Below are 57,671 nucleotides of genomic sequence, written 5' to 3' on the forward strand. Positions count from 1 at the left end.
GCGATCAGGTTGTTGTGCGGGGTGCAGATGAACACTTTGTTGCCGATCTGCAGCGGAGTGAGCTGGTCTTCGGCACCGTTGCCATCGCTCTCGGCGACGTCACCGGTGTGGTAGGTCCACGCCACTTTCAGCTTGTCGACGTTATTGCGGTTGATCTGGTACAGCGCAGCAAAGCGGCTGCCGCCCTCGGTATTACCGTAGTGCGCCCAGTCTTTTTGCGCCTTGTCTGGCTCAACCGGGGTCAGGCCCGGGCCAGTGCCGGTGGCAGCGACGGTCGGGTGCGCAACGAACATATTGCCGGCAGCCACCGCCAGTCCCACGGCCAGGACAGCGGCAACGCCGTAAGCGCCACGACCCGGAACATCACCGTTGGCACGCTTGAGCAGCGGATAGACCAGCGTCACCGCCAGACCCACGGCGCTGAACATGAACAGACGCGAGAACACCGGCCAGAACACCAGCCCGGCATCGCTCACCGCCCAGATCGCTGTCCCGACCAGAAACGCCGCGAACAGCCAGGCGCCGGCCGTCTTGAAGCGAGCGATCAGCAGACCGGAAACGGCCATCACCAGACCGCCCACGAGGAAGTACCACGACCCTCCCAGGCTGACCAGCTTCACTCCGCCAGCCGCAAGTGCCAGGCCGAGCAGGGCGATGATCACCCCCAGCCCGACCAGAATGAATTTTGATATGCCCGAGAGGCGTTGACTCTGCTTCACGTTGAATGTCCCGTTGAAATGAGGCGTGCATTATATAGATAGGTAACTACCTAGTTAAATCACTAATTCAGTAATGAACTGTTGTTCATTGCGAAATCCCCGTCCTGAGCGGGGACCTGCGCTTTCAAGGGCCTGGAAAGATATTTTGAATGCCTGAAAAAGAGCCTTTTTGTCAGAAAAAATGGGAGTTATGACAGCTGCCGTCATCAACCACGGTTATTGCGCAGAATCGAGAAATTCAACGCCGCCGCCACACACAACCAGGCCAGATAAGGAAACAGGATCAACCCGGTGATCAAATCCAGGCGCAACGCCATAAACACCATCACCGCGACCACCAGCCACAACAGCAGCAGAATCACCATGGCGGCGGCCACCTGATGCGCGCCGAAGAACACCGGCGTCCACAACGTGTTTAAGGCAATCTGCGCGGCCCATAGCGCCAGTACCGTCTGACTGCCAGGAATCAGGCTCAAGCGATAACCGGCCCAGGCCAGCAATAGATAGATTATTGTCCAGGCCACCGGAAACGCCCAATTGGGCGGGGTGAATCCGGGTTTATTGAGCCCTTCGTACCATGGCCCGGGCTTGAAAATCACCCCGGTAGTCGCCGCAGCGCCGCACGCGATCAGAAAAATCAGAAACGTCACCATTTTTCACTCCTTGGCCGCAGCCACTCTCTCTGGGATTACAGCGCCGCAACGGTCGCTCATTCGGATTTCATCGCCATCAGGTCGCTGACCCGCGCCACCAGCGTGTCGACGGCAAACGGCTTGGTCAGCACCTGCATGTCCGGGCCCAATTGACCGGCGCCAATCACCGCGTTTTCTGCGTACCCGGTGATGAACAGGGTCTTCAGGTTCTGGCGGATTTCCCGGCCGGCATCGGCCAGTTGCCGACCATTCATGCCACCCGGCAAGCCGACGTCGGTGATCAGCAAGTCGATGTGTATGTCCGAGCGCAACATCTTCAGCCCGACCACACTGTCAGCGGCCTCTATCAAGGTGTAGCCGAGATCGCCGAGCACGTCAGTCAGCAGCGCACGCACCGTAGGCTCGTCGTCCACCACCAGAATTGTCTCGCCAGATTTGGGCAAGGCTGCCGGCGTGTTGTCCTTGTGATCCTGATTCGGCACAGGCTCGCCATGGTAGCGCGGCAGATAAATGCACATCTCCGTGCCCTGACCGACCTGCGAATGCACGCGCACCTGACCACCGGACTGCTTGGCGAAACCGTAGATCATCGACAGCCCCAACCCGGTGCCCTGGCCCAGCGGTTTGGTGGTGAAGAACGGGTCGAAGGCCTTGGCGATCACATCGGCAGTCATGCCGGTACCGGTATCGGTCACGCACAGGCACAGGTATTCGCCCTCGGGCATGTCCAGGGTGCGCGCCGTCTCGCAGTCCAGCGCACGGTTGGCTGTTTCGATGGTGATGCGCCCGCCATCCGGCATCGCATCGCGCGCGTTGATGCACAGGTTGAGCAGGGCGTTCTCCAACTGGCTGGCGTCCACCAGCGTTGGCCAGAGCCCCGGCGCGGCGCGGGTTTCCAGAACGATGCTGGGGCCGACCGTACGCTGGATCAGCTCGGTCATGCCGGTCATCAGCGTGTTGACATCTGTCGGCCGCGGATCGAGGGTCTGGCGTCTGGAAAACGCCAGCAGACGGTGGGTCAGGGCGGCGGCTCGCTTGACCGCGCCCTGGGCGGTCACCATGTACTTGTCGACCTCATTCAGCCGGCCCTGGCTGATGCGCGCGCCCATCAACTCCAGCGCGCCGGAAATGCCGGCCAGCAAATTGTTGAAGTCATGCGCCAGGCCCCCGGTCAGTTGGCCGACGGCTTCCATTTTCTGCGACTGACGCAGTTTTTCTTCGGCTTGCATCAGCTCTGAAGTGCGCGATGACACGCGCTGCTCCAGCGTATCGTTGAGCGCGCGCAACGCGGCGATGGCGCGGTCGCGCTCCGCTTCGACATTGCGCCGCTCCTCGACATCGATCAGCACGCCGGGAAAGCGCAGCGGCGTTCCATCATCGGCACACTCAACACGGCCGTTGGCTTCGATCCACTGATATTTGCCGTCTGTGCGGCGCACACGGTACTGGTGGGAGTAGGCGCCACCACGGCCGATGGCTTCGTTGATCGCGGTGGTCAGTCCATCCTGGTCTTCGGGATGCACGGTCACCATGACTTGTTCGAGGCTCAGCCCTTCGCGGCCCAGCGCCGGGTCGAGGTCAAACACCCGGGCGAACGCTTCGTCCACGGCAAAACGGTCGGTGAGCAGGTCCCAGTGCCAGGTGCCGATGATCGCACCGGCGGCGAGCGCCAGTTGCACACGCTCGACGTTCTCCCGCGCCAGCGCTTCACTGGTACGCAAACGCTCCTCGGCGTCGCGCCGCTGGGTGACGTCGTTGAACAGGATCGCGATCTGCCGGTCGGCCGGATCGCCGACACGCACCGCGCGCACGTCGAACCAGCGTTCGAAGGTGTTGGCGTAATTTTCGAAGTTCGCCGGCTCTCCGGTTTTGGCCACATGGCCGTAGGTTTCGAACCAGAAGCTTTCCAGATTCGGCGCGAACTCGGTCACCCATTTGCCGCGCAGGTTGACCCCGCACTGGTGTTCGAACGCCGGGTTGGCTTCGACGAAGTAGTAATCGACGGGTTTATCCTCTGCGTCGAATTTGACCTTGACGATGGCGAACGCCGACTCGATGGTTTCCAGAATGGTGATGAAGCGTGCCTCGCTGCGGGCGAGCGCATCCCGACTGGCTTGCAGTTGCGCCGCCATGTCGCGATCGAGGTCAACGTCCTGCGTGTCGACCAGGGTGCTCTGAAGCGCCGCGCGCAATCGCCTTACCTCTGACTCAAGCGCTTCGCGACTAAGGTGTTCAAGGGTATCCATGTGACCTGCTTTATTGAATGTTCAGGGACTGGCTTCATAGAGCGCGTAGGCACAACGCGAGCAGTGAACGTCGCGCTCGCAGGGGACTTGAGCGCCGATCATTCGTTGACCGGGCGCGCTGTGCTTAAGTTTCACCACCCGCGCATGCGAGCGCTCATTTCAGATCGATTCGCCGTTATCCAGGCGCACCAACAGGTTCTGCCCGCGTTGCCACAGCGCCTCCTGCTTGGCTGGCGGCATGCGGTCGAGGTTCTTGTACATCATCGCCATGCGCTGATTGCCGCGCAGGTGTTCGCCGTGGCGCATCAGAAAATGCCAGTACAACGCATTGAACGGGCAGGCATTGTCCGCGGTACTTTCGCTGACATTGTAGGCGCAGCTTCGGCAGTAGTCGGACATGCGATTGATGTATTGGCCACTGGCGCAATAGGGTTTGGAACCGAGGTAACCGCCATCGGCATGCATGACCATGCCCAAGGTGTTGGGCAGCTCGACCCAGTCGAAGGCGTCCATATAGATCGCCAGGTACCACTCACAGATCTGGCTCGGCGCGATGCCGGCGAGCAGGGCAAAATTGCCGGTGACCATCAGCCGCTGAATGTGGTGCGCGTAGGCGTGCTGCAGACTCTGGCCAATGGCCTGGCGCATGCAGTTCATCTGCGTCGCACCGGTCCAGTAGAACTCGGGCAGTGGCCGGTCGTTGCCGAATGCGTTGCCCAGTGCGTAGTCCGGCATTTTCAGCCAGTACACGCCGCGCACATATTCCCGCCAGCCGATCAATTGCCGAATGAAGCCTTCGGCAGCATTCAGGGCAATCCTGCCGGCCCAATAGGCCGACTCGACGTCACTGCACAACTGCCGCAAATCCAGCAGGCCGATATTGAGCGCGGCACTGATGCGCGCATGAAACAGGAACGGTTCGTCACTGGCCATGGCGTCCTGATAGTCGCCGAATCCTGCCAGGCCAAAATCCAGAAAATACTCCCACAGCGCCTGCGCGTCGGCGTGGGTGACCGGGTAGTTGAAGTCGTCGAGTGCACCGTAATGCTGACTGAAACGGGCCTTCACCAGGTCCAGCACTTCGCGGGTGATGGCGTCATTACCGAAACGGATCGGGTAGGGGGCTTTCACGCCTTTGGGCAGGGCCTTGCGATTCTCCGCATCGAAATTCCACGCACCACCCACCGGCGTGCCGTCGCCATTGAGCAGCAAGCGACTCTTGCGGCGCATCTCGCGATAGAAGAATTCCATGCGCAACTGCTTTTTGCCGGCGGCCCAGGCGGCGAACTCATCGCGACTGCAAAGAAAACGCGTATCGGCGTGCCAATGCATGGGCAAGCCACAGTCCCTGATCGATTGCTCCAGACGCCAGTCGCCGCATTCGGTGACGTGCACTTCCTCGGCCTGCAACCGCTGTTGCCAGCGGCGTAATTCCCCCGGCACCGAGCCGCTGTTGTGCGGATCATCCAGGGTCACGTATTCGACACGAACGCCCTGGTCTCGCAGGGCCTGGGCGAAATGGCGCATGGCACTGAAGATCAGGGCAATCTTTTGCGGGTGGTGCGGCACATGGCTGGCTTCTTCCATGACCTCGACCAGCAGCACAGTGTCGCGCTCGCTATCGAGCGTCTGCAAGGAAGCCAGGTCGAAGGACAACTGATCGCCCAGTACCAGGCACAATCGACGGTTCTGGTTCATTCACAGCATCCGTTTCATAGCGATGTGGCCAACGAAAACGGAATCCGCAGCTCTTCGACGGGCCCGCTATCACGCCCGCACATTTCGTCGTGCACGCATTGCTGCACCAACACGCAGGGGAATGCCGGCACAGTCTGCAGCAGGTCACGCAGATGGGTGATCGAGCGCAGATGCATCGGTTTGGCTGCATCGTCGAGCAAGGTGAACTGGCCGTGATCCAGGCGGATGCGGGCCAGATAAAAACCACCTTCGAGTGACAGCAGCTCCAGCTCACGTATTTCGCTGTTGGCCGCACGTTCGGTCAGGGTTTGCAGATTCATGCTTCACTCCTTGCCTATCAATTGAGCACTGTTCATTGATTTTCTCCCGAGCCCTGGCGACGGAAGAACAAGGTCACCTGGCCGACTTCAACCCCGAGTTTGGACATGCTGGTGCGGTTGATCAGCGTGTCCTCGTCCATCTGGTACATCCAGTCGTCCATGCTCATTTCATAGGTTGAGCCATCAACCGGCAGATTCAGGCGATAACGCCAGTGCAGAGCATTGCCTGCGACCTGACCTGTAGCGACACCTACCACATCACCCGCACGCCCGCTCCAGCGCCCCTGGCCCTCGGGCGTCAGGGTCCAGACGCGGCGTTGGCGCGTGCCGTCGCTGTACAGGAAGCGCTCATCGAGAATCAGGTTGTCGCCTTCACGATGGCTGACGATGTTGACCTCAAAGCGCTTGACCACTTCCCCGGAGCGCTTCTGAAACATCCCCCAGGCTTTCACGGGTTTGCTGAAAAAGCGTTGCAGATCCAGCGCCGGTTGCTGATCGGCATAGTGGCTGACATCCACGCTGCCGCAGCTTGCAACGCCGAGTGCCAGAGCCAGTAAGAGCACAAGTCGGGCCATTGCCGTTCTCCCTGAGTGCACAGGTATAGGGGTGAAAGTAGGAATATCGTGCTTGTACAGTGGGGTTGCTGTGTACAGGTTTATCGCGCCTGTCGAAGGTCGGAAATCAACTTCGCCGCCCGATCAATTGCAGAAACTCCTGACGCGTCGTGGAGCTGTCGCGAAAGGCACCGAGCATCACCGAAGAGGTCATGATCGAATTCTGCTTTTCGACGCCGCGCATCATCATGCACATGTGCCTGGCTTCAATGACCACGGCCACGCCGGCGGCATCGGTGATCTGCTGAATCGCCTCGGCGATTTGCCGGGTGAGGTTTTCCTGGATCTGCAGACGGCGGGCGAACATGTCCACCACGCGCGCTACTTTCGACAGTCCCAGCACTCTGCCGGTGGGGATGTACGCCACGTGTGCCTTGCCGATGAAAGGCAGCATGTGGTGCTCGCACAAGGAATAGAGCTCGATGTCACTGACGATCACCATCTCATCGCTTTGCGATTCGAACAGGGCACCGTTGGTGACGTCTTCCAGGCTCATCGAGTAGCCGTTGCACAGATACTGCATTGCTTTGGCCGCACGTTTGGGTGTGTCGAGCAGACCTTCGCGTTCGGGATTTTCACCGACACCGACGAGGATTTCGCGGTAATGGCTGGCTAGTAGTGGGTTCATTCAGGGTGCTCGCGGCAGTGCTGTGCGTGGGGGCCAATCCGTAGCGGAAGAGTTGTACGTAAAGAAGTGCTTTGTATAGGTTTTATTCAAGATAGGCTGAAAAAATAAACCTGACAATCAATCGGCAATCTTTTTTGTGCAGATGCGAAAACCTCGCAGCGCAGCGCGCGAGGTTGCGGGTATAGCGGGGGAGAAGAGGAAGCGCTCCCGGTGAGTGGGAGCGCTGGGCGAATTCGCGGAATTATTCGCTGTAGGTCGGGTAATCCACATAGCCTTCGGCATTGCCGCCGTAGACCGTCACAGGATTCAGTGGATTGAGCGGCCAGTCATTGGCGATGCGCGCCGGCAGATCCGGGTTGGCCATGAACGGACGGCCGAAAGCCACCAGATCAGCCAGTCCCGATTCAAGCAACTGCGCACCGGATTCAGCGTTGTAACGCCCGGCGTAGATGATCGCACCACTGAAGGTATCGCGCACCGCACGGCGGAAGGTTTGCGGCATCGCGGGCGCGTCGTCCCAGTCCGCTTCGGCGATGGACAGGTAGGCGATGCCCACATCCTCAAGTACTTTGATCGCTTCGATGTAAGTGGTGTGCGGGTCCTCTTCGACCATGCCCAGATAGGTGCGCGCTTCATCGGTGGTGGTGAACAGCGGCGCGAAACGCACGCCGACTTTCTCTTTACCGATGCACTCGGCGACACCCGACACCACTTCGCGCAGAAAGCGCAGGCGGTTGTGCAGCGAGCCACCGTACTGATCGGTGCGCACATTGCTGTGGGCAGAAATGAACTGGTTCACCAGATAGCCGTTGGCGCAGTGCAGTTCGATCCCGTCGAAGCCGGCGTCCATCGCATTGCGCGCCGCCTGTATATAGAGCTGAACCAGTTCCTGGACTTCATCGGTGCTCAGTGCTCGCGGCGCGGATGGCGTAACCAGCTCGCCGGCGCCCGGCGCAGTTTCGATGAACACGCTGACCCGCTCGGTGGCGATGGCGGACGCTGAAACCGGTGCCGCCCCATCAGGTTGCAGCGCGGTGTGGGACACACGGCCGACGTGCCAGAGTTGGGCGAATATCACGCCGCCCTTTGCATGCACCGCTTCGGTGACTGTGCGCCATCCGGCAATTTGCTCAGGGGTGTGAATGCCGGGAGTCCAGGCGTATCCCTGACCGCGAGGCTCGATCTGCGTGCCTTCGGTAACCAGCAGACCGGCGCCGGCGCGTTGCTGGTAATACTCGGCCATCAATGCGTTGGCGACATTGCCCGGTTGTGTGCTGCGCTGGCGGGTGAGGGGCGGCAGGACGATGCGGTTCTTCAGGGTGTGCAGGCCCAGTTTGACGGGGGTGAAGTAAGGGCTGTTTTTCATGTGATTCCTGTTTTGGCCTTATTAGACCAGTCGACTAGTAATGCGGTAAAAAAACACCGTGCGGGATGCGCACGGTGTCTGGACGCTGGAGGGCTCAGGCCAACAGTTTCAGCAGTTTTTCGGCGACGGCTGCCGAGCTGGCAGGGTTTTGACCCGTCACCAGTTGGCCATCGGTCACCACGTGAACCTGCCAGTCAGCGACCTTGGAGTAGCGACCGCCGAGACGCTGGAATTCGTCTTCGATCAAGAACGGCACGACATCGGTCAGGCCTACAGCGGCTTCTTCAGCGTTGGTGAAACCGGTGACGTCCCGGCCTTGAATCAACGGTTTGCCATCTGCAGCCACCACGTGACGCAGAACGCCCGGCGCATGGCAGACGAAACCGTGAGGTTTGTTGCTGCGGTCGAACGCTTCGATCAGCGCAATCGAGTGTTTGTCTTCGGCCAGATCCCACAGTGGGCCATGGCCACCGGGATAAAACACGGCATCGAAATCCTCGGCGCTGACATCCGCCAGGCGCCCGGTATTGGCCAGCGCCTGCTGAGCAGCAGGGTCCTTGCGGAAGCGATCGGTTTCAGCGGTTTGCGCATCGGGCTCATCGCTTTTCGGATCGAGCGGTGGCTGGCCGCCGGCCGGCGATACCAGAGTGATCTGCGCGCCGGCATCCTTGAAGGCGTAGTAGGGGGCCGCGAACTCTTCGAGCCAGAAGCCGGTTTTCTTGCCGGTGTTGCCAAGCTGATCGTGGGAAGTCAGAACCATCAAGATTTTCATAGAGCGCCCTGTATTGGTCTGGTGTCCTCGACGGGTTCGTCTGCGACACCTCGGAAGGAGTGACGGCCACAGAATAGATTTATATTAGACCGGTCGTCTAGTAAATTTTTACGCCCGTGTTTCGGAGCCATCACTGTGGCAAACTCCTGCCCATCAGAAATATACGACTGGTCTAATGTTTGGTATTTTGCGCCCCATGAAACCGACCTACGACGATACCCGCCAACACCTGCTCGACACCGGCCACCGCATGATGGCCGAAAAGGGCTTCACCAGCGTTGGCCTGAGCGAGATCCTGCAGACCGCCGGTGTGCCCAAGGGCTCGTTCTATCACTACTTCAAATCCAAGGAACTCTACGGCCAAGCACTGCTGGAGGATTACTTTGTCGGCTACCTGGCAGATATGGAGCGACGCCTGACCCTGCCCGGCCTCAGTGCCTATGAGCGGCTGATGGATTACTGGCAGGGCTGGCAGAACCGCTGCACCCTGGAAGGCCATGGTGATGAATGTCTGGTGGTGAAGTTGAGCGCGGAAGTCGCCGACCTGTCCGAGTCGATGCGACTGACCTTGCGCGACGGCGCCGAGCGCATCGTTGCGCGCATCACGACGTGCCTGGAAGAAGGGCAGTTGGATAAAAGTTTGCCGCAGACTGACGCTCGGCAACTGGCAGAAACGCTCTATCAACTGTGGTTGGGGGCGAGTCTGTTGAACAAACTGCAGCGCACGGGGCAGTCGTTGCAGACGTCGATGGTGATGACGAAGCGGCTGTTGCAGCGCTGAAAACACCCGAGACCCTTTCATATCGAGTACTTTTGCAAGCATCCGGCATCAGGATTTGGAGAACTTCATGCGTGACATTATCGACGGCTTTCTGCGCTTTCAGCGTGAGGTATATCCGCAACGTGTCGAGCTGTTCAAGCAACTCGCGACCTCACAAAATCCGAAGGCGTTATTCGTTACTTGCTCGGACAGTCGTGTAGTGCCTGAGCTTCTTACACAGCGCGAACCCGGTGAACTATTCGTGATCCGCAACGCCGGCAACATTGTGCCGTCGTATGGTCCCGAACCCGGTGGCGTGTCGGCTACCGTCGAATATGCAGTCGCCGTGCTCGGCGTACAGGACATCGTGATCTGCGGGCACTCGGACTGCGGAGCGATGGGCGCGATATCGCGCTGCACCTGTCTGGATCATCTTCCTGCGGTCGCCAATTGGCTGCGTCACGCGGACGCTGCGAAAGCGATCAACGCGGCGCATGAATTCGACACACCGCGCGCGAAGCTCGATGGTCTGGTTCGGGAAAATGTGATCGCGCAACTGGCGAACCTGCGCACGCACCCCTCCGTGGCCCTCGCGCTCGAGCAAGGGCGCATGAATCTGCACGGATGGGTCTACGACATCGAGGCGGGGTGCATCGATGCGCTGGATGGTTCAACCCGACGCTTTGTTCCCTTGGCTGATTCGCCGACTACCGTGGCGATCACTGCGCGTAACGGCAAGCAGATGTAACGGCTGGCCTCATCTGAAATCGCCAGACTTGTGACCTTATTCCTGTGTGGTCACAAGTTGTCAGCCCGCCATAGGATGAGTAAGCTGCTGTCATGAATCAGCTATCAATATCTGCCTCCTCGCCGAACACTCGTGGCCCGGCCGAGCACGACATTCGTGACCAGATTGTCGCCGCGGCCAATGAACACTTCAGCCAGTATGGCTATGCGAAAACCACGGTTTCCGACCTGGCCAAGGCCATCGGTTTTTCCAAGGCGTACATCTATAAATTTTTTGACTCGAAACAGGCGATTGGCGAGGCCATTTGCGCCAATTGTCTGGGGCAAATCGTTGCAGCCGTCGAACAGGCCGTTAACGAAGAATCTCTTTCGGCGACCGAGCGTTTGCGCAGATTGGTAAAAACCGTCATTGCCACGGGTGTGAACCTGTTCTTCAACGACCGCAAGCTTTATGACATCGCGGCGTTTTCCGCTTCGGAGCGTTGGCACAGTGCCCAGGTGTATGAAGCACAGATCAAAGACTTTATTGTCGACATCGTGCGGCAAGGACGAGAAGCGGGGGAGTTCGAGCGCAAGACTCCACTGGACGAGACTGTCGAGGCGATCGATCTGGCGCTGCGACCTTTCGTCAACCCCTTGCTGTTGCAGCACAATCTGGATTTCATCGAGCAAGCGCCCACGCTGACCTCCAACCTCATCCTGCGCAGCCTCATGCCCTGACTGTCGCTGGCCAAATCTGTCAGTCGATTCGAGTCAAAACCACATCCCCCACATGACGTTTTCCGTTCCCGGCCAATGAGTGCCGGGAGGGCGCAACATTTCGCTCTTCGTGACCATTGACTGAATTGGTCACATGGATAATATGGCTTCGCTGTAGTTCGATGTTCTATTCCAGTGATCTCCATAGAGTCCCGATAATGAAAAAAACAATGCTCAAGAGCCCCGTGGGCCTGGCCGTCGTGCTTGCGTCTTCCAATGTGCTGGCCGGTGGCTTTGCACTCAACGAACAAAGCATCAGCGGGATGGGGTCCGGGTTTGCCGGGCGATCTTCATCGGCCGAAGACGCCAGTACGATCTACGGCAACCCGGCGGGCATGGCGCGGCTTAAACAAGAGCAGGTCAGCGTGGGGGCGGCGACATTGTTCGCCAAGTCCGATATCAGCCGGACTCGCAGTACGTTCGGCGGCAAGGAGGATGGCGACATGGTGCCCGCGACCACCGTACCGATGGGCTATTACGTCAAACCCATCGATGAGCACTGGGCATTCGGCGTCGGGTTTTATGTACCTTTCGGGTTGATCACCGACTACGGCAGTGGGTTTGCCGGACGCTATTACGCCAACAAGAGCGAAGTCACCACGCTGACTTTCCAACCGACCATCAGTTACGCTTTTAACGAAAAAGTCTCGATCGGTTTCGGTCCGACCATCAACCGTATCGGTGGAGAGATATCGGGCATGGTGCCCAATCCATTAACCCCGGGGCGCAATGACGGCAAGCTCAAAAGCACGGGCGATGACACCGCGCTGGGCTTCAACGCCGGTGTGCTGGTGCAGGCGACAGATCAGACCCGCCTGGGGCTGACTTATCACTCCAAAGTCAGTTACCACCTGGATGCGAAAACCAAGGTCACCGATGGCATCTTCAGCGTGCTGGGCGTCAGCGGCCGAAGTTATGACGCATCGCTGGATGTGGATACGCCGGAGTCGGTGGATTTTTCGGCCACGCATCAATTCAATAACGACTGGACGCTCTATGTCGGTAGCACCTGGACGCGCTGGAGTCGCTTCAAGGAGCTGACGATCGAAAACAGCGGCCTGCCGCCGTTGCTGAGCGGTCAATTGGGGACGATCAGCGAAGAGCAGAACTGGCATGACACGTGGGCACACGCCATCGGTGCCGCCTATCAATTGAACGGCCAGTGGGTGTTGCGTAGCGGGTTTTCGGTAGATCAATCACCCGCCAACAATACCAATCGCGGCCCCCGTATTCCTACGGGCGATCGAAAGGTTATCAGCTTCGGTGCGGGCTGGACGCCGGTGGAAAATGTCACCATCGACTTCGCTTATTCCTACCTCTGGGAGGAGAGCGTGAAGGTCAACGACAGCTCGTCATCCAGAGGTGCCTACAGTGCCAGGTACAAGAACAGTGCGAGCGGGCTCGGTACGTCAGTCAGCTACCGTTTTTAGCTGAGGACTGTACTCACAATGTGGGGCCGGGAGTGCGTGCTGCCTCCCGACCCTCACGCGCAAGGGCATGTTTATCGGGCCGATTTTCGCAGAGAGGTTGGCCCTTTTTTGTAGGTCAAACCCCCATGACTTTGGCCATCAGGCTCTGATGAAAACGCCGTGGCGTGGCCCACGTCAAAACCGCGATCGACCTTTTGCTGCGTACTGTCGAGCCAAATTCTTTGCAAAGCTGGCGAGCTTCATCGCGACGCAACAGGCAGGGTTTCGGGAACTTGCCAGCCGCCGCCGAGCGCTTTGAATGCCGCAACCGCAGCCCGCGCCGATTCTGTCCGCGCTTGCGCACGGGCATCGGAAGCCTGGAGCAACGTTTCGTCGGCGTGGAGCACATCAATCAGGCTCGCGGTGCCTTTTCCATAGGCAATAAAAGACGCTTGGCGAGCCTGTGTCAGAGAAGCCTCGCCTCCCGCGAGCGTGGTGGCCTGAAGGTTGCGGTTCACCAGGGCGGAGAAGGCATTCTCGACATCCTCAGTGGCGCGTAACACCGACTGACGATAAGCGGCCAGCGCTTCGGCTTCCTGTCCTTTGGCCTGATCGATCTGCGCGTTTATCCGGCCTACGTCAAAAAGTCTCCAGCGCAACCCAAGGACCGCCGCCGACTGACTGGCGCCGCCGGTGAACAGGTTGCCGCCGGAAACAGCCGTGGCGCTACCGAGCAATGCGCTGAGCGAAAGTTTCGGGTAGTACTCGGCAATCGCCACGCCGATGCGTGCATTGGAGGCTGCCAGGCGGCGCTCGGCGACGATCAGATCCGGCCGGCGACGCAGCAGATCGGCCGGCGTTCCCGAGGCGTTTATCGGCGGCACAACAGGAATGCTCGCCGTACCGGTCAGTTGCGTGCGGTGAGTCCCCGGCGGGGTGCCGAGCATCACGTCCAGCGCATTCATTGCGGCATCCAGGCCGGTCTGCAGCACTGGCACGCTCGCCTGGACTTGCGCCAGCGCGCCCTCAGTCTGTTGAACCTGATAGCGGGCAGCGAGGCCCTTGCCGTAGAGCAGGCGGACTTTCTCCAGCAGTCCCTGCTGGGTTTCGACTTGGCGGTTGGCAATCTCCAGTCGCGCCTGCAACCCACGGAGGGTGATGTAGATATCGGCCGTCTGCGCTGCAATGGCCAGGCGTGTGGCGGTCGCGCCCGCCTCGGAGGCCTGGTATTCGGCGAGTGCGGCTTCGCGCTCGCGTCTCAACCCGCCAAAGACATCAATCTCCCAGCCGGCATTGAGGTTGAGCTCGTAGGAACTTCCGTAGCGATCATAGCCAGGCGTTGAGTTCAACACCTGGCCGAGCGGCGTTTCGACGGATTGATAGGCGCGTGCGGCCTGGCCATCAATGCTCCCGGAGGGCAACAGAGCGGCATTTGCGGCCCCCAGTCCTGCCCGTGCCTGTGTGACCCGCGCCGCTGCTTGTGCCAGATCGAGGTTCTGTTCCAGCGCCTGGGTGACGAAACCGGTCAACACGGGATCGTTAAAACTCTCCCACCAGTTGACCAGCCGGGCCGGCGCCGTTGCCGGCGTCTGTCCGGCTGCAGGCTGACTCAGGTAACGATCGGGAAGCGCGAGGGCAGGTCGTTGATAGTCGGGACCGACCGCGCAGCCTGCCATCAGACTGGCGGTCACCAAAAGCGTGACAGGGCGAACAGGAGACATTGAGGTACCTGCGACGAAGATGATAAGTGACCATATTAAATTACGGTCACAGCTTTAAGGTCAACGATATCTTGTCAGTATGCGCCATACACTGAAAATGTGTGACCGTTGACATTATTGGTCACCTTAATGAAAATGCCGGCATGTCCTATTCTTGAGTAACGGAACCTATGCGCCGGCCTCTAGCTGTACCGATTGCCGTTTGTCTGTTGCCGCTCGTCCTGACGGCGTGTGGCGACTCATCCGTCGTTGACGATCCCCGTACGCATGCCCCGTTGGTGAGGTCCGCTGCGGTTTCGGCGGCGTCCGAGGCTTCACGTGCTTTCACGGGGGTCGTGATCGCCCGCGTCGAGGCTGACCTTGGTTTTCGGGTCTCGGGCAAAATACTCGAGCGCCTGGTTGACACAGGCCAGACGGTCAAACGAGGTCAGCCACTGATGCGCCTCGACCCGATTGATCTCGGGCTGCAGGCGCGGGCGCAGCAAGAGTCGGTCATGGCCGCCCGGGCGCGAGCCATACAGACCGCGGATGACGAGGCCCGGTATCACGACCTGGTCGCCGCCGGCGCCATCTCGGCCTCGGCCTACGATCAGATCAAAGCCGCCGCAGATACCGCCAAAGCTCAGTTGAGCGCGGCGCAAGCGCAGGCTGATGTCGCTCGCAATGCGTCCGGTTATGCGGTGTTGCTTGCTGATTCCGATGGCGTGGTGGTGGAGACGCTCGCCGAGCCAGGACAAGTGGTGAGCCCCGGGCAAGCCGTGGTTCGACTGGCGCGGGCAGGGCAGCGCGAAGCCATCGTGCACCTGCCCGAGACGCTACGTCCGGCGGCAGGTTCGACCGCGCAGGCCACACTTTATGGCAACACCTCGGGTGCCGTGACAGCCAGGCTGCGGCTGCTGTCTGATTCGGCCGATCGCATGACGCGCACCTTTGAGGCGCGGTATGTGCTGGAGGGCGCACTGGCCAATGCGCCGCTCGGTTCGACCGTTACGCTGCAGATCGCTGGCAGCCGCGCAAATGCACAGGTGTTGCAAGTGCCGCTGGCGGCGGTTTATGACCCAGGCAAAGGCCCCGGCCTCTGGGTGATTGCTGGCAACCCGACCAAGGTGAACTGGCGGCCTGTGCAGATATTGGGCGTGAGCGATGACATTGCGCGTGTCGACGGTGAACTCAAGGTCGGTGAGCAAGTTGTCGCTTTAGGCGCACATCTTCTGCGCGAGGGGGAGGAGGTGAGACTGGCTCAACAGGCTGACGTCCAGGTTGCCGGGAGCCGTCCATGAGCCAGGGGCGTTTCAATCTTTCGGCGCTCGCCGTTCGCGAGCGTTCGATCACGGTGTTCCTGATCTTCCTGATCGGTGTTGCCGGGATCCTCGCGTTTTTCCAGCTCGGGCGCGCGGAGGACCCGCCGTTTACGGTCAAGCAGCTGACGGTCATCACGGCGTGGCCGGGCGCGACCGCGCAGGAAATGCAGGACCAGGTCGCCGAGCCGCTGGAAAAACGCCTGCAGGAGTTGAAATGGTACGACCGCACGGAAACCTACACTCGTCCGGGTCTGGCCTTCACCGTGGTGACACTGCTTGATCCTACACCGCCCTCCCAAGTGCAGGAGGAGTTCTACCAGGCGCGCAAAAAACTCGACGATGAGTCGATCAAGCTACCGGCCGGCGTGATTGGCCCGATGGTCAACGATGAGTTTGCAGATGTGACCTTTGCGTTGTTTGCCTTGAAAGCCAAAGGCGAGCCGCAGCGCCTGCTGGTACGTGATGCCGAATCGCTGCGCCAGCGCCTGTTGCATGTGCCAGGCGTGAAAAAGGTCAACATCATAGGTGAGCAGAGCGAGCGCATCTTTGTCTCTTTCTCCCATGATCGGCTGGCCACGCTGGGGGTGACCCCGCAGGATATTTTTGCCGCGCTGAACAATCAGAACGTGCTGACGCCGGCCGGCTCGATTGAAACCAAGGGGCCAGAAGTCTTCCTGCGTCTCGACGGCGCCTTCGACAAATTGCAGAAGATTCGTGACACACCGCTGGCGATTCAGGGACGTACCTTGAAGCTCTCGGACGTTGCGACGGTCGAGCGGGGTTACGAAGATCCGGCCACCTTCCTTGTGCGTAACAATGGTGAGGAAGCGCTGTTATTGGGTGTGGTGATGCGCGAGGGCTGGAACGGCCTGGACCTGGGCACGGCACTGGACGTGGAGACCACCCGGATCAACGAAGGCATGCCACTGGGCATGACACTCAGCAAGGTCACCGATCAGTCGGTGAATATCAGTTCAGCCGTCGACGAGTTCATGATCAAGTTCTTCGTCGCCTTGCTGGTGGTGATGCTGGTGTGTTTTCTCAGCATGGGCTGGCATGTCGGTATTGTCGTGGCTGCGGCAGTACCACTGACGCTCGCCGTGGTGTTTGTGGTGATGGCGGCAACGGGCAAGAACTTTGACCGGATCACCTTGGGGTCGCTGATCCTGGCGCTTGGACTGCTGGTGGACGACGCCATCATTGCGATCGAGATGATGGTGGTGAAAATGGAGGAGGGCTACGACCGTATCAAAGCGTCCGCGTATGCCTGGAGTCACACTGCCGCACCGATGCTTTCCGGCACGCTGGTGACCGCTATCGGCTTTCTGCCTAACGGCTTCGCGCAATCGACCGCTGGCGAGTACACCAGCAACATGTTCTGGATCGTAGGCATTGCCCTGATTGCCTCATGGGTGGTTGCGGTGGCCTTTACCCCCTATCTGGGCGTGAAGCTGTTGCCGGACATCAAACAGGTCGAAGGTGGTCACGCGGCCATTTACAACACGCCCAATTACAACCGCTTCCGCCGGATCTTGACGCGCGTCATTGCCCGCAAATGGCTGGTCGCCGGTACTGTGATCGCGACGTTTGTCCTGGCCGTTGTCGGCATGAGCCTGGTCAAGAAGCAGTTCTTCCCCACCTCGGACCGTCCCGAAGTGTTGATTGAAGTGCAAATGCCCTATGGAACCTCCATCGAGCAGACGAGTATCACCACCGCCAAAGTCGAGGCCTGGCTGCAAAAGCAGCCTGAAGCAAAAATCGTCACGGCCTATATCGGACAGGGTGCGCCGCGTTTCTACCTGGCCATGGCGCCGGAACTGCCTGATCCGTCTTTTGCGAAGATTGTGGTGTTGACGCAGAGTCAGGAGGCACGGGAAGTCCTCAAGCTCCGTCTGCGCGAGGCCGTCGCCGAAGGGCTGGCTCCAGAAGCGCGGGTCAGGGTGACGCAGTTGGTGTTTGGGCCGTATTCACCGTTTCCTGTCGCCTACCGGGTGATGGGGCCTGATCCCTCGACATTGCGTGAGATTGCCGCTCAGGTACAGACCGTGATGCAGGCGAGCCCCTTGATGCGAACCGTCAATACTGACTGGGGGCCGCTGACACCCGCGCTGCATTTCACCCTGGATCAGGACCGCTTGCAGGCGGTGGGGCTGACCTCCAGTGCGGTCGCGCAGCAGTTGCAGTTTCTGCTTGCCGGGGTACCGATCACGGCCGTTCGTGAGGACATCCGTTCGGTACAAGTGACCGGGCGAGCGGCGGGGGACATCCGGCTCGACCCTGCAAAAATTCAAGGCTTTACGCTGGTAGGCACGGCGGGCCAGCGGATTCCGCTGTCGCAAGTGGGGACAGTGGATGTGCGCATGGAGGATCCCGTCCTTCGGCGTCGTGACCGCACGCCGACCATTACTGTACGCGGCGACATTGCCGAAGGCTTGCAGCCTCCGGACGTTTCAAGCGTGATCACGAAGGCGCTGCAGCCGGTCATCGACACGCTGCCGGAGGGTTATCGTATCGAGCAATCGGGGGCGATCGAGGAGTCGGGCAAGGCCGGCCAAGCGATTTTGCCACTGCTGCCGATCATGATCGCCGTCACGCTGCTGATCATCATTCTGCAGGTCCGTTCGGTATCGGCAATGATCATGGTGTTCCTCACCTCGCCACTCGGGCTGATTGGTGTGGTGCCGACACTGCTGCTCTTCCAGCAGCCGTTCGGTATCAACGCCTTGGTCGGGTTGATCGCCCTGTCGGGGATTCTGATGCGCAATACACTGATCCTGATCGGACAAATCCATCACAACGCACAAGAGGGACTTGATCCGTTTCACGCCGTGATCGAAGCCACGGTACAGCGTGCTCGCCCGGTACTGCTGACTGCGCTGGCGGCCATCCTCGCGTTCATTCCACTGACGCACTCGGTGTTCTGGGGCACGCTGGCTTACACACTGATCGGCGGCACGTTCGTCGGAACCATCGTGACGCTGGTGTTCCTGCCGGCGATGTACTCCATCTGGTTCAAGATCAGTAAGCCATAGGAAGCCATCTTCAGCGTTCGCGGCTGCTACGGCAGTCGCGGGGCGGCTCCTGCGGTTGATACCCCGAGCATTACGCTCTTCGAATGCTCGGGGGCAGGCTGATGCGGACTGGAGTGCGTCGACTCAGGCGGCCTGGTACAGACGGCGTTCGAGCAGCGAACTACCCCGCAGACGATGGCTGGCCTTGGCCGCGGCCAGTACGGCCAGGTCCAGCAACGGTTCGAGGGTGATCACGGTCATGTAGGCACTGCCAAAGGTCAGAATCGACAGGGCGTTTTCGGCTGTGAAGCCTTTTCCGTAGAAAGCCCAGAACGCCACCCAGGCGACAATGCCTGCCTGAAAGGCGGTCGACAGCCCCAGCGCTTGTCTGTAGCTCAGTTCCACATACGGCGTGTCGGGCGCAATGATGCGTTTGGCCAGGGCAGCGACTGCGCACAGCGGTACCAGTAGCGTGGTGACGTTCATGCCATATTGCGGCAGGTCGAATGGCGCGAAGAACAGGCCCTGAATCAGCAGCCCCAGGGCGAGACCCGCCGCAGCAGGTGCGGCGCCAAGCAGCAGAAACAGCGTTGACCCCAGGATGAGATGCACCTCGGAAACACCGACCGGATAGTGCGGCAGCAGCTCGAAGAAGCTGAAGACCAGAGCCGTGGCAGTGACAGTCCGAGCCAGCAGCGAAAAGACCCCACGCTCACCGATGGCTTGCGCAGCGAGTTTGACGGTGTAGGCGCCGACACCTGCGGCAGTGACATAGCTCAGCCAGAGTTTTCCGGCTTCCACCAGATCAGGTTCGATATGCATGACGGATGCTCCTTGGCCGCTTCGCGACCTCGATAGTAAAAAAACGGATGACTGCGGTCAGTTTGCGGCTCGGCTTATCGCTACCGGCTCGCGCCGTGGCAGGTGTTCGTGCTCGTGTCCATGGGGCGGTGGGCAACTCGCATTGAGCAGCGTGACCGGTTGTCCATGGGGCGTGTTCACGTAGGCTTGCTGCCATTCCTCGGTGCGCCGGGTGATGTCTTCGAAAGCGGTCAAACCGAGCGCGGTAACCATCCTTTCCATGGCCGCAATCCACTGCCGGTAGTAAGCGTCGTTGATGCTTTCTCCGGGCTGCGCCGGGCTTGCCTTGATCTCATCGCTGAATGTCTGCACCCAGTCCTTCCAGGGAAATAGACCGGTTTGGTGCAGGTGTAGCAGCAGGGAAAAGGCCTGGGCCTGCCAGGGTTTGTCGAACACTGGGCCTTCATTGTCCAGAGATAGCCCGGTGATGGGCGGGATGTGAAGCTTGCTGGCGTTCATACGGCCTCCAGATAGTTGTCCCACAGATCAATGCAGACACTGTCCGGTCGCGCCACGCCCCACAGTTCTGTCGCACTGAAGCGCACGGCGTAGACCTGTTGCGGTTGTTCGCCCAGACCGTGGGCCATCGTGTCAGGGGTGGCAAACGCACCGTGCGCAATCTCGATGGTCCCGACCTTGCCGCGCGCATAACGCGGCAGTCGGGTGTGGGTGGTTGGATTGAAATTTTTCGTCCGCACTCGGTCACCGACCCGGAAACGACCGGCGACCGGCTCCTTCGCCCTGGATGAAGCGCCGCCAAGAGTCACCGCCTCGACGATGTCTGGTGTGAGCACCGTTGGGGGCTGCGTCGGCGAGGCCGGTTTGACCGTGCCCTGCAGTTCGCCAGCGCTGATCACGCCTTTTTCCAGCAGCAAGGTCTCGAAGGCGTGCAGCCAGTGTTCGTAGTAACTCGACTGCAAGTATTCCGCCGGTTGCATGCGTTCGATGCAATGGCGGAATTCGTCGACATTGAAGTAGCCGCCGACGAAGAGCGAGGCAAACAGCGGAAAGATCCTGCGTTCCCAGTCGTGATGGAACACCGGTTCATTGTCTTCGGTGAGCACCGGGCCGAACCCGTGCATACCGCCTAAGTCGTGTACACCGTTCATGGTTTTCTCCTTCGCGGGGTCAGGCTGCGTCGCCCGGTATCTTGGCCAGGCCGGTACCGATCATGGCGTCACGCGTCACCAGCTCGACCAGGCGTTCCTCGCTCCAGCCGTCTGTGCCCGCCGGACGTTCCGGCAGTACCAGGTAGCGCAACTCGGCACTGCTGTCCCAGACCCGCACTTCCTTGTCATCGGGAACAAGCAAACCGAATTCGGCCAGTACGCCGCGTGGGTCGATGACTATCCGTGAGCGATAGGGCGCGGATTTGTACCAGGCGGGGGGCAAGCCCAGGGTTGGCCAGGGGTAACAGGAGCACAGCGTGCAGACCGTCACGTTGTGCACGGCCGCGGTGTTCTCCACCACCACCATGTCTTCGCCCTGCACGCCGGAAAAACCCAGTTCGGCAATCGCCGCGGTGGCATCTTCCAGCAGTCGGTGTTTGTAATCGGGATCGAACCAGGCCTTGGCGACCACCTGAGCGCCGTTGCGCGGGCCGACCTTGTGCTGATAAGTGTCCACCAGCGCATCCATGGCGGTCGGGTCGACCAGACCCTTTTCGATCAACAGGGATTCGAGCGCCTTGACGCGCAGGGCGATGGCCTCGGGGGGCTCGGTGTGATCGTGATCGTGATGATGTTCGTGCGTATGGCTCATGTTTTGACCCCTCTGAATTTGCTACTCACGTTCAGCGCGATGCGCCGATTTACAGCGTCCGCCAATCGACAGAGGCCTCGAATGCCGCTGCCGCTTGATACAGGGTGCCTTCGGCATAATGTTTTCCGACAAGCATCAGCCCCACGGGCAGTCCGTCCACCAGGCCGCAAGGGATCGACATGGCGGGGTGCCCGGTAATGTCCTGAGCGGCCGTATTGCCCAGCATCTCCAACGCACGTGTGACGGTTTCGGTGATGGAAGAGCCCGGTTCAGGGAGTGGCTGGGCGGTGATCGGCACGGTCGGCATGACGAGCAGGTCATAGGTATTCAGCGCCCGGTCATAGGCGGCCCGGGCAAAGCGTGCAATGTTCTGGGCCTTGGCGTAGTAGCGACCGTGGTAGCGCTCCAGACCGAACTGACCCACGAACATGCACAGCTTGAGTGATGGCGACAGTGCGTCGGCCTGGTCACGCCAACCGGCCTGTTTGTCCAGCAGGCCCACGTCGTAAAGCCCCTTCCAGTTAAAACCCGCGCCGTTGCCGTGCATCATTTGCATGGTCAGGCCTTCACAGCCGATAGGGCTCCACAATGCCCCCGCCAGGTTGTGTTCGGGAACCGAGACTTCCTCGACCCGCGCACCCAACGCCTCGAGCCGGGCGATAGCGCTGCGCACCTTTTCTGCGATGCGCGGGTCCTGGTTAGCGAGTTGGAAACCTTCCTGGAGAATTCCGATCCGCAGCCCGGTCACGCCTCGTTCCAGATAATCGCTATAGGCATCGACCTCAGGAGCGGTCTGGCGCGGGTCGAGGCCATCGATGCCGGCCATCACTTCAAGCATCAGAGCGTTATCCCGGACGTTGCTCGTCATCGGGCCGACATGGTCGAAAGTTGCCTCGATCGCCATGACGCCGGTATAGGGCACCAGACCGAAGGTGGGCTTCATTCCATAAATGCCGCACCAGGCTGCCGGAATGCGGATGGAGCCGCCCTGGTCGCCACCGACAGCCAGGTCGACTTCACCCGACGCCACCAGCGCTGCGCTGCCGGAAGACGAGCCGCCGGTGGTGAATCCATGGCGATAAGGATTGTGCACAGGGGCTGGGTCTGAGGTATGGCTACCACCGGAGAGGCAGTAATGTTCACAAGTGGCTTTGCCGAGGATGGTGGCGCCAGCGTCGAGCAGACGTGTCACCACAGTGGCATCAAACGACGGTACGAATCCTTCCAGTGGCGCGGCACCGTTCATCATCGGGACACCGGCCAGAGAGATATTGTCCTTGAGCGCAACCGTCTTGCCGGCAAGCTTGCCCGAACTGGCGCCCATCACCTCGGTTCTGTAGTACCAGGCGTTCAGCGGATTGTCCGTACTTGAAGGGCGGTAACCGGCACTGCGCTCGTAGCACACCGGGGGGATGAAGTCTGGCAACTCATCGACGAGATCGTAGGCATCAAAACTGGATTGCATGAGCGCCAGGTATTCGCTGGCTTGCTCGGGAGTCAACTGTATGTGCAGGCGGCTGGCGAGATCCTGCACTTGTTCGAGCGTCGGGCGGATGATGGCCATGGGGTGTCCTGTGTCCTGTGCCAACCTGCTGGGTTGGCAATGTCTGTTCAAACGTCGTCTCGGAGAAGCCCGGTTACGGTGCGCACGATTGGCGATGTCGCGACCGGGCTGGTATCAAGCTATCTGCGCACATTGAGCGGCGCTTGGTTGAGGAGGACATTCACTTGGTTGAGCGGGACGCCGTATTGCGGTGGCGCCGGTTTTTGCCGAGCGTGTCAGTCTTCGGATTCGGCCGTGGTCGGTTTTCGGGACGACTTCCCGGGTTTCGGCCAGACAACCCCGACGCTCTTCATGCCTTTGGCCGGGTCCATTTCCGGGTGCGCGAGTACCACATCCCGATAGGAGGGGCTGCCGATCACCGCCGGTTTGAACTTGATGAGGAAGTCATTGACCTCCTTGCGCAGGTCCGGGGCCAGGCCGTAGTCGTCGTAGCAGGCCTCCAGACAATCGAGCACCGCTTGCCAGTGCACCTCGGTCAGCCCCATCCCGCGATGCGCGGTGACCATGTCTCGGCCCCTGTATTTGGCGCTGCCACCCCAGTGCTCGGAAAGGAAGTCGACAAAATTGATGTGTTCCTTCTGGAACGTCGATTCCGACATATGGGCCCAGATGTGGCCGATGGCGGGGTGGCCCATGGTTTTTCTCAACACGGCGCCTGCGAACTGATAAATCGCGTCATAGCCGCCAAGACGGGTGTAGAGGGAAGGTTGTTGTTCTGCGGTGGGTTGCTGGTCGGTCATTGTCGGGTTACTCCGTTTAAGATCAGGGGCATCTCATGAGCCGGTTGGCACGCTGGATACGGGCTGCGCGGAGGAGGGGGCTAGAAAACCCTGACGTAGCGCAGGTTCATGCGAAAGTCCTCTTTGGGGCCGTTCTCCACCGCAAGGTCGCGTCCAAGTTGCACCTGGAATTGGTCCCTGGCGGTCAGAAACTTTCTGGCCGTAACGCGGACGTTAGTGGTTTCCATCCTGTCATCCTGGTTGACACCATCGACCTGGTTTTCCCCACCCCAACTGTGGCCGAAGCCGATCGCCAGCGCCGTTGTCTCGTCGGGCATGTAGCGCCCCATCAACTGGGCGCCATAGGAAACGTCCTGCTCGCGACGGGCAGAGCTGGCGCCGTAGTCGTTGTTGTCCCCGTACCAGATGGCGTCACCCACGAGGTCGATGGCCCACTTTTCTGTGAAGTGCTTGACGTAAGCGGCTTGCAGATCGAATTTCCAACGGTTCTCGCCAAGGTTGAGCGCGTCGTCCTTGTCGTAGTTGCCAGTTGGCACGTACAGGTAAGCGGTCGCGCCGAGAGTGTCGTTGGCGTCGTTGAGACGGTACTTGAGTGGCGCAGTAAGAATGAGGTCGCCGATGCCGCTGGCGTCGCCCAGCGCAGACGCATCACCACCGCCTGACACATGGCCGAAGGGCAACAGGAATTGCGGTTCGATGGTCAGCCGCTCGCTCAACTGGTAGACGTGCAGCAGACGCAAAATGCCGACGTCGGATGTCAGGTTGAAATCGGAGCTGGTCTTGTGCCCGTTGGAATAGGCTTTGTCGGTGCTGGCATGCTGGTAGTAGACCACGCCGATGGTCGCGCCCACGGGGAGCGGCTCGTAGTCGCCAGGATCGACCTCGAGCGCGTGGGAGGAAAGACTGGGGAGCAGGGCTGCAAGCGCCAGGTAGCGGAACCGTTTCATGATCGAAGATCCTTTTTTCGGGCAAAAAGAGCCCCGCTATCGCCAGTCAGGCAACGCGCAGGGCTAAAAGTGGAGTCAGCGATGGAGTCAGGCGGGCGACACGTGTGCGTCGCGCATCATCCCGGTCTGCGGGTGGCAGTTGATGTACTCGAACAGTTGCTGGCTACCATCCGCCACCGAGACCTCGTGATACAGCCGCAGCTTCGAAAGACCGCCGATCACGCGGAAGAACGTGGTGAAAATGCGCAGGTGAGTGGGGTGGGATTCTGCCCAGCGCTCCAGCTTGTCGAGCGATCGCCAGTGACCGATGTCATAGGCGATGTCGAGGAGATTGCCATCGAGGTCGATATTGCGTACGAAACGGTTGCTATAGCAGCCCAGCGCCTGTCCCTCGTCACGCAGGAAGTTCATGCCGTCTTGCAGGGGCGGCAGCATCTCGTTGAAATAGAGCGCGCGTTCTTCCTCGCCAGCTTCGACCCAGTCTTGTCCGGAGCGGATCAGCGTCAGGTTGTCGTGGCCACGTACGACGACCCTGCCGCCCTTGGCCGGATCGCCTGAAATGACTTGCAGCTCACTGGTCGGCTGCATCCAGTCGGTCTGGGAGATGGCAAAGCGGTCGCGCGCCGAGCCCCAGTAGCCGTGCTCTTCAATCTCGCCGCTGATGCCGTCCATGACCGCACCGACGCCTGGCAAATCGTCTTTGAAGGCATACAGCGTTTCGAACTGCTCGGCGCGCGGGGCCATGACTTCACGGAAATATCCCAGCCCCTCGCTCAGGCGCGCATCGTCGCCCCACCAATTCGCCACCGGCGGTGAAAGCAGCCAACGGTGATAGGCGACGGGATCACGCCAGTAGCCCACGGCGATGAAGTTTCCATACCCCTGATTGTCGAGGTGGTAGGTCAGGTCGTAATGCCCGGGGCCATCGGCGAGGGCGAAGCTGGCGTCAATGTAGCGTATGGCCTGCAGGGCGGCGGCGCGTTGTTCTTCGCGAAATTGCACCCCGAGGTAAGCCATCACGACTTGCTTCACGTTTTCGTCAGCCCGTCCCACAAACATGGGGAAGGGTGGCTGGTATTCGTCGTGGACGCGACGCGACAAAGTCCGCGGACATTTCAGATGTTTATCGATTGCAGATTCCATGGGGGCTCCTTTATTCCCGTCTCAAACGGACGGTTCGCTGTTCTACAGGCCAGTGGATGTTGTTGTTTTGCGATCAGGACCACGCCATCGGCGTTGCAGCGCCAAGGTCCCGAGTTGCACCAGGTAACTGGCGAACTCTTCGGGTGCCATGTCCCAGCGCTGTAAAAACCAGGACGAATCGGACAGTCGCTGCTGTTCTCGTCGTTGCATGAGGCACCTCGTCATTGGTGTCGGGAGGGACACGGCATGGAGTGAAAATTATCGAGGGGAGATGGGATGTGCTTGGCTCGAATGGACAACCGTTTGGTTAAAAAGGACAGCCGTAAATGGCCAGCTCATCGATGCGCAGTGATGGTGCGGGGCTTGTGAAACAAGGGACGAAATGCTCAGGAAAGTTGCAGGGGAAGTGCTGGGGAGGCACTGTCTGCCAAGTGTGCGGAGGGCGATCTCGCGGCGCGGCTAAGCGCTGGACGTGAGACTGAGCAGATGGCCTGATAATTGCTGAGCTCGCAAAAAACGTTACCACGCTTTTTTGTTGAACCGCCGCCGCGAGGTCCATGCAATGAGCCAGACATGTCAGTATTCAACGCTTGCCGTCACGGCGCCCCAACGGTTCGATTACTGGAAGGAGGTGGTGTGTCACCATTGCCTGGACGCCGACAGCAAACTGCTGGCGCAGAGCGATTTCGACGGGGCGCTGGAGGTGCATGGCATGGGGGCATTGGACATCTGCACGTTGTCCGCACCCTTGCATTATTGGGAGCGGACCGCCCAGCACCTGCGCAGCGACCCGAATGACGATTTGTGGTTGGGCTTTACCCGCAGCGGTTATGGCGAACTGGAGCAGGCTGACCGGCGGACGAAGCTGGCGGCGGACGATCTGTTCCTTTACGACGCATCCCAGCCCTTCAGATTCAGCTTCGGTGGTACCGATAACCACCTTGTGCGCATTCCGCGACAATTGCTCAGCCAGCGGCTGCCCGGCATAGCGGAGTGCACCGCCATGGTTCTGGATGATCGTCGTCCAGGGGTAATTCCGTTACGCGAAATGTTGCGCCAGGCCGCGAGCATGGCTTCAGGCTTCCAAAAACCAGGCTTGTCCAGTCGTTATTCCAGCACGTTGCTCGACCTCTTGGTGGTCAGCCTGGAGCTTCAGGATTTAAAGCAGACACATGACGAGTTGGACCTGTACGGCCGAATCATGAATTACATCCATCAGTATCTGACCGAGGCGGATCTTTCACTCGAGCGCATTGCTCAAGCTCACCATGTCTCCACGCGCACAGTGACGCGCGCTTTCGCCCGCCATCAGAAATCGCCGGTCGCGGAAATCTGGAAGGCACGGTTGTTCGCCAGCCGCGACGCGATCGAGCGTGGTCAAGTCCGTAGCATTTCCCAGGCGGCGCTGGATTTCGGCTTCTCGGACTTCTCTCATTTCAGCCACGCTTTTCGCAAGACCTTCGGCATTGCTCCCCATACTCTTCTGCGACGAGAGTGAAATGGACGGGCTTTAACGCTTCTCAAGCGAAAGACATTCAGCTTTTATCCACGGCTGCCATCTCTTGCTGACGCAGCACGGTTGCGTAGTGCGTTTCCACCCAATCGGCCAATTCGCGCACCCGTACTGCGGCTTCCATCCCCATAGGCGTCAGCGTGTATTCGACATGTGGCGGCACGACGTCATAGGCGTGACGCGCCACCATCCCATCGCCTTCCAACAACTGAAGCGTCTGCGCCAGCATTCGTTCGCTGACCCCGCCGATCTTGCGTCGTAACTGGCTGAACCGCAGCGTGCCAGGCAGCAGGGCAATCAGCACCAGCACACCCCAGCGGCTTGTCAGGTGGCTCAGGATTTCACGCGACGGGCACTCTGGCGCGAGCACGTCGCCGCGCCTCAATCGTTCGGACAATGGGACTGCAGACGGCTTTTCTGATGATTTCGAAGGCGCGTTCGTATTCATGCACTTACCTTTTTGTACGTACTTACTTTAAGTAATCTAATTTCTTATATTCGCTCATGGCTGTTTCTTCAACTCTTCCGTTCACCAAGGAGTCACCGCATGAGCATTGCCGTTACCGGAGCCACCGGCCAACTGGGCCGCCTCGTCATTGAGCACTTGAAGCAGCGAGTTGCCGCGAGCAGTATTCTTGCCCTGGCGCGCAAGCCGGAACAGGCAGAAGGGCTGGGCGTTGCGGCAAGGGCGTTCGACTATTCCAAGGCCGAGATGCTGGATGCGGCGTTGTCCGGAGTGGGAACCTTGCTGTTGATCTCCTCCAGCGAAATCGGGCAACGTGCTGCGCAGCACACCAATGTCATCGCGGCGGCGAAGAGGGTGGGCATCCAGCGCATTGTCTACACCAGTGTGTTGCACGCCGATTCGTCCGTGTTGCAACTTGCCGACGAACACCGCGCAACCGAGGCTGCCCTCAAGGCGTCCGGACTTTTCTACACGCTGTTGCGCAATGGTTGGTACACAGAAAACCACACCGGTTTCGCTGGTATGGCACTGGCTAACGGCGCGCTGTTTGGTAGTGCAGGCGAAGGCCGGATTTCGTCAGCGACACGCGAGGATCTGGCTGAAGCCGCCGCCGTGGTGTTGACTGCTGATGGCCATGAAAACGCGACCTATGAACTGGTCGGCGATAACTCATGGACGCTCACCGATCTGGCGGCAGAAATCTCGAAGCAGACCGGCAAGAACATCCCTTATCGCAACCTCCCGGAAGCCGACTACGCCGCCGCACTCGAAGGTGCCGGCTTGCCGAAGGAGCTCGCCGCAGCATTGGCTTCCTATGACGTCAGCGCTTCACAGGGAGCGCTCTACAGCAACGAGCGCGCTTTGGCTGAACTCATCGGGAGACCAACCACGCCGCTTGCTATCAGCGTCGAACGTGCGCTGAAGACGCACTGACGAATGCTGCCAAGCAGCAATGATCATGATCATGATCATGATCAGGCAGACAGGCAGTTCTGATTACCTGAAGCAAGGTCTGAAAAACACAGCGCCGTAGGTGGTTCGCCGTCAGGCGCTGAGTTCTTCAATCATTGCTGGCGTCGTCGCTGCACAGCATTTCGATCCGCGCTTGGCGACTATTATTCTGCAACGGCGGTTACCTGATCACTTATAAGCTGAGCCAAAATTCGCACAGGCTCGGTGAAACTCTGTCGAGATCGATGTACCAGCCCGATATCCCGGTGAAAGGTGTGTTGTCCCAAATCGATCGCTCGTACACCTTCGGGCCATTCCTGATGGGGCTCTGTCTGTGGCACCAGCGCTATGCCTACACCTTTTTCCACCAGTTTGATGATGGCCTCCAGTTCATCCAGTTCGCAAACTTCCTGCAAGGTGAAATGCATCTGTCGCAGGAAACGATCAACCTGCCGGCCGCCGAAAGATGATCGGTCATAGCGAATGAATGGCTGGCTGGACAGCAGTTCCGACCAGTCATTTCCCTCCAGCTCGCGTGGCACGATCAGTCGGTAGGGCTCTCGCGCCAGCGTCGTCCAGCGCAGGTCACTTTGAAGAGAGAAGGGCGGTCGAATGATGACAGCCATGTCGATTTCGCCGGCGTCTACGAGGTTCACCATCTCCATTGAAAGCCCTGGAATGACACGTGTGCGGCATTGCGGACACTGCTGGTGAAACTTCGCCAGCGCATCGGGCAAATAGGAACGTTGCACGGATGCGATCGCACCGATGTTGATGAGTATGTTGGTAGGTTGGCCCAGCGCAGTGGAACCCAGATTGTCGTATAGCCTGAGTAACTCCTGCGCCTGCAGAAGTATCTGGTGACCCATTTTGTTGAGATGGGCCGAACGTCCTTTCCTGTCGAAAATCTCAAAACCGAGTTCGGTTTCCAGGCGCTGAATCTGCGCGCTGACAGCGGCCTGGGTCAGGCCGATCTTGTTCCCGGCAGCGGCGAATGTGCCTTCCCGCGCCACCGCAATGAGTGTTTTCAGTTCTTTGATCATTCACAAATATTAATTGTGTTTCTGAGAAATATATATTGATTTTTATGTTTGGTTTTCCGTCCTAGGATGTTTTCCATCCCCGGCACCGGCTGAACCCAGAGAGCTGATGACGGTGGAAATGTTCGCCAACCAACAAAAAATATTTGGAGTTCTGATGAGCCTCTCGCCATTTCACCTCGCGATCCCTGTTTATGACCTGGCTGCGGCGCGCACCTTCTACGGTGAGGTCTTTGGTCTTGAAGAAGGGCGCTCCAGCACGCAATGGGTCGATTTCGATTTTTATGGTCACCAACTGGTGATCCACGAACATCCGAAAACAGCCTCACAAGAGAGCGTTCACAGCAACCCGGTCGACGGACACGATGTTCCTGTTCCGCACTTCGGCATCATTTTGGGTTGGGAACAATGGGAGGCGCTGGCCGAACGCTTGAAGTCCTTTGGTACCGAGTTTGTGATCGAACCGTACATTCGGTTCAAAGGCCAGGTAGGCGAGCAGGCCACCATGTTTCTCTTTGACCCGTGCGGCAACGCTCTTGAGTTCAAGGCGTTCAAGGATATGAGCCAGCTCTTCGCTAAATAGGAACACGCATGGCACAACCCGTTTGTGCCATTCGATCTCAAGTGAGCTGGAAGCTCATGACTCTAGCAACTGCGAATAGACGCAGACCTTTCATTCCAACAAGAAGGCTAGACATGAAACGTATTCCCTTGGTGTGGCAAATCGTTGCCGGGCTATTGCTTGGCGTGCTTGCAGGTTGGTACTTCAATACGCATCCGCACTATCAGACATGGGTGAGTGCGGAGATCCTCAAACCGCTCGGTGACATCTTTATCAAGATGATGAAGATGGTGGTTGTTCCGATCGTGTTCTGTTGCATGATTTTGGGGATCGCGGGCGGCGGTGACAGCAAATCGTTCGGCCGTATGGGGGTGAAGTCGCTCGGCTACTTCTTTGCGATTACCGCGCTGGCCATCGTCATAGGCCTGTGTTTTGCCAACCTCTTCGAACCAGGACGAGGAACCGATATTTCAGGCCTTTCGCATGGCGCTGCATCGATCACGCTTGAGCCGTCCAAAGGGGCGCTGGTGATTTTGCAGAACATCGTTCCAGACAACGTGATAGTGGCAATGTCAGAAGCGAAGTTGCTGTCGGTACTGTTCTTCGCTGTGCTGTTGGGGCTGGCGTTGAATGCTTTGCCCAAAGACCAAAGCGCGCCATTTATTGCGGTCGTGCAGAGCCTTTCCGATGCTATGTTCAAGGTGGTTTCCATTGTGATGGCCTACGCGCCGATAGGGGTGTTTGGCATGATCGGCGCGACCGTCGCGACGTTTGGTTTTGCCTCGCTGCTGCCGCTGCTCAAGTTGATTGGGGTGGTGTATCTGGCGCTGATGGTGTTCGCTTTAGTGGTACTGGGTGGCATTTGTTATTTGATTGGCGAAAACATCTTCAAGTTGATCCGCTACTTCCGTAATGAGTTGATTCTGGCGTTTTCCAGTGCCGCCTCAGCCGCCGTTATGCCGCAACTGATGACCAAACTGGAAAGCTACGGTGTACCGCGTCGGATCGTCAGTTTTGTGGTGCCGGTGGGGTATGCGTTCAATCTCGATGGCGCATCGATTTTTCTCGGTGTGGCGACCATTTTTGTGGCGCAACTCTATGGGATAGACCTGTCTCTGTCACAGCAGATTCTGTTGGTCGTGACGATGGTACTGACCTCGAAGGGCGCCGCAGGTGTGCCTGGGTTTGCAATCGTGATCTTGTCAGCCACCTTGGCCTCTGCCGGTCTTCCGTTGGAAGGTGTGGCATTGATCGCCGGCATTTTCAGGATTATCGACAGCGGCACCACCACGCTCAATGTACTGGGCAATGCGATTGCGCCGCTGGTTATCAGCAAGTGGGAGAAAGTCGCGCTAGAGCCCTCACGAACGGGTCATACAGACGACCACCTGTGTGACCAGGTGCAACGCTGCCGGTAACAGTCGTGAACACGATGGCAGCTTTTGAAACAGCATTATCACCAGCAAACGCCTGCTGACAGAGGGGCGTATTTTTTTAACCTTCCACTAGACGACCGGTCTATTCAGTCGAGGATTTTATGACGGCTAACACGTTTGATACCGACCTTTTTTCGCCCATGCAAATGGGCGCACTCCAATTGGCTAACCGAATTGTCATGGCACCTGTGACACGCAGCCGAATGGCCGAAGACGGCGTACCGAATGAAATGCACGCGACTTACTACGCCCAGCGCGCCAGTGCAGGCTTGATCATCGCCGAAGCGACCAATATTTCTCCCCAGGGGCGGGGTTACGCCATGACCCCGGGTATCTGGTCGGAGGCACAGGTAGCTGGCTGGAAAAAAGTCACTGACGCGGTGTACTCGGCGGGCGGCAAAATCGTCAGTCAGTTGTGGCACGTAGGGCGCTTTTCGAGTGTCGAGCTACAACCCAACGGAGAAGCGCCAGTAGCGCCTTCGGCGATCAAGGCCGAAGGCAGCACTTATACCGAGAAAGGCTTTGTCGAGGTGTCGATGCCTCGCGCACTGGAAACCTCGGAGATCCCTGGAATCATCGAGCAGTACAAGCTGGCCGCAGAAAATGCCCGGCGAGCCGGTTTCGATGGTGTGGAAGTGCATTCCGCCAACAGTTATCTGCTTGACCAGTTCCTGCGCGACTCCACCAATCAACGCACTGACCCATATGGCGGCTCCATCGAGAACCGGGCTCGACTGACGCTGGAAGTCACCGCAGCCGTGATTTCGATCTGGGGTAGCGATCGGGTCGGTATTCGCCTCTCGCCAGTTACACCCGATGCCGGAAATACACCTCCCGACAGCAATGTCATGGCGACTTACGGTTACCTGATTCAGCAGCTCAATCAATTCAATCTGGCTTATCTGCATTTTGTCGAAGGCGCCACGGCGACCTCCCGCACGGTCCCGGAAGGCGTGGATCTGGACGCGCTGAGTGCGCAGTTCGAAGGGCCATTCATTGGCAATAACAACTACGACCTGCCGATGGCGCTAGAGCGTCGTGCGCAGGGGCGGATCGATGCGGTGGCGTTTGGTCGTTTGTTCATTGCCAACCCCGACCTCGTGGAGCGTTTGCGTCGCGGGATCGAGCTCACCATCGCGCCACGCGAGAGTTACTACGGCGGCGGTGCCAAGGGTTACATCGACTGGCCAACCGCGAACGCCTGAACGACGGCATTTATCGATAAGAGGTAATGAGCATGAATTATCTGCATAACAAAGTAGCGATCGTTACCGGCGCGTCTTCCGGCATCGGCGCCGCCACCACCCGCGCGCTTGTCGCCCAAGGCGTGCGCGTAGTGGCCGCTGCACTGGATGAACAGGGTCTGGAAAGCTTTGTCGCCGAGTTGCGGGCGGGCGGTAACGAAGTGGTCGCTTTTACCACCGACGTGACTCAGGCGCATCAGACCCAAGCGCTCGCGCAATTTGCGCATGAGACCTACGGCGCCGTAGACATTCTGGTGAACAACGCCGGGCTGATGCTTTTTTCCAACTGGGTCGACCTGGCGGTACAGGACTGGGAAAAGATGATCGACGTGAATATCAAAGGCTACCTCAACACTACGGCGGCGGTGCTGCCTTTCATGCTGGAGCGCAAGTCCGGGCAGATTCTCAATATGGACTCTGTTGCCGGTCATCAGGTCGGACCGGCGGCCGGTGTTTACAGCGCAACAAAATTTTTCGTTCAGGCCATGACCGAGTCCATGCGCAAGGAGCTCGGTGTGCAGCACGGCATCCGCGTCAACACGGTCAGCCCGGGTGTCATCAATACCGGCTGGGCCGACAAGGTCAGTGATCCTGAAGGGCGCAAGGCTGCCCAAGCGCTCAACCGAATTGCCATCGCCCCCGACGATATCGCGGGTGCGGTGATTTACGCGCTCAACCAACCGGAAAACGTCACTGTCAACGACTTGATCATCTCGCCGACCCGCCAGGATTGGTGACTGTTTACCGAGCCTTGTCCGTAAACCTTCCTTGCTTTCTTCAGCCATTTACTAACTCAGGAATACCTCATGTCCACGCCAACTTATGTTCAGGAATACAACGCAATCGTCGACGTGCTCAGCCAGTACAACGAAGGTGGTGCCAAAGCTGACAGCGCCTTGATGAAGCCCGCCTTCAACCAGCAGGCCACCATGTTCGGGGTCGACGAAGGCAGGCTCGTCGGCGGTGCGATCCAGAACCTGTACGACGTCATCTATAACGCTTTCCGCCCGTCTCCGGAAGCGCAAGCAGCGATCGTTCGCATCGACATCGTAGGCACGGCAGCCAGCGCCCGGGTCGATACCGACAATGTTTCAGGATTTCGTTTCACCGATTTTTTCAACCTGTTGAAGGTTGAAGGTCAGTGGACGATTGTCAGCAAGATCTACCACACCCACCCAAGCGCCTAAGCCGTTGAATGCAATTGGCGAGGTGCGTCGCGCCTCGTCCTTACTGGAAGGACAGACCCATGTCGAAAAACATCAAGGCAGTACCCACCGCTGAGTACAACGCTGTCATCGCCATTGCCAATCAGTATGTTGAAGGGCTGCGTGTGGGCAGTGCACAGAGCGTTGCGCAGGCGTTCCATAAAGACGCTGTGATGTACGGATTCACCAATGGTGAACTGCTGGGCGGCCCGATCAGGAATCTGTTTGATTTCGTAGAGAAGAACGGCGATGCCCCGAACATCATCACCCGACTCGACGTACTGGCGATCACGCCAACCACCGCCGTGGTTCGTGTCGATATGGAACAGGATGCAATCGGCGCTGATTACAACGATTACCTGACCCTGATCAAAATCGACGGGGCCTGGAAGGTCATTGCCAAGGTTTATCACCAATTCGCAGTGAGCGTCTTCCGGTCCTGTTGATCCATACCGGGACCGGATTTCATCCACCTCTGACGTGCGCAGAGGTCAGGTTCGAAAACAGTTGATTTTGAGGGTGTACACGATGTCGATGGTTGAGTTCTCCGCTGTCCTGGACAGCGATATAGCGCACGTCTGGAGCGTGTTGAAGAGGTTTGGTGAGATTGGTAAATGGCATCCCTCCATTTTGGAAAGCAGCATCGAGGACAACCAGCCCGATGGATTGGTTGGCTGTATTCGCAAACTCATATTGGTCGATGGTGCTGTGGTCAGGGAGCGTCTTTTGTCGGTCGATGATCGCAATACGATGCTGTCTTATCGCTTCGAGGAGGCTCCGTTACCGTTGGACAACTATGTAGCTACTGTTCAATTAGCCTCGCTGACTGGACAGTCAAAGACGTTCATCCGTTGGTCGGCAAGCTTCGATCTGCAAGATCTCAATACTGCCGAACACTATGAGGCGCTCGTTAGAGGACTGATCGTGGACGGCCACAACAGTCTCCAGTCATTTCTCCAGCAATAAGCTGCGGAGGGTGGTGAAGTAGGGTGAGGGCAGGGCCATGCCATTGGAAATGACAATTCAGCCACTGGAATGCCAGAAATGCCAGGAATGCGGTTAGAGTGACCCTCCATAAATCCATCGTTATGTGAACAATGAATCGTCCGCTGTTTGTTTCTCTGGATGGCCCCAAAGGCACCGGCAAAACCACGCTGTTGGAGGCCGTTACGACGGCACTGAGGGCCGGCAACAAGAAAGTCATCCGGCTCTGCGAGAGAAAAAGCGATCCTTTCCGGGGTGAAACCATGGCCCTGATCAACTCGCTTGTCAGAAATCCTTCCCGGGATCTGGAATGGGCTGTGTGCCAGCGCCTGGCTGATAGTCGGCGCTGGATTTCCCGAAACGTGCTGACGGAGCAGCCGCTGGACAGCATTATCCTGATTGATCGCTGGTATCCGTCTGATGCAGCGTTTCGCCGAACCATCCCGTTTGCCGAGATTCTCCAGTTGAACCTGGATCGAGACGTGCGAGTGCCTGACCTGCATGTTGGCGTTGTCACCAATCCGGACATTTCATGGGCAAGGGCTGCGACAAGATCGCGAGGATTGGGCGGCACTGTGATCCAGAAGTACGCAGAGCATATGGCGTGTACGGAGATGTTCGAGCAAGCGGTAAAGGAGCACGGCTGGGTTCTGTGCCGTAATGAGGGAACAATCGAAGACGCTACGATGCAGGTGGTTTCTGAGATATATAGAGTCCTTCGATGCGCCGTAGGCGAAGTTCGCTGCGCCAGCCTTGATGCGGTTGCGATAGCCGTAGATATAGATCGTTAGCAGGATCGAAGGGGGAATTTGTCGCCGTAGCGGTAGTTGGCTGATGCTTTGATTTGGGTATCTTTCATCGCGAGGCTTTCCGGATGGGCCATACAGACGGTTCGAGCGTCGATTGCCGGAGCCGGGGGATTGAGTTGGCTCAAAATGGGATTGGGGGATTGGTAGCTTGAAAGTACCTTTGGTAGAAGTTCTGTCCTGACACATTATTTAACAGAGTAGGTCGTTTCGCTGGGTGTTGCGTTTACAGTTCATGCCTCAAGTGCCCGGTTTTCCTAGGCTTGTGAGTCCAGTTCGTGGCCTACAATGAAAAAGCTATGTTGCACGTCTAAGTCCGCGCTCTGTTGCAAATAATTTGATACATGATTGAAAGAGACGCCAAAAAATGGAATTTCCAGGGTTAACAGGGCAATTGTTAATCGATCCAGAGCTTTGGAGTGCGACCCGATCAGGTGCACGGGCCGGTCGGGGTTTCCGATATCAGGACGCGGTAGCCGCTTGGCTCGCCTCAGTGGCGTGGAGTGGCGAAGCCACTTGGACGCGGCTCATTCCGGAAGGTGTCGACGACCTTACCTTGCACGGACCTGAACTTGAATTTAGAGCCCAGCTCAAGGCTAGGCATGATCCTCAGGGTGTCTTCTCCCAAGCCGAGACGGCAAAACATCTCGCCAAGAGTGCTAAGGATCTACCTCACGATTGGCTTGAATCCAATCGGGTGAGATTAGCGCTGGTGCTAGAGCGACCGCTTGAAGGTATTCAACCTACGGGTTGGATAGTCACGCTTGCCGAAAGTGACCAAGATCTGACGAAATTCGGAAGGTTTTTGGCAGAGGCCTTAGGGCAACCCGAGAACGGTGTGGTCGAGGCTTTACTAGCGCGCACCCACCTGGTGATCGAACCCAATCCGTTAGATCGTGGCTGCGCTGCTCTCACCAGTGCATCACTATCGCCTGCGGGTGTGCGGCTGGTGCTCCAACAACTTCGCGAACAGGCTGGGAAAGCATCTGACTCCAACTACTCAGCATCGAGCGAAAAACCAGAGACGTTGGACCGAAGCGACGTGCAGACGCGTATCGATGGAGTTCAAGGGATAATTGATCCTATCGGCTACGTTGCTTTGACAGATGGCCTCGCAGAGATTGCAAATTTCAGCGAACCTATGCCGGCTGGAGCCTTCTACCAAGGTGTCAACGTGGCACCAGGGCACGTCGGGGCCGGCCTTGTGTTTGCTCGGCCGGAGTTGATGGCGGACATTTTGACCGGTCTTGAGGCAAAGCGATTTACATTGGTCGCGGGCCCATCTGATGCGGGAAAATCAGCACTTGCCTGGTTGTCGGCTCACCATACACGTCATGCCGTGCGTTGGTACCGCATTCGGGAGCTGCAGGTTTCCGATGTAGCAAAACTTGTTCAGCTCGCGAAACTACTCGAAGCGAGCCCTGAGCGCCCCGTCGGTTTCGTCGTTGATGATGTGGGCCGTCAGGAGACGGCAGGATGGGACGCGCTCGTTCGGGAAGTGGAGGCTCAGGCAGGTCTGCTTACGATTGGGACGGTGAGAGAAGAGGACATCTTTCTTCTCTCATCTGCAGCTCGCACGCCAACGATCCGCCCCAAGCTCGATGAGAGCCTGGCATACGGAATCTGGAAAGCCCTGCAAGCTTCCAGCCCAGTAGCGTTCAGTCACTGGCAAGAGCCTTTTGAGCTAAGTAATGGTCTGCTTCTCGAGTACACCCATCTGCTAACTGCAGGGGAGCGCCTTGAGGAGACGATTCGTGAGCAGGTGCGTCGTCGTCTTGCTGAAGACCGCGGCGATGAGCTGATGATTCTAAGGACCATTTCTTTTGCTGCGGCTCAAGGGGCAGCGATAGATCCAGTTCGACTTCGAATGCTTTCTGGAATGGATGAACCTCGCTTTGCAAAGCTGCTTCAGCGTCTGGTCGATGAGCATGCGGTGCGCGCCAAGCCTGATGGAGCGCTTACGGGGTTGCACGAGATTCGTTCGACATATCTGGACGGAGCCATCCGAGATCTTCTTGGTGAAGCTCGCAGTCGGGCAGTTACAGCGGCTGCTGAGACCCTTGCGAGCGATACGTTTGCGCCTTTCATCGTCAGAGTCTTGCGACAATGGCCTGAAGAGGAAGCAGCGATGTTGGGAGGTCTCGTTGCTCGACTAAAGTCAGAAGAAGGGCAGTGCTGGCCCCCTGTTCTTCATGGACTCGGTCTCGCAAGTGCGGATCGAGTTGCAGAAAAATGGCTGAAAATCTCTCGCTCAGCAGATATTGATGACCGCTTAAGCGGGTTCACTTTTATGTTTACTCTTGCGAGTGTGGATTTCGGCGATGAACCGATGTTTGCCAAACCGAAGATAGCGCACGCCTCCTTCTCGAAAGTTGATGTCGCCGATCTTCGTAAAATATTGATCGAGATGGCAAAAGACGCTTGGCCGACCCAACTAAGTGTTAGTGAGACAGCTGAGCTCGCGGCTACGCTGTTGCCAATTGCCGGTTGCAAATCACCGCCGTCTATCAGGTGTCTTCCAAGTGGTGACTTGTCTGAAGCGCCCCTGGAAGATCTTCTAACTCTTCTCATCACGCTAAGAGAAGTAGATTTAGATGCTGCGCGGACCGTAGTCGATATGTCCGGGGGTACAACCGCTCTTATTAGTCGTTTGTACAATGAGAGGCCTTGGGTAACTCGCCCTGAAATCGGAGAGTCCGACGGCATGCTCAGTGTGACTGGGTACGTCCGTTTCGTTCATCCAGAGGTTCAGCCAGATCTGAACGAGGAGGTCGTACGCCTTTGCACGGCCATGAGCGCTGTGATACCTGATGCCGAGCTCCTCATCGCAGACGCGATTTTCAGCGACGGCAGTCCCGTTGGATATGGTGAGCACTCTCAGAACTCCAAACGTATGCCTCGGCATGCAGTGATTGCTCCGGCACGTATTGCCTGGAATCAGGCTGAAATTCGAGCGATCAATCGTTTGGTTGCTGCGCCGACCGAAACCCAGCGAACAACGGACTTAGCCGTCGCTGTCAATGAGCTTGGAGTCAAGCTGAGGGAGGCGGGGGATTTCTACTGTCGGATGGAAACTCCGGGAGCGAAGTGGAAAATGCTTCTACAGATTCGGGACTGGCTCACCACGTTCATTCAACCTCCGAGTATCAATGAATCGCTCACTGGACCTCTATCGGTAGGTAACTTGAGTGAAAGTGACAAACTTCATGACTTTGTTACAGGTCTGCAGCGGCTGATGACTGAGCTCACTGACGGTGTTTCGGAAAAACCGAACCTTATGGCTGCCCGGACAGCTAGCCTGGTGCGCGACGCAGAGTTATTACACCGCCCAGAGTTATGGCGCATGACTAGCGAGCCTCCGCTGGAAATGTTGGTTCAAATAGCCGATACGCTTCGGCAGATACGCGCTGTACTTGCCGACGCTGCTATGAATCCGGAGCAACGCGGTCAGTCTGCAAGCCGTTTTCGTACCATGAGTCGTCGCCACTCAGTTCTACGTCGCGCTGCGGAAGATGCGTTCCAAAGGGCTGATTCATTGACATCCGCTCGCCGAGAACAGATACGGCTCGCTATGGCGGACAAGGGGTTGGACGTCGAAGTGTATTCGCGTAGTCAGCCTGAAAGCAGTGGTGCTCAATGGCCAGATGCTGAGTTTGCTGTTCTCTTGAAGGTTGAGACCCTTTTTGATTGGTTAACCACGGAGGAGTCTTTCTCCGCAGTGGCAGCAGCACTATCGCCTCAAGTAACCGTTAGCTACGGAGCGGTAATCAATGGACGCTTAGCTCCTATGGGCATGACTTTCATAGTTTCGTTATTTCCCGACGCTACCTTCGCTGACAAATGGAAAGATAGCGTACCGTATTCTCCGATAATCGATGAAGACTTAAGGCTCTACGATGAGGCTTTGGAGGCCATCGGAGCTATGTCGGCAGCTTGCGCAGAATCAGGGCGTGAGATGAACGCCAAAGAGCTTGAGTTTGTAACCATCATGATGGAACGATGCGGGCGCAGTATGGAGTGCATAGCGACGAAGTTAGAAGGTTCTGCAGATGATGTACTTATCGACGTAGCAGGTTCTCTCAGTCGTGTGTTCAGTCGTTTTCAAAACGAGCTAGAAAACGAAGTGGCTGAAACAGTGGCGTCCGATTTGTCCGCTAGCCTTCGTGGGACGATGTCAGATCTGATGTATGAGGTTCTAGGCATTCGTTTAGCGCTTATGGAACGTGCTGCGCTTCAATTAGGTAGCAGCGATGTTCAAAGCATTCGTTAGGGGGGGGGGGGGGTGAGCTCAGGCAGGGCTTTCATAACAGTTCCATCCAGACACATGGTTTAACATAATATACATTACACGTAACAAGATGTTTCAGGGTTAGCCCGGTTGCACGCCAGATTTCAATCCAGAGTTTTACCCTGAGTCCTCTTTTCAAAACCTCAGCCTTGCCTGCAATTGGCGACCTTCAATCAGCATCCCGCGTCAGTTTTTCAATCAGCATCCGGTGCTGTGGAAATTGCGCAATCAGTTTGCGTCGATCACCCATCTCCATATCCGCAAAATCAAATCCCGGCGACACGGCCTCGCTGATCAAGCCAAATCCATGTTCTCCCTCGAGCAGTCGCGAAGCTTTCCAGATTCCGCCAGGCACGTGCATTTGCAGATGCTGTCCCGCCAGAATGTCGTTGCCCATTACCAGCGTTTCCAGCGAGCCGTCAGCATGGATCATGCTGTACTCGATGGGATCGCCCAGATGGAAAAAATGCACAATGTCGGAATGATTGAAATGAAACTGGCCCACTGGTGATTGCTCGGTCAACAGGTAGTAAATCGATGTCATCAGGTACCGTGGGCCACCGACGGTATCGAGCATCTCTCTATGATCGGCCTGATAGGTTCTGCGAAAATAACCGCCTTCCACGTGAGATTGCAGATCCAGCGCCTGAATCAAGGCCTGTGCGTTTACTGTGCGTTGAGACATGGTCTTCTCCGGTGGATGGCGGCGTATTTTACGATAGCTCTACTAAACGGCTATTTAGTGTAGTTAACAGAAGATCGCTGAATTTCGAAGATTTTACCCTCCTTTTAAGCGCGCACTTGTTTAACAAAGCAAATCAGAAATCCACCGTTGCTGATAGCAGATAAGTCCTCGGCGTCGAAAGCGTCAAACCGGGTTCGCTGTCATCTGATGCGCCCGCCGAACTCCAGTAGCGTTTATCCAATACGTTTTCGACATTGGCGCGTACGGTGATGGTCTTGTCGTCCAGTTTAAAGGCGTAACGCGTCCCCACGTCGAATCGCTCCCATGAGTCGATTTCCTTCTGGTTGGACTGATCCAGATACTGCGAACTCGAATAGATTCCACGGCCTGTCAGCGTCAGCCCCTGCATATTGGGTACATCCCACTCTGCGCCGAGATTGACGTTGTATTTGGGTGTCGCGGGCGCGCGGTTACCGTCAAAGGTTCCATTGGTGGTCTGGGTCAGTTCGCTGTCGATGTACATCACGCCGCCGAGCAATCGAAACCCTTTGAACGGCTCGCCGAACACACTCAATTCCACACCATCGTTCTGTCGTTTGCCGTTCGGGCCGAAGACTCGTGTCGAGGCGTTGGTTTCATAAGCAGGCTGTTTGATCCGGAACACAGACGCTGTAAGCGCATACGAACCCGCGTCATATTTGGCCCCGACTTCGACTTGTCGGCTGATAAAAGGCGGGAAGATTTCATCCTCGTTGATCGACGTCGATGGCGCAATTTTCCCTTGGCTGAGGCCTTCCATGTAGTTGGCGTAGAGCGAGAGCTTGTCCGTCGCCTTGAACAGAATGCCGCCCGATGGCGAGAGTTTTTCTTCGTCATAGGCTGTGTCGCCCTTCACATCATCGCTCCAGTCGTCGACTTGAACCCTTTGCCAGCGGGCGCCCAGGGTCAGCAACAGGCGATCATCGAAGAACCCCAGCGTATCGGACAGTGCGACGCCGCTGAAGCGGTTTTCCGTGTAGACCCTGGCGTCGTAGCGTGTTGGCGTGCGCGGCTTTGCGGTTTCCACCGGGTCATACAGATTGCTGCGCCCTGCTGCATACCGCGCGCCGCCATTTTCGAAATCCATGTAGAAGTAGCTGGCCGCCAGATTGACCTCGTGGCTGACTGAACCGGTATGGAACCAGTTGCGCACACCCGCCGTGGCAGTCCGGACATTTTCGTCACGGGTGAAGTCCCGCGGTTGAACGCTGAAGTCGCCGGCGTCGTTGGTCACCGACACCGCATGCCGAAGGAAATCGTGGTTACTTTTACGGGCGCCAACGCCGCCATACAACATGACCGAATCGCTGACGTCGAACTCGCCATTGAGCGTGCCAAACGTATCTTTGGTTCGCGCCTGGCTCCAGGGTTGCGCGTAGTTGTCGCGCACATCATCAGCATCCGGAACTTTCGCGTTTGCACCGACCTGCACACGTTCTTGCGGTGCATCGGTATCGCGCTCGGTGTGACCGATATCGGTGGAAAGCCGCAGGCGCTCACCGCGAAAATCCAGGCCCAGCACGGCCATGTCGCGATCGACGCTCTGGTGATCCCATTCAGTGTCACCCGCTTGTTTGACGCCGTTGAAACGCAGGCCGAACTGGTTGTCCTCACCAAAGCGACGGCCGATGTCGACGGCGCCGCCGAGCTGATTGTTCGAGGCGTAACTGGCCGTCAGCGATGTATTCGGCTGATCGCCGGCGCGCTTGGGCACCACGTTGATCCCCCCTCCTACACTGCCCCGCGGCGAAATCCCGTTGATCAGTTGGCTCGGGCCCTTGAGGATGTCGACGCGATCGGCCATTTCCATGTCGATCGTGTAAGTGGGCAGAACCCCGTAGAGCCCGTTGTAGGAAACATCACTGTTGAACAGGCTGAAACCGCGGATGGTGAATTGCTCATAACGGCCGCCTGCCGGGTTGGTCGCACGCACCGAGGGATCGCTGGCGATCAGATCGCCCAGAGTGCGGGCCTGCTGGTTTTTCACCGTTTCGCTGGTGTAGGTGGTCATGCTGAACGGGGTCTCCATGAAATCCCTGGAACCCAGCAGTCCTTGCGAACCACGGCGCGCCACCTGGCCACCGGCAAAAACCTCGGTATCCGTGCCACCCGTCGATCCAAGAATCGAAGTGGGTGCCAGTTCCAGACTGCCGCCGTCCGGCGCAGGAATGACTGTGTAAGCGCGGTCGCCCGCCGGTTGCAGCTGTAGACCGGACCCCAGCAATAACCGGGTAAAGCCCTCCTCCACGCCAAACTCACCCGACAAACCATTGCTGTTGCGCCCGCTGACCAAGGCCGGATCTATCGACAGATTGACCCCGGCCAGTCCGGCAAAATGGGTCAGCGCCGCACCCAGGCTGCCGGCAGGCACCTGATAAGCGCGGCGGTCGGCGCTTTCCGCCCAACTGCTGGGGATCAACAGGGGGCTGGCACTCAGGCTCAACAAAAGGCTCAACTGCAACAACGGACGCAAACGACCTGGAAATACTGCAGGCATAGGAAAAAGCTCTCGATTTGGTTCACTTGCCTGGAATGACCAGCGAGGCGAAAAAAAGGGACAGGTCTCAGACTATTTTTTTGGACTGGGACAATTTTCGCGGAACGAGAGAGACCCAAAAGCGCGTGCGTTTCTGCACGTCGATCGGCAGGCTGGCCGCCAACAGCGAGAGCACTTGATCGGTGTTATCCAGGCGAAAACTGCCGGTGATGCGCAACGCCTCCAGCTCCGGATCCCAGCGCAGCACGCCAGGGCGGTAACGGCTTAATTCGCGCAGAAAATCCCCCAGCGGCTGGTTCTGCGCCATCAATACACCGTCGCGCCAGCTCGGCATCGAGGCGTCAAACGCTCGGACAACACCCGCACCAGACGCCTGCAGCCTGATCTGCTGGCCCTGATTGAGGATCAGCGCTGGCCCGTTTGACGGTTGCAACTGCACCGAGCCACGGACCACCGACACATTGCAGTCACGCTCATTGAGACGCACGCAAATCTCACTGTGACTGACGATGATCCGCCCGTACGGCACATTGATGATCAGGGCTGAGTTGCCTGGTACATCAACGGCCATCTCTCCCCGCACCAGCGTCAGCTGACCGGCAGCAAGATCCACATTGACGGCACTGTCGGTATTGAGCTGCAACGAACTGCCATCGGCGAGCGGCAATTTTTTGCGTTCACCGGTGCCCGTCTGCAAATCCGCGCGCCAGACATCCAGCGGCAGTTGCCGACTGAGCAGCCAGGCCGCCGGCACCAGTGCCGCGATGCCGAGCGCGCGTTTCAGCGCGGCCCGACGCGCTGCGTCCGGACGATCCAGCGTAGCCATGGCCAGCGCAGAAGGCAGTGCGGAAAACCGTTCGCGCAAGCGCTGGATTTTCTGCCACGCGTGTTCATGCCGGCTATCGCTGTTGCGCCAGGCCTGCAATTGCGCATGATCGTCAGCGCCCGCTTCGCCGGACTCCATCAACGCCAGCCATTGCGCGGCGGCGCGGGCGACTTCGCGGGCTTCATCACTGGGGGCTACGCGCATCAAAGCTCCACCAGCAGACAATGCTCGTAGGCCTGTGCCATGTAACGTTTGACGGTGCGCTCGGACACCTGCAAGCGCTCGGCGATTTCGCGGTAACCGAGGCCTTCAAGCTGACTCCACAAAAACGCCCGGCGCACTGCTCGCGGCAAACCATCAAGCAACTCATCCAGTGCTTGCAGGGTTTCCAGCAGCAGCCAACGCTGCTCGGGCGACGGCACGCACTCGTCCGGCAGTTGCGCGAGGGCTTCGAGGTAGGCTTTTTCCAGACTGCGGCGGGTGTAGAAGTTGCTCAGTAGACGCTTACCCACGGTCAGCAGATAAGCACGAGGCTCACGCATGTCGGCAATCGGTTGCGCGCTGCACAGCACACGCAAGAAGGTGTCCTGGCTCAGATCCGCCGCATCCCACGCATTGCCCATGCGTCGACGCAACCAGGTTTCCAGCCAGCCTCGGTGATCGCGGTACAGCGCGTGCAGGCTCTGCTCAGATGGCGTGGCGGCTTCAATCATCTCAAGAGACCCTGCGCGAAGTTAGATTCAAATGAGACTGATTCTATTTAACTTCGCTTGGGACACAAAGATCTTTTTGCCCGTTACTGCAATCTCTAGCGTTTCAGCGTCTCGCTCGGCAGCTCTTTGAACAGCGCCCGATAACTGCTGGAAAACCGCCCCAGATGCCAGAACGACCAGCGCATCGCCACCTCAGCCACGGTGGTTTCCGTGGGCCGGCGCTTGAGCAATTCGCGGTGTGCACTGTTCAGCCGGCGCAGGCGCAACCAGTGACTCGGTGTCATCCCGGTGTAGGCCTTGAACGCCTGCTGCAATTGCCGCAACGGCACCCCTGCAACCCTCGACAGTTCGAGCAAATTGACGGTGTCTTCCGGCGAATCCGCCGCCCACTCCCCTACTCGCTTCATGATCATCCGTTCTTCGCTACGCCGCTGTAATCCGCCGCGATCAAGACGGGTGTGTGCGTTGTCGAGGATGAACAGGCAGTCTTCGAGTAACTGCTGAGTCAGTGAGTCTTTATCAAACGGATCAACAGCTTGCGACAACTTCGTGAGAGTTGAGCTTAACCAGCGACTGAACAAGGCGTTCTGCCCGCAGTTAAGCGGCGCCATGAACAATCCTTCGAGTCTCGCCACATCCAGACCGTGCTGACGGACGAATTCCGGGCCGAACACCACGGCGATTTCCTGGTAGTTCTCCGGGGTGATCCAGATGTTGCGGCTGTCTTCGTTGAGCAGATACAGCGCGTTGTCGCTGCGATCGAAACAGAAGGCCAAGGCACCCGATGGCGCGCTGAATGTCTGCTCGACGCGAGTGTTCATCTGTTCTTCGTAGACCTGCACACCCTCCAGATCCAGATAGCGGATCTGCCCGGCGAAATGCCCGGGCGACATCTGCTGGTAATGCTGGACCCAACCCGGCGTGGCGCGGATCTGTTCGCTGACATCAGCGGTATTGAAAGCCTGAACCTGAAGCGGATTACACGTTGTCATGGGAGACCTTGCGCACTCTTTTGGTGCGCTTTGGTGCTGCTTAAAGTGGATAGATGGAACGGCAAGGCACGCCCAAGATAGTCGTCAACGCGCCACAGGGGAAGGGGCGGAAGATGAAACCCGCCCTCCCCGGCGTCTATAAAACCAATAACGAGGTCTTTATGAATGCCCCTTTCGATCAGCTGTTCACGTGGCTGAAAGATCACAAGATTACCGAAGTTGAATGTGTGGTCAGCGACCTGACCGGCATTGCCCGCGGCAAGATCGCACCGACCAACAAGTTCCTGCATGAGCGAGGCATGCGCCTGCCGGAAAGTGTGCTGCTGCAAACGGTAACCGGGGATTTTGTCGACGACGACATCTACTACGACCTGCTCGACCCGGCCGACATCGACATGGTCTGCAAACCGGTGAGCGACGCCGTATATGTGATTCCATGGGCGATCGAGCCGACCGCCATCGTCATCCACGACACCTTCGACAAGTTCGGCAACCCGATCGAACTGTCGCCGCGCAACGTGCTGAAGAAAGTCCTGCAGCTGTACACCGACAAGGGCTGGAAGCCGATCGTGGCGCCGGAAATGGAGTTCTACCTGACCCAGCGCTGCGAAGACCCGGACCTGCCACTCAAGGCGCCGCTGGGCCGTTCGGGCCGTGCTGAAAGCGGGCGGCAATCGTTCTCGATTGATGCCGCCAACGAATTCGATCCGCTGTTCGAAGACGTCTACGACTGGTGCGAGCTGCAAGGTCTGGATCTGGACACGCTGATCCATGAAGACGGCCCGGCGCAGATGGAAATCAACTTCCGGCACGGCGACGCACTGGATCTGGCCGACCAGATCACCGTGTTCAAACGCACCCTGCGCGAAGCGGCGCTCAAGCACAACGTCACTGCCACGTTCATGGCCAAGCCGATTGGTGACGAACCCGGCAGCGCCATGCACCTGCACCAGAGCGTGGTGGAGATCGCCACCGGCAAGCCGATCTTCGCCAATACCGACGGCACAATGAGCGAGCTGTTCCGCCATCACATCGGCGGCCTGCAGAAGTACATCCCGAAAGTCTTGCCGATGTTCGCGCCGAACGTGAACTCGTTCCGCCGCTTCCTGCCGGACACTTCGGCACCGGTCAACGTCGAGTGGGGCGAAGAAAACCGCACCGTCGGCCTGCGTGTGCCGACCTCCGGGCCGGAATCCATGCGCGTGGAAAACCGCCTGCCGGGCGCCGATGCCAACCCGTATCTGGCGATCGCCGCGAGCCTGCTGTGTGGCTACATCGGCATGGTCGAAGGCATCGAACCGAGTGCCGCCGTCGAAGGCCGCGCCTACGAACGCCGCAACCTGCGCCTGCCGATCACCATCGAAGACGCGCTGACGCAAATGGAAGAGTGCGACACCGTTGCGCGTTACCTGGGCAACAAGTTCGTGCGCGGTTACGTCGCGGTCAAACGCGCCGAGCATGAAAACTTCAAGCGCGTGATCAGCTCCTGGGAGCGCGAGTTCCTGCTGCTGAGCGTCTGATCCATCCCACAAAGCCCCTTCACCTTTGTGGGATGGGCTTTTGTGGGAGGGGGCTTGCTCCCGAAAGCGGTCTGTCAGTCACAGAAAATGTTGAATGTGCCGGCCTCTTCGGGAGCAAGCCCCCTCCCACAGGGATTAGCGAACCACCTGAAAAATCCAAAAAATTCGAAGAGGTGTCGATATGCGTCTATTGAAATCCATGGTTCCCGCCGCACTGGCGCTGCTCTGCAGCACCGCAGCCCTGGCCCAACCACAGGTCAGCGTCTACAACTGGACCGACTACATCGGTGAAACCACCCTCGCCGACTTCCAGGCCAAGACCGGGATCAAGGTGATCTACGACGTTTTCGACTCCAATGAAACCCTGGAGGGCAAGCTGCTCGCCGGCCGTACCGGCTACGACGTGGTGGTGCCCTCCAACCACTTCCTCGCGCGTCAGGTGAAGGCCGGGGCGTTCCTCAAACTCGATCGCGAGCAGCTACCAAACTGGAAGAATCTCGATCCCAAGCTGCTTGAACTACTCGAGAAGAACGACCCGGGCAACCAGCACTCGGTGCCGTATCTGTGGGGCACCAACGGCATCGGCTACAACGTCGACAAGGTCAAGGCTGTGCTCGGCATCGATCACATCGACTCCTGGGCCGTGCTGTTCGAGCCGGAAAACCTGAAGAAACTCACCCAGTGTGGCGTGTCGATGATGGACTCGGCGGACGAAGTGTTCCCGGCGATCCTCAACTACATGGGCATGGACCCACGCAGCGAGAACCCGGAAGACTATAAAAAGGCCGAAGCGAAACTGCTGAGCATTCGCCCGTACATCACCTATTTCCACTCCTCGAAATACGTTTCCGACCTGGCCAATGGCGACATCTGCGTGGCCTTCGGTTACTCCGGCGATGTGTTCCAGGCGGCCAACCGCGCCAAGGAAGCCAAGAACGGGGTGAACATCGCTTACGCGATTCCGAAGGAAGGCGCCAACCTGTGGTTCGACCTGCTGGCAATCCCGGCCGACGCCAGCAACACCAAGGAAGCCCACGCCTTCATCAATTACCTTCTCGATCCGCAAGTGATTGCCAAGGTCAGCGCTTCGGTCGGTTACGCCAACCCGAACCCGGCCGCCAAGCAGTACATGGATCAGGCGCTGGTGAACAATCCCGAGGTCTACCCGTCGCAGGCGGTGCTGGACAAGCTCTACATCTCCTCTACCCCGCCCCAGTCGATCATGCGTCTGATGACCCGGTCCTGGAGCAAAGTGAAGTCGAACAAATGAATCAGTACAGCAAAGAACACGCCCGCTCCTATTTCGCGGCTTCGGCCCGGGCCAGTACGCCCTGGCCGGCACTCGACGGTGACCTCACCGCCGATGTCTGCGTGATCGGCGGCGGCTTCACCGGGGTAAACACCGCGATTGAACTGGCGCAGCGCGGGCTGTCGGTGGTGTTGATTGAAGCCCGACGCATTGGCTGGGGCGCCAGCGGGCGCAACGGCGGTCAGTTGATCCGCGGCATCGGTCACGAGGTCGAAGGCTTTGCCCGCTATGTCGGCAATGACGGCGTGCGTTACTTGCAGCGCGCCGGGATCGACTCGGTGGAACTGGTGCGCCAGCGCATCACCGAGAACGCCATCGAGTGCGACCTGCGTTGGGGCTTCTGCGAGCTGGCCAACACTCCGGCGCAATTCGCAGCGTTCAAGGACGAACAGGTCAGCCTCGACGAACTCGGTTATCAACACCAGACCCGTCTGGTCGGCCCGGAGCTGATCCGTCAGCAAGTGGTGAACGCCGACGGCTACGCGGGTGGTCTGATCGACATGGGCTCCGGCCATCTGCACCCGCTGGATCTGGTGCAAGGCGAAGCGCGTCTGGCGGCGTCCCTCGGTGTGCGGATCTTCGAGCAAAGCCCGGTGCTGCAGATCATTCATGGCGAAACCGTTGAGGTGCGTTGCGCCAGCGGCAGCGTCCGCGCCGGCAGTCTGGTACTCGGTTGCAACGCGCATCTGGATGAACTCGAACAGCAACTCAGCGGCAAGGTACTGCCGGCCGGCAGTTACATCATCGCCACCGAGCCGCTGTCCGAGGAACGTGCCGCGCAATTGATCCCGCACAACCTCGCGTTGTGCGACCAGAAAGTCGGCCTCGATTACTACCGGCTCTCGGCGGATCGACGCCTGCTGTTTGGCGGCGCCTGTCATTATTCCGGGCGCGATCCGGCGGACATCGCCGCCTACATGCGCCCGAAGATGCTCAAGGTCTTCCCGCAACTGGCGGACGTGCGCATCGACTATCAATGGGGTGGCAAGATCGGCATCACCGCCAACCGTTTCCCGCAAGTTGGCCGGCTGAAGCAGCAGCCAAACGTGTTCTACGCTCAGGGTTACTCCGGGCACGGCGTCAACGTCACGCACTGGTGCGCCAAGCTGCTGGGCGAGGCAATCCATGCCGGGCACAGTCAGGGCATGGACGTGTTCAGCGCGGTGCCGCACATGACCTTCCCCGGCGGGCCTGCCCTGCGTTCGCCGCTGCTGGCACTGGGCATGCTCTGGTATCGCCTGCGTGAAATCCTCGGCTGAGGCATCCACCACGTAACCATCTCCTTGCTTATTTGCTCTATCGCCAAGCACTTCTATATTGATGAAGTGCTTTTGCGTTCCTGACGCTCAGCATCCACAAAACCGAGGAGGACATGGATGAAGTCGTCAGCCGCCGATGAGCCACGAGCACCGGGCCAAGCGCCGATCAAGACGCGTCGCTTCGGTATTTCACTGGTGTGGATCGTGCCGATCGTCGCGGTGCTGGTCGGTATTTCGCTGGTGGTGCACAACCTGATGCAGGAAGGCCCGACCATCGTCGTCAACTTCAAGACCGGCAGCGGCCTGACCGCCAACAAGACCGAAGTCAAATACCGCAATGTGGTGATCGGTCAGGTGACTGACGTCGAGTTGAGCGGCGATCAGAAAAGTGTCGACGCCACCATCAAGCTGTCCAAACAGGCTGAAACCTTTACCCGCGAAGACTCGCAATTCTGGGTCGTGCGCCCGCGCATCGGCGCCGGTGGCGTTTCGGGCATCGACACCCTGCTCTCCGGCGACTACATCGGTGCCGATATCGGTCAGGCCGACAGCCGCGCCAAACGTTTCAAGGGCCTGGAGAATCCACCGCCGATCACCTACGGCGAACCGGGCAAGCGCTTCATGCTGCACGCCCCGGACCTGGGCTCGCTGGACATCGGTTCGCCGGTTTACTACCGCAAGATTCCGGTCGGCCAGGTCGTGACCTACACCCTCAATCCCGAGGGCAAGGGCGTGGACATCGAAGTGTTCATTCACTCGCCAAACGACGCGTTCGTCACCGAAAACACCCGGTTCTGGAACGCCAGCGGCATCGACATCAATGTCGGCGCCAACGGCTTTGCGGTGAAGACCGAATCGCTGTCCACCATGCTGGTCGGCGGCATTGCCTTCCGTGCCCCGGATTACAGCCCCAACGACGTTGCCGCCGCCGACGACAAGGACTTCGAACTGTTCGCCGATCAGCAGACCGCCCTCGCCCCGCCCAACGGCAAGGCGCAATACATGGTGCTGCGTTTCGAACAGTCCTTGCGCGGGCTCAAGGTCGATGCGCCGGTAGAATTTCTCGGCATGGAGATTGGCCGGGTAGTCGGCATCAATCTGGACTTTGACGCGAAGAAACGCAGTTTTCCGCTTAACGTCGGCATCGTCATTTACCCGCAGCGCCTCGGTCAGGCCTACAAAAAAATGCTCACCGAATTCAAGCATGACCCCGACGACGAAGCTGCCGGCATTCGTTTGCTAGGCACCTTCGTCGACAATGGTCTGCGCGCCCAGGCCCGCAGCGGCAATCTGCTGACCGGGCAACTGTACATTGCGCTGGATTTCTTCCCGAAAGCCGAGAAAGTTGCGTTCGACGCGACGGCTCGGCCGGTGGTCTTGCCAACCGTGCCCGGCAGCCTCGAACAGTTGCAGGAAAAACTCGAAGCCGTGGTCGACAAGCTCAACAAACTGCCGGTCGAACGGATTGCCGGCAACCTCGACAGCAACCTCGTCGAGCTGCGCAAAGGCCTGACCCAGTTCAACGCGAAAACCCTGCCAAGCGTGCAGACCACCCTGGCCGACGTCAGCAAGACCTTGCAGTCCGCCAGCTCGACCCTGGCCGAAGATTCGCCGCAGCGCGAGAAGCTCACCGAGACCCTCGACGAGCTCGGGCGCATGTCGCGTTCGCTGCGTGAGCTGTCGGATTATCTCGGTCGCCATCCGGAATCGCTGATTCGCGGTCGTCCCGACAACGCGGCGCCGCTGGACCTGAAAGGACCGCCGCGCAATTGAGCACAGGAGCTCCCCCATGGCTTTACCGCTGAAGATCACCGTGCTCGCTGCGTTCATGCTGCTGGGCGCCTGCCGCAGCGAGCCGATCAACTTTCACACCCTGACCCCGGTGCAACTGCCGCCGTCCCGTGCCGGCGCGCAGATTCCGATCGAGGGGATTAGCGTGCCGCCGCAAGTTGACCGTCCGCAAATCGTCATCCGTCAGGGCAACAATGGCCTGGCGATTCTGGAAACCCAGTGGTGGGGGGCGAGTCTGGCGGATGAGTTGCGCAGCGCCTTGAACGATCAACTGAGCAATACCGGCAGTCGCGGCAATGTCTCGGTGCGCATCGATGTGCAGCGTTTCGACTCGATCCCCGGCCAGTACGGGCTGATCGACGTCAAGTGGCGCCTGCGTCCCAGCGGTGCGGCGGACAATGCTCTGCTGACCTGCCATTCAACCTTGCAAACTCCGTCCGGCCCGAGCATCGACGAACTGGTGGCCGCGCAACAGAACAACGTCAAACGCCTGGCTGCCCTGATCAATCAGGCGGCGGGCAATTCTCGCGCCTGCCCGTCGGCCTCCTGAGTCGCAAACAGCGTGACGGTGAAACGGCAGCCGTTCGGTTCGCGAGTCACCAACTGAACCTGCCAGCGCTGATGGCTACAGATTCGCTGCACCAGCGACAACCCCAGCCCAAGGCCTTCACCGCGCTGTTCGTCACCACGCACGAATGGCTGGAACATCGCATGACGTTTCTCTTCCGGAATACCGATGCCGCTGTCCTCGACCACAAAGCTGTCCTTGAGCAGGGTCAAGCGGACAAGGCCCTGATCGGTGTAGTGCCAGGCATTGCGCAACAGATTGCCCATGACCGACTGCAAGAACGTCAGGTCATAACGAGCGATGCCCGCCAGTTGTGGCTCGTAGATAAACTCCAGACCCTTTTCACGAATCAGTCGCCCCCAGATTTCCACCTGGGCATCGGCTATAGATTTGAGTGTGCAAGTGGATTCGGTGCCAAGCTCTTCCGGCTTGCGCGCCAGCATCAAGAAGGTTTCGACCAGTTGGCGCATTTCAGCGCTGGCCCGGGCAATGCGTTTGACCTGCTGAGTGGAACGCGGATCCAGCGAAGGGTTGGCCAGCAACAGCTCGCAGGAGCTGGCCAGAATCATCAACGGTGTGCGCAGTTCGTGGCTGACGTCGCTGGTGAAGAGCTTTTCCCGATTCAGGGTTTCGCGTAACCGGCCGAGTGTCTGGTCAAAAGACAGGGCCAACTCCCCTACTTCATCATCGGCGTAATCCGGATGCAGGGCCGGCGCCAGCGCGATCAATTGATCACGATGCCGCACCTGCCCCGCCAGGCGAATCACCGGCGCCATGACCTGCCGCGCCAGCAGCCTGCCGAGCGCGACGGCCAGCATGACGCTGAGGATGAACCCGACAATCACCACCACGAACAGCAAGTGCTCGCGCTGCTCGAAGCTTTCCTGATTGCGCAGCAGCACATACTTGCGTCCGCCGACTGCCTCGACCATCGCGTAGAAATCGTCACCGTTGAAGGTGATCTCCTGAAACCCCTGGGGCAGTGCTGCCAATTGCGGCGTCAGTGCCATGGGCCCCGGGCCGTTCTCGAAAAAAAACAGTTCGCTCTTTTCCGGCTCGTGGCGCCACTGGTTGATGTCGTCCATCGCCAACAACCGGCGCAGTCCACCGCTGAGGGCGGTCATGGTCAACTTGTGCTCGACGACATGCACCGTGGCCACAATGCCCATCGCGAAGACACCGGCCACCACCGCGCTCATCAAGGCGAACACAATCACAATCCGATTGGCGAGGCTTTGCTTGAGGTCCATCCGGTTCAATGACTCCAGTGCTGATGTCAGGGCTGCAAGGGGCGGCGCGACGACGTTGACCAATATTCGCAGCTTCGCCTTGCCCGGCGTTGTTGTTAAGTGTTTAAAACAAACAAAACGGGTATTTGAGTTTATTTATCAAATAGCCGTTTTAGTTAACACACGCCGGACCTCGCAAATTTTTCACATGTTCTTCACTGCTCCGCCACGACTCTGAACGTAGTGTTCAGCAGCCATTCAAGTAGACCACCGTAAAGTAACTAACCTCCTGGAGCTTACGTTGCACTGCGCGTGTACTGAGTGGAACTCGGGAATGACAAGGGGCAACGTCGTGGTTGAATTAGTACACGTACAATCAGCGTCCAGGCGATGGGATCTGTCTCGTCCGCGCACCTGGGCAATCATTGCTGTCGGTTTGCTGTTGATTACACTGATTTGTGGCTTCGTCTGGATGCAACGTTCGCCCGCCAACCTGCGCTATGCGAGTGCGTCGGCTACCCAGGGATGGGTGAAGGCCTGGCAGGCCGGTGAGGTCGTCGCACTGGTGCGACATACCGAACGTTGCGACCGCTCGACCAATCCCTGTCTGGGGCCGGCAGACGGTATCACCCAGGCTGGCAGCATTGCTGCAGCCCAGGTAGGCCGTGGCTTTACGCAACTGGGCCTGGAAAAGACCCAGTTCTTCAGCAGCCCGTTGACGCGCACCCTGCAGACTGCGCATTACATGCTCGGCCACGATGCCGTGGCGGCGGAATGGCTGGAAACCTGTGGCCCGACGATGCGCAATGAATTGGTGGCGCACAAGACCCCGGGACAGAACATGATTCTGGTAACCCACAGCGGCTGCATCGCCGATTTCGAACGGCAGACCGGTTACCCGCGCGCGGTCGCCGCCGAATATGGCAGCACTGTTTTAGCCCGGATAGATGCGCAAGGAAAACTTGAAGTAATTGGCATCATGAATCCCGAAGGCTGGCAACGACTGGCCAAGTAATCATCAAACTTAGTCGAGAACAAACGGCTCGGCCAATGCTCTGGCACAGGGTATCGGCGTGTATGAAATTTGTAATAAGAAATGTTTTTTACTTTCCCGAACTGGAAAAAATTAATTTTAAAGCTTGTCTTCTCGAGGAGAACTTAACGCTGGAAGCAGACCCGTTCTCTGAATGCAGGACACGCCCATCGGCCGTGCTCGCCTCTGCATTCATTCAACCCAGTGCCGCACCTGCAACGGAAATTGCCGGGCCGTCACTGAAACGCACACTTTGTACTGCACCAAGGTCCAGTCATGACGTCTGAGAACAAACCGCTGCACCATGCGGCGTTGAATTTGCCGCGCCTCCACCAGCGCACCCTGATCGAGCGTTTTGCGATCCCCGGGCTGGTGCTGGCATTCGTGGTGTTTTATCTGCTGCCGCTGATGACCCACGGTCTGTGGATTCCCGATGAAACCCGATATGGGCAGATCAGCCAGGAAATGCTGCAGAGCGGCAACTGGGTGGCGCCGCACTTCATGGGCATTCGCTACTTCGAAAAACCGATCGCCGGCTACTGGATGATCGCCATCGGCCAGGCGATTTTCGGTGAAAACCTCTTCGGCGTGCGCATCGCCTCGGCACTCAGCTCCGGGGTTAGTGTGTGGCTGGCCTACCTGCTGGCCCGGCGCCTGTGGAACAACCCGCGAATCAGCGCCGCGTGCGCCCTCCTTTATATGAGCTTCGGCCTGATCGCAGGGCAAGCCGGCTATGCCAACCTCGATCCGCAATTCACCTTGTGGGTCAACCTCAGCCTGGTGGCGATCTGGTTTGCCATCGACAGCAACACCCCGCGCGCGCGGCTGGGCGGCTGGGCTTTGTTGGGATTTGCCTGCGGCATGGGCCTGATGACCAAAGGTTTCCTCGCCTTGATGCTGCCGGTGCTGATCGCCCTGCCCTACATGATCTGGCAGCGGCGCTTCGGTGAACTGGTGCGTTATGGACTGGTTGCCGTGGCGGTGGCCGCGCTGGTCAGCGTGCCATGGGCACTGGCCGTGCACGCGCGTGAACCGGATTTCTGGCGGTTCTTCTTCTGGCACGAACACATCCGCCGCTTCGCCGCCGGTGAAGACGCACAGCACGCACGACCATGGTGGTTCTACCTGCCGCTGCTGTTTGCGTCCACCTTGCCGTGGGCAATGCTGTTGCCTTCGACGCTGCTGCGTACCTGGCGCGAAAAGCGTGATCCGAAAATCGCCTTCCTCGCCTTGTGGTTCCTGCTGCCGCTGGCGTTTTTCAGCGCGAGCAGCGGCAAACTGCCGACTTACATCATGCCGTGCCTGCTGCCTCTGGCCCTGTTGATGGGCCACACGCTGATGGGCTGGCTCGAACGCCAGAACGGCCGTGTCTTGCGCATCAACGGTGTGGTCAACGTGATGCTGGCCGTTGCCGCACTGGTCGCGCTGATCTATCTGCAAGCGACCCGTGAAATTTACGAACACACCGAAATGTTCAGCCTGTCGCTGGGCTATATCGTGCTGCTCGGCTGGCTGATTGCCGGTTCGCTGCAAGCCTTGCGCCCGCTGACGCTGTGGGCGATGCCGGCGCTGGGCATCGGCCTGCTCGTCGCATTGCTGCCGGCCGCGATGCCGGCGACCATCGTCAACAGCAAGATGCCGGATCAGTTCATTGCCGAACATCAGCAGCAACTGAGCGAAACCAGCTCGTTGCTGAGTAATGACCTGGGCGCTGCGTCGGCACTGTCCTGGCGTTTGCGTCGTCCGCAAGTCGACCTGTTCAACACCGTTGGCGAACTCAAGTACGGCCTCGATGACCCGGCCATGGCGTCACGCAAGGTCAGCCTCGACGGCGTAGGCGAATGGATGACCGAAGCGCGCAAAAAAGGCTCGGTGGGCGTGGTGATGCGCGTCAACAGCACCTCTGACGAGCAGCAACTGGAGCTGTTGCCGATCGATGGTCAGCACTTCCGGCGCGGCAACCTGGAAATCTTCATCTTTGCCCAGAGCAAACCATGACCGCAGACAAAAAAGATCGGGGCGCGTTGCTGCTTCTGCTGGCCGCGACTGCCCTGTTGTTACTGCTCGGCCTGGGCAGTCGCGAGCTGTGGGGGCCGGAAACCCGCTGGGCCAACATCGCCTTGCAGATGCTGCAAAGCGGCGACTATTTCGATCCCTATCTCAAAGGCAGTCCTTATTACGACAAACCGCTGCTGTCGTACTGGCTGATCACCGCGACCTCCTGGTTCACCGGCGGACTGGGGCACTGGTCGTTGCGTCTGTCTTCGGTGATTTCCGCGTGGTTCAGCGTGTGGCTGGTGTATCTGCTTGGCGAGCAACTGTTTCGCAAAGGCACCGGGCTGATCGCCGGCTGGATGCTGGCGACCACCTTGTATTTCGTGTTCTGGGCGCGAGTCGCCACCGCCGACATTCTCACCGTCTGCGGCGTGCTGGCGGCCGTCTGGTGGTATTGGCGCGGCCCGGATGACACCCGCTTCTGGCGTTACGTGGTGTTCTTCGGTTTGTTGTCGCTGACGTCGCTGTTCAAGGGCCTGATCGGTTTCATCCTGCCGGGGCTGGTGCTGCTGCCGCACCTGCTCAGCGAACACCGCTGGAAACGTCATCTGAACCTGCGACTGTTCGGCGCGCTATTGATCGCCGGGGCGTTTTACATGGCGCCGTTCCTGTTGTCTCACCTCTACGGTGCGCCCAACTACGAACAAAGCGGCCTCGGCCTGGTGCTGCGTGAAAACGTCGTGCGGTTTTTCCAGCCGTTCGATCAGTTCGGGCCGATTTACACCTACTTGATCTACCTGCCGGTTTACACCCTGCCCTGGGCACCGTGCTGGTTGATCGCCTTGTGGGTGGCCGCGCGCAACTGGAAGCACATCGAACCGGATACCCGCTGGCTGATTCAAGGGCTCGCGCTGCTGATGCTGTTCTTCACCGCCAGTGGCAGTCGCCGCAGTTATTACGTCCTGCCGTTGGTGCCCTTC

51 protein-coding genes (2 of these 51 cut by a window edge) are annotated in these 57,671 nt (G+C 58.7%); 25 read left to right on the forward strand and 26 right to left on the reverse strand.

The features are described 5' to 3' along the window. The 9 genes from ACM6I7_RS20130 to ACM6I7_RS20170 form a co-directional block, all read right to left on the reverse strand. Positions 1-719: the start of a glucose/quinate/shikimate family membrane-bound PQQ-dependent dehydrogenase gene (locus ACM6I7_RS20130; protein WP_414889134.1), read on the reverse strand. 1,687 nt of this gene lie to the left of the window's left edge; only the first 719 of its 2,406 coding nucleotides appear in the window; its start codon is at positions 717-719; its stop codon lies off the left edge, out of view. A 206-nt stretch (positions 720-925) separates the two neighbouring features. Beyond that, entirely contained in the window at positions 926-1,369 is a 444-nt protein-coding gene (gene tspO, locus ACM6I7_RS20135) for a tryptophan-rich sensory protein TspO (protein ID WP_027611782.1), read from the reverse strand. A gap of 59 nt (positions 1,370-1,428) precedes the next feature. Then, positions 1,429-3,618, reverse strand: a complete 2,190-nt coding sequence (locus ACM6I7_RS20140) for an ATP-binding protein (RefSeq protein WP_414889135.1) — start codon at positions 3,616-3,618, stop codon at positions 1,429-1,431. 159 nt (positions 3,619-3,777) lie between these two features. Continuing rightward, positions 3,778-5,316, reverse strand: a complete 1,539-nt coding sequence (locus ACM6I7_RS20145) for a cryptochrome/photolyase family protein (protein WP_414889136.1) — start codon at positions 5,314-5,316, stop codon at positions 3,778-3,780. A gap of 14 nt (positions 5,317-5,330) precedes the next feature. After that, on the reverse strand, positions 5,331-5,636 hold the full coding sequence (locus ACM6I7_RS20150; RefSeq protein WP_027611785.1) for a DUF6482 family protein: 306 nt from the start codon (positions 5,634-5,636) through the stop codon (positions 5,331-5,333). Between the two features lie 32 nt (positions 5,637-5,668). Further along, entirely contained in the window at positions 5,669-6,211 is a 543-nt protein-coding gene (locus ACM6I7_RS20155) for a DUF3833 domain-containing protein (protein WP_247841807.1), read from the reverse strand. 106 nt (positions 6,212-6,317) lie between these two features. Further along, positions 6,318-6,878 (reverse strand): GTP cyclohydrolase I FolE, encoded by a 561-nt coding sequence (gene folE / locus ACM6I7_RS20160; protein ID WP_027611787.1) that lies wholly within the window; start codon positions 6,876-6,878, stop codon positions 6,318-6,320. Between the two features lie 241 nt (positions 6,879-7,119). Next, positions 7,120-8,244 carry an alkene reductase gene (locus tag ACM6I7_RS20165; RefSeq protein WP_414889137.1) on the reverse strand — a complete coding sequence of 375 codons (1,125 nt, stop codon included), beginning with the start codon at positions 8,242-8,244 and terminating at the stop codon, positions 7,120-7,122. 94 nt (positions 8,245-8,338) lie between these two features. Then, on the reverse strand, positions 8,339-9,016 hold the full coding sequence (locus tag ACM6I7_RS20170; RefSeq protein ID WP_103367097.1) for a type 1 glutamine amidotransferase domain-containing protein: 678 nt from the start codon (positions 9,014-9,016) through the stop codon (positions 8,339-8,341). A gap of 196 nt (positions 9,017-9,212) precedes the next feature. Between ACM6I7_RS20170 and ACM6I7_RS20175 the strand changes: the two genes are divergently transcribed. The 4 genes from ACM6I7_RS20175 (at position 9,213) to ACM6I7_RS20190 (ending at position 12,712) form a co-directional block, all read left to right on the forward strand. Continuing rightward, complete coding sequence (locus ACM6I7_RS20175) at positions 9,213-9,797, forward strand: TetR/AcrR family transcriptional regulator (protein WP_097089858.1); 585 nt, start codon at positions 9,213-9,215, stop codon at positions 9,795-9,797. A 67-nt stretch (positions 9,798-9,864) separates the two neighbouring features. Continuing rightward, positions 9,865-10,524 carry a carbonic anhydrase gene (locus ACM6I7_RS20180; protein WP_027611791.1) on the forward strand — a complete coding sequence of 220 codons (660 nt, stop codon included), beginning with the start codon at positions 9,865-9,867 and terminating at the stop codon, positions 10,522-10,524. Positions 10,525-10,616: 92 nt separating this feature from the next. Then, positions 10,617-11,243: a TetR/AcrR family transcriptional regulator gene (locus ACM6I7_RS20185; RefSeq protein WP_097089798.1), complete on the forward strand. Its 627-nt coding sequence runs from the start codon at positions 10,617-10,619 to the stop codon at positions 11,241-11,243. A 197-nt stretch (positions 11,244-11,440) separates the two neighbouring features. Continuing rightward, positions 11,441-12,712: an OmpP1/FadL family transporter gene (locus tag ACM6I7_RS20190; RefSeq protein ID WP_414889138.1), complete on the forward strand. Its 1,272-nt coding sequence runs from the start codon at positions 11,441-11,443 to the stop codon at positions 12,710-12,712. Between the two features lie 239 nt (positions 12,713-12,951). Here ACM6I7_RS20190 and ACM6I7_RS20195 read toward each other — a convergent pair whose 3' ends face one another. Then, positions 12,952-14,412 (reverse strand): efflux transporter outer membrane subunit, encoded by a 1,461-nt coding sequence (locus ACM6I7_RS20195; RefSeq protein WP_414889139.1) that lies wholly within the window; start codon positions 14,410-14,412, stop codon positions 12,952-12,954. A gap of 170 nt (positions 14,413-14,582) precedes the next feature. Between ACM6I7_RS20195 and ACM6I7_RS20200 the strand changes: the two genes are divergently transcribed. After that, the gene (locus tag ACM6I7_RS20200; RefSeq protein ID WP_027611795.1) at positions 14,583-15,692 is read left to right on the forward strand and encodes an efflux RND transporter periplasmic adaptor subunit; all 1,110 of its coding nucleotides are present in this window, start codon (positions 14,583-14,585) and stop codon (positions 15,690-15,692) included. Further along, the gene (locus ACM6I7_RS20205) at positions 15,689-18,745 is read left to right on the forward strand and encodes an efflux RND transporter permease subunit (RefSeq protein ID WP_414889141.1); all 3,057 of its coding nucleotides are present in this window, start codon (positions 15,689-15,691) and stop codon (positions 18,743-18,745) included. The genes ACM6I7_RS20200 and ACM6I7_RS20205 overlap by 4 nt, the downstream gene beginning before the upstream one ends. A gap of 123 nt (positions 18,746-18,868) precedes the next feature. On the opposite strand, the gene ACM6I7_RS20210 is transcribed toward ACM6I7_RS20205, so the two are convergent. The 8 genes from ACM6I7_RS20210 to ACM6I7_RS20245 all read right to left on the reverse strand — a co-directional run bounded on the left by ACM6I7_RS20210 (position 18,869) and on the right by ACM6I7_RS20245 (position 25,740). Next, positions 18,869-19,546, reverse strand: coding sequence for an energy-coupling factor ABC transporter permease (locus ACM6I7_RS20210; protein WP_103367102.1), 678 nt, complete (start codon positions 19,544-19,546; stop codon positions 18,869-18,871). Positions 19,547-19,603: 57 nt separating this feature from the next. Then, on the reverse strand, positions 19,604-20,044 hold the full coding sequence (locus ACM6I7_RS20215) for a nitrile hydratase accessory protein (RefSeq protein WP_414889142.1): 441 nt from the start codon (positions 20,042-20,044) through the stop codon (positions 19,604-19,606). Next, entirely contained in the window at positions 20,041-20,694 is a 654-nt protein-coding gene (gene nthB, locus ACM6I7_RS20220) for a nitrile hydratase subunit beta (protein WP_414889143.1), read from the reverse strand. The genes ACM6I7_RS20215 and nthB overlap by 4 nt, the downstream gene beginning before the upstream one ends. A gap of 19 nt (positions 20,695-20,713) precedes the next feature. Further along, positions 20,714-21,346 (reverse strand): nitrile hydratase subunit alpha, encoded by a 633-nt coding sequence (gene nthA / locus ACM6I7_RS20225; RefSeq protein WP_115984656.1) that lies wholly within the window; start codon positions 21,344-21,346, stop codon positions 20,714-20,716. 49 nt (positions 21,347-21,395) lie between these two features. After that, positions 21,396-22,910, reverse strand: coding sequence for an amidase (locus ACM6I7_RS20230; RefSeq protein ID WP_103367106.1), 1,515 nt, complete (start codon positions 22,908-22,910; stop codon positions 21,396-21,398). Positions 22,911-23,125: 215 nt separating this feature from the next. Continuing rightward, positions 23,126-23,650, reverse strand: coding sequence for a group I truncated hemoglobin (locus tag ACM6I7_RS20235; RefSeq protein WP_097089780.1), 525 nt, complete (start codon positions 23,648-23,650; stop codon positions 23,126-23,128). A gap of 80 nt (positions 23,651-23,730) precedes the next feature. Then, the gene (locus ACM6I7_RS20240; protein WP_097089778.1) at positions 23,731-24,597 is read right to left on the reverse strand and encodes a transporter; all 867 of its coding nucleotides are present in this window, start codon (positions 24,595-24,597) and stop codon (positions 23,731-23,733) included. A gap of 87 nt (positions 24,598-24,684) precedes the next feature. Beyond that, positions 24,685-25,740, reverse strand: coding sequence for a phenylacetaldoxime dehydratase family protein (locus ACM6I7_RS20245; RefSeq protein ID WP_097089776.1), 1,056 nt, complete (start codon positions 25,738-25,740; stop codon positions 24,685-24,687). Positions 25,741-26,302: 562 nt separating this feature from the next. Here ACM6I7_RS20245 and ACM6I7_RS20250 point away from each other — a divergent pair. Then, the gene (locus tag ACM6I7_RS20250) at positions 26,303-27,238 is read left to right on the forward strand and encodes a helix-turn-helix domain-containing protein (RefSeq protein ID WP_027611804.1); all 936 of its coding nucleotides are present in this window, start codon (positions 26,303-26,305) and stop codon (positions 27,236-27,238) included. 37 nt (positions 27,239-27,275) lie between these two features. On the opposite strand, the gene ACM6I7_RS20255 is transcribed toward ACM6I7_RS20250, so the two are convergent. Beyond that, entirely contained in the window at positions 27,276-27,701 is a 426-nt protein-coding gene (locus tag ACM6I7_RS20255; RefSeq protein ID WP_285374175.1) for a winged helix-turn-helix transcriptional regulator, read from the reverse strand. A 99-nt stretch (positions 27,702-27,800) separates the two neighbouring features. On the opposite strand from ACM6I7_RS20255, the gene ACM6I7_RS20260 reads away from it, so the two are divergent. Further along, positions 27,801-28,652 (forward strand): SDR family oxidoreductase, encoded by an 852-nt coding sequence (locus tag ACM6I7_RS20260; RefSeq protein ID WP_285374174.1) that lies wholly within the window; start codon positions 27,801-27,803, stop codon positions 28,650-28,652. A gap of 182 nt (positions 28,653-28,834) precedes the next feature. Here the strand turns inward: ACM6I7_RS20260 and ACM6I7_RS20265 are convergent, their stop codons facing one another. Further along, positions 28,835-29,713: a LysR substrate-binding domain-containing protein gene (locus ACM6I7_RS20265; protein ID WP_139053987.1), complete on the reverse strand. Its 879-nt coding sequence runs from the start codon at positions 29,711-29,713 to the stop codon at positions 28,835-28,837. Between the two features lie 154 nt (positions 29,714-29,867). Between ACM6I7_RS20265 and ACM6I7_RS20270 the strand changes: the two genes are divergently transcribed. From ACM6I7_RS20270 to ACM6I7_RS20310, 9 genes are all read left to right on the forward strand, one after another. After that, the gene (locus tag ACM6I7_RS20270) at positions 29,868-30,293 is read left to right on the forward strand and encodes a VOC family protein (protein WP_039762906.1); all 426 of its coding nucleotides are present in this window, start codon (positions 29,868-29,870) and stop codon (positions 30,291-30,293) included. 113 nt (positions 30,294-30,406) lie between these two features. Then, on the forward strand, positions 30,407-31,690 hold the full coding sequence (locus ACM6I7_RS20275) for a cation:dicarboxylate symporter family transporter (RefSeq protein WP_097089773.1): 1,284 nt from the start codon (positions 30,407-30,409) through the stop codon (positions 31,688-31,690). A gap of 119 nt (positions 31,691-31,809) precedes the next feature. After that, entirely contained in the window at positions 31,810-32,913 is a 1,104-nt protein-coding gene (locus ACM6I7_RS20280) for an alkene reductase (protein WP_414889144.1), read from the forward strand. 32 nt (positions 32,914-32,945) lie between these two features. Continuing rightward, positions 32,946-33,689: an SDR family oxidoreductase gene (locus ACM6I7_RS20285; protein WP_027611808.1), complete on the forward strand. Its 744-nt coding sequence runs from the start codon at positions 32,946-32,948 to the stop codon at positions 33,687-33,689. Between the two features lie 69 nt (positions 33,690-33,758). Next, a complete protein-coding gene (locus ACM6I7_RS20290; RefSeq protein ID WP_414889145.1) occupies positions 33,759-34,139 on the forward strand; it encodes a nuclear transport factor 2 family protein in 381 nt (126 codons plus the stop codon). Between the two features lie 59 nt (positions 34,140-34,198). Beyond that, positions 34,199-34,603: a nuclear transport factor 2 family protein gene (locus ACM6I7_RS20295; protein WP_414889146.1), complete on the forward strand. Its 405-nt coding sequence runs from the start codon at positions 34,199-34,201 to the stop codon at positions 34,601-34,603. Between the two features lie 82 nt (positions 34,604-34,685). Then, entirely contained in the window at positions 34,686-35,123 is a 438-nt protein-coding gene (locus ACM6I7_RS20300; RefSeq protein ID WP_097089769.1) for an SRPBCC family protein, read from the forward strand. Between the two features lie 131 nt (positions 35,124-35,254). Continuing rightward, on the forward strand, positions 35,255-35,932 hold the full coding sequence (locus ACM6I7_RS20305; RefSeq protein WP_414889147.1) for a dTMP kinase: 678 nt from the start codon (positions 35,255-35,257) through the stop codon (positions 35,930-35,932). Between the two features lie 571 nt (positions 35,933-36,503). Next, positions 36,504-40,217 (forward strand): hypothetical protein, encoded by a 3,714-nt coding sequence (locus ACM6I7_RS20310; RefSeq protein WP_414889148.1) that lies wholly within the window; start codon positions 36,504-36,506, stop codon positions 40,215-40,217. Between the two features lie 187 nt (positions 40,218-40,404). Here the strand turns inward: ACM6I7_RS20310 and ACM6I7_RS20315 are convergent, their stop codons facing one another. The 5 genes from ACM6I7_RS20315 to ACM6I7_RS20335 all read right to left on the reverse strand — a co-directional run bounded on the left by ACM6I7_RS20315 (position 40,405) and on the right by ACM6I7_RS20335 (position 45,987). Continuing rightward, complete coding sequence (locus ACM6I7_RS20315; RefSeq protein ID WP_027611930.1) at positions 40,405-40,920, reverse strand: cupin domain-containing protein; 516 nt, start codon at positions 40,918-40,920, stop codon at positions 40,405-40,407. A 133-nt stretch (positions 40,921-41,053) separates the two neighbouring features. Continuing rightward, positions 41,054-43,456: a TonB-dependent siderophore receptor gene (locus ACM6I7_RS20320; protein WP_414889149.1), complete on the reverse strand. Its 2,403-nt coding sequence runs from the start codon at positions 43,454-43,456 to the stop codon at positions 41,054-41,056. Between the two features lie 67 nt (positions 43,457-43,523). Beyond that, positions 43,524-44,486, reverse strand: coding sequence for a FecR domain-containing protein (locus ACM6I7_RS20325; protein WP_414889150.1), 963 nt, complete (start codon positions 44,484-44,486; stop codon positions 43,524-43,526). Next, the gene (locus ACM6I7_RS20330; RefSeq protein WP_115989801.1) at positions 44,486-44,995 is read right to left on the reverse strand and encodes a sigma-70 family RNA polymerase sigma factor; all 510 of its coding nucleotides are present in this window, start codon (positions 44,993-44,995) and stop codon (positions 44,486-44,488) included. Before ACM6I7_RS20330 ends, ACM6I7_RS20325 begins: the two co-directional genes overlap by 1 nt. A gap of 95 nt (positions 44,996-45,090) precedes the next feature. Beyond that, positions 45,091-45,987: a helix-turn-helix domain-containing protein gene (locus ACM6I7_RS20335; RefSeq protein ID WP_183785049.1), complete on the reverse strand. Its 897-nt coding sequence runs from the start codon at positions 45,985-45,987 to the stop codon at positions 45,091-45,093. 161 nt (positions 45,988-46,148) lie between these two features. Here ACM6I7_RS20335 and ACM6I7_RS20340 point away from each other — a divergent pair, with 161 nt between their 5' ends. The 5 genes from ACM6I7_RS20340 to ACM6I7_RS20360 all read left to right on the forward strand — a co-directional run bounded on the left by ACM6I7_RS20340 (position 46,149) and on the right by ACM6I7_RS20360 (position 52,416). Beyond that, entirely contained in the window at positions 46,149-47,507 is a 1,359-nt protein-coding gene (locus ACM6I7_RS20340) for a glutamine synthetase family protein (RefSeq protein ID WP_414889151.1), read from the forward strand. 181 nt (positions 47,508-47,688) lie between these two features. Next, the gene (locus tag ACM6I7_RS20345; protein WP_041063835.1) at positions 47,689-48,777 is read left to right on the forward strand and encodes a polyamine ABC transporter substrate-binding protein; all 1,089 of its coding nucleotides are present in this window, start codon (positions 47,689-47,691) and stop codon (positions 48,775-48,777) included. Then, positions 48,774-50,075 carry an NAD(P)/FAD-dependent oxidoreductase gene (locus tag ACM6I7_RS20350; protein ID WP_414889152.1) on the forward strand — a complete coding sequence of 434 codons (1,302 nt, stop codon included), beginning with the start codon at positions 48,774-48,776 and terminating at the stop codon, positions 50,073-50,075. Before ACM6I7_RS20345 ends, ACM6I7_RS20350 begins: the two co-directional genes overlap by 4 nt. A 117-nt stretch (positions 50,076-50,192) precedes the next feature. Next, on the forward strand, positions 50,193-51,848 hold the full coding sequence (locus tag ACM6I7_RS20355) for an intermembrane transport protein PqiB (protein WP_096796045.1): 1,656 nt from the start codon (positions 50,193-50,195) through the stop codon (positions 51,846-51,848). Positions 51,849-51,864: 16 nt separating this feature from the next. Further along, positions 51,865-52,416, forward strand: coding sequence for a membrane integrity-associated transporter subunit PqiC (locus ACM6I7_RS20360; RefSeq protein WP_247267598.1), 552 nt, complete (start codon positions 51,865-51,867; stop codon positions 52,414-52,416). Here ACM6I7_RS20360 and ACM6I7_RS20365 read toward each other — a convergent pair. Continuing rightward, positions 52,374-53,684: a sensor histidine kinase gene (locus ACM6I7_RS20365; RefSeq protein WP_096796046.1), complete on the reverse strand. Its 1,311-nt coding sequence runs from the start codon at positions 53,682-53,684 to the stop codon at positions 52,374-52,376. The genes ACM6I7_RS20360 and ACM6I7_RS20365 overlap by 43 nt on opposite strands. Positions 53,685-54,135: 451 nt before the next feature. On the opposite strand from ACM6I7_RS20365, the gene ACM6I7_RS20370 reads away from it, so the two are divergent. From ACM6I7_RS20370 to ACM6I7_RS20380, 3 genes are all read left to right on the forward strand, one after another. Beyond that, positions 54,136-54,678, forward strand: coding sequence for a histidine phosphatase family protein (locus tag ACM6I7_RS20370; protein WP_256578471.1), 543 nt, complete (start codon positions 54,136-54,138; stop codon positions 54,676-54,678). A 294-nt stretch (positions 54,679-54,972) separates the two neighbouring features. Next, a complete protein-coding gene (gene arnT / locus ACM6I7_RS20375; protein WP_414889153.1) occupies positions 54,973-56,694 on the forward strand; it encodes a lipid IV(A) 4-amino-4-deoxy-L-arabinosyltransferase in 1,722 nt (573 codons plus the stop codon). Beyond that, positions 56,691-57,671, forward strand: partial view of an ArnT family glycosyltransferase gene (locus ACM6I7_RS20380; protein WP_414889154.1) — the 5' portion only. Its footprint extends 537 nt past the window's final position; only the first 981 of its 1,518 coding nucleotides appear in the window; the start codon lies at positions 56,691-56,693; its stop codon lies beyond the right edge, outside the window. Before arnT ends, ACM6I7_RS20380 begins: the two co-directional genes overlap by 4 nt.

Source organism: Pseudomonas sp. IT-93MI4 (genome assembly GCF_949767635.1).
Classification (GTDB): Bacteria; Pseudomonadota; Gammaproteobacteria; order Pseudomonadales; family Pseudomonadaceae; genus Aquipseudomonas; species Aquipseudomonas putida_A.

Coding starts and splice junctions, on each gene's coding strand:
- ACM6I7_RS20290 (WP_414889145.1), top strand. CDS start 33,759: ATGTCCACGCCAACTTATGTTCAGGAATACAACGCAATCGTCGACGTG.
- ACM6I7_RS20365 (WP_096796046.1), bottom strand. CDS start 53,684: ATGGACCTCAAGCAAAGCCTCGCCAATCGGATTGTGATTGTGTTCGCC.
- ACM6I7_RS20340 (WP_414889151.1), top strand. CDS start 46,149: ATGAATGCCCCTTTCGATCAGCTGTTCACGTGGCTGAAAGATCACAAG.
- ACM6I7_RS20190 (WP_414889138.1), top strand. CDS start 11,441: ATGAAAAAAACAATGCTCAAGAGCCCCGTGGGCCTGGCCGTCGTGCTT.
- ACM6I7_RS20275 (WP_097089773.1), top strand. CDS start 30,407: ATGAAACGTATTCCCTTGGTGTGGCAAATCGTTGCCGGGCTATTGCTT.
- ACM6I7_RS20210 (WP_103367102.1), bottom strand. CDS start 19,546: ATGCATATCGAACCTGATCTGGTGGAAGCCGGAAAACTCTGGCTGAGC.
- ACM6I7_RS20245 (WP_097089776.1), bottom strand. CDS start 25,740: ATGGAATCTGCAATCGATAAACATCTGAAATGTCCGCGGACTTTGTCG.
- ACM6I7_RS20185 (WP_097089798.1), top strand. CDS start 10,617: ATGAATCAGCTATCAATATCTGCCTCCTCGCCGAACACTCGTGGCCCG.
- ACM6I7_RS20350 (WP_414889152.1), top strand. CDS start 48,774: ATGAATCAGTACAGCAAAGAACACGCCCGCTCCTATTTCGCGGCTTCG.
- arnT (WP_414889153.1), top strand. CDS start 54,973: ATGACGTCTGAGAACAAACCGCTGCACCATGCGGCGTTGAATTTGCCG.
- ACM6I7_RS20360 (WP_247267598.1), top strand. CDS start 51,865: ATGGCTTTACCGCTGAAGATCACCGTGCTCGCTGCGTTCATGCTGCTG.
- ACM6I7_RS20240 (WP_097089778.1), bottom strand. CDS start 24,597: ATGAAACGGTTCCGCTACCTGGCGCTTGCAGCCCTGCTCCCCAGTCTT.
- ACM6I7_RS20265 (WP_139053987.1), bottom strand. CDS start 29,713: ATGATCAAAGAACTGAAAACACTCATTGCGGTGGCGCGGGAAGGCACA.
- ACM6I7_RS20300 (WP_097089769.1), top strand. CDS start 34,686: ATGTCGATGGTTGAGTTCTCCGCTGTCCTGGACAGCGATATAGCGCAC.
- ACM6I7_RS20215 (WP_414889142.1), bottom strand. CDS start 20,044: ATGAACGCCAGCAAGCTTCACATCCCGCCCATCACCGGGCTATCTCTG.
- ACM6I7_RS20315 (WP_027611930.1), bottom strand. CDS start 40,920: ATGTCTCAACGCACAGTAAACGCACAGGCCTTGATTCAGGCGCTGGAT.
- ACM6I7_RS20325 (WP_414889150.1), bottom strand. CDS start 44,486: ATGCGCGTAGCCCCCAGTGATGAAGCCCGCGAAGTCGCCCGCGCCGCC.
- ACM6I7_RS20305 (WP_414889147.1), top strand. CDS start 35,255: ATGAATCGTCCGCTGTTTGTTTCTCTGGATGGCCCCAAAGGCACCGGC.
- ACM6I7_RS20285 (WP_027611808.1), top strand. CDS start 32,946: ATGAATTATCTGCATAACAAAGTAGCGATCGTTACCGGCGCGTCTTCC.
- ACM6I7_RS20200 (WP_027611795.1), top strand. CDS start 14,583: ATGCGCCGGCCTCTAGCTGTACCGATTGCCGTTTGTCTGTTGCCGCTC.
- ACM6I7_RS20195 (WP_414889139.1), bottom strand. CDS start 14,412: ATGTCTCCTGTTCGCCCTGTCACGCTTTTGGTGACCGCCAGTCTGATG.
- ACM6I7_RS20280 (WP_414889144.1), top strand. CDS start 31,810: ATGACGGCTAACACGTTTGATACCGACCTTTTTTCGCCCATGCAAATG.
- folE (WP_027611787.1), bottom strand. CDS start 6,878: ATGAACCCACTACTAGCCAGCCATTACCGCGAAATCCTCGTCGGTGTC.
- ACM6I7_RS20345 (WP_041063835.1), top strand. CDS start 47,689: ATGCGTCTATTGAAATCCATGGTTCCCGCCGCACTGGCGCTGCTCTGC.
- ACM6I7_RS20175 (WP_097089858.1), top strand. CDS start 9,213: ATGAAACCGACCTACGACGATACCCGCCAACACCTGCTCGACACCGGC.
- ACM6I7_RS20255 (WP_285374175.1), bottom strand. CDS start 27,701: ATGAATACGAACGCGCCTTCGAAATCATCAGAAAAGCCGTCTGCAGTC.
- ACM6I7_RS20320 (WP_414889149.1), bottom strand. CDS start 43,456: ATGCCTGCAGTATTTCCAGGTCGTTTGCGTCCGTTGTTGCAGTTGAGC.
- ACM6I7_RS20270 (WP_039762906.1), top strand. CDS start 29,868: ATGAGCCTCTCGCCATTTCACCTCGCGATCCCTGTTTATGACCTGGCT.
- ACM6I7_RS20335 (WP_183785049.1), bottom strand. CDS start 45,987: ATGACAACGTGTAATCCGCTTCAGGTTCAGGCTTTCAATACCGCTGAT.
- ACM6I7_RS20140 (WP_414889135.1), bottom strand. CDS start 3,618: ATGGATACCCTTGAACACCTTAGTCGCGAAGCGCTTGAGTCAGAGGTA.
- ACM6I7_RS20170 (WP_103367097.1), bottom strand. CDS start 9,016: ATGAAAATCTTGATGGTTCTGACTTCCCACGATCAGCTTGGCAACACC.
- ACM6I7_RS20355 (WP_096796045.1), top strand. CDS start 50,193: ATGAAGTCGTCAGCCGCCGATGAGCCACGAGCACCGGGCCAAGCGCCG.
- ACM6I7_RS20230 (WP_103367106.1), bottom strand. CDS start 22,910: ATGGCCATCATCCGCCCGACGCTCGAACAAGTGCAGGATCTCGCCAGC.
- ACM6I7_RS20295 (WP_414889146.1), top strand. CDS start 34,199: ATGTCGAAAAACATCAAGGCAGTACCCACCGCTGAGTACAACGCTGTC.
- nthB (WP_414889143.1), bottom strand. CDS start 20,694: ATGAACGGTGTACACGACTTAGGCGGTATGCACGGGTTCGGCCCGGTG.
- ACM6I7_RS20250 (WP_027611804.1), top strand. CDS start 26,303: ATGAGCCAGACATGTCAGTATTCAACGCTTGCCGTCACGGCGCCCCAA.
- ACM6I7_RS20205 (WP_414889141.1), top strand. CDS start 15,689: ATGAGCCAGGGGCGTTTCAATCTTTCGGCGCTCGCCGTTCGCGAGCGT.
- ACM6I7_RS20145 (WP_414889136.1), bottom strand. CDS start 5,316: ATGAACCAGAACCGTCGATTGTGCCTGGTACTGGGCGATCAGTTGTCC.
- nthA (WP_115984656.1), bottom strand. CDS start 21,346: ATGAGCCATACGCACGAACATCATCACGATCACGATCACACCGAGCCC.
- ACM6I7_RS20165 (WP_414889137.1), bottom strand. CDS start 8,244: ATGAAAAACAGCCCTTACTTCACCCCCGTCAAACTGGGCCTGCACACC.
- ACM6I7_RS20155 (WP_247841807.1), bottom strand. CDS start 6,211: ATGGCCCGACTTGTGCTCTTACTGGCTCTGGCACTCGGCGTTGCAAGC.
- ACM6I7_RS20260 (WP_285374174.1), top strand. CDS start 27,801: ATGAGCATTGCCGTTACCGGAGCCACCGGCCAACTGGGCCGCCTCGTC.
- ACM6I7_RS20370 (WP_256578471.1), top strand. CDS start 54,136: ATGCAACGTTCGCCCGCCAACCTGCGCTATGCGAGTGCGTCGGCTACC.
- ACM6I7_RS20180 (WP_027611791.1), top strand. CDS start 9,865: ATGCGTGACATTATCGACGGCTTTCTGCGCTTTCAGCGTGAGGTATAT.
- ACM6I7_RS20330 (WP_115989801.1), bottom strand. CDS start 44,995: ATGATTGAAGCCGCCACGCCATCTGAGCAGAGCCTGCACGCGCTGTAC.
- ACM6I7_RS20235 (WP_097089780.1), bottom strand. CDS start 23,650: ATGACCGACCAGCAACCCACCGCAGAACAACAACCTTCCCTCTACACC.
- ACM6I7_RS20150 (WP_027611785.1), bottom strand. CDS start 5,636: ATGAATCTGCAAACCCTGACCGAACGTGCGGCCAACAGCGAAATACGT.